The following is a 57,671-nucleotide window of genomic DNA, read 5'->3' on the forward strand; positions in this document are numbered from 1 at the left end:
GCCTTGAAGGCTGGATTTGCCCCCGTGCAGGATAATAACTGACCTAATGCCCATATTGTTCTGCCAAATGCGTCCTCGGATCCGGCAGCATCCAGGTATTGCCGGCTGTAACTAAGAAAATTATGGAAATTGCCGTCCGGAAGTTGCATGTATTGGATGTAAGCAAGATAGATAGCCATCAGATGGTCAGCTTCCCGTTTTTCGATCCCTTTTATGGCATTGAGCACAGTCATCAGGGCACGGGCATTATCATCCAGGCAATACCCTTCCTTCCGATTGGGAATTCCATAGCGGCAATGCTGAAAAATGCCGGTATCGTCCGTCAAGCGGACCAAGTGCGCCGTGTTAAACTTCGGAAAACCCAGGGCGTGGGCAATGATGTCCTGTTTTTGGGGCTGGGGTGCTGATTTTACGCGGCAGGCCCGAAACAGTTCGGCATACGCGCCGCCGACTACCGGCCAGCGCAACGATAGGCCATAGTGATGGGCATTGGCCTGGAGTGCGTGCCTGGCTTGGGGCCGGGTAAGCAATTCGTCAATAATTTGATGAAGCTGTTTGTCATTGTTGAATTCGAAAAACCGGCCGCGTCCACCATCCAGCAGCTCCTGTGCATGCCAATAGGGTGTGGAGATTACGGCCGCCCCCGCGCCAACGGCATAGGATAATGTGCCGCTGGTAATCTGTTCTTTATGAAGATATGGAGTGATATACAGATCGCATGCAGTAAGGTAGTCGTGCAGCTCCTTTTCCGATACAAAATCGGAAATAAACCGGACGTGCTGATCTACCCCCAGTTGCTGGGCCAGCTGCCTTAAACCCGTTAAGTATGTTAACCCATGCTGCCGTTCAATATGCGGGTGTGTCTTACCAAGAATCAAGTAAATCAGGTTGGGGTGAAGTCGGCATAAGTCCGGTAGTGCGCGGATTACCGTTTCCAATCCCTTGTTTGGACTGATCAAACCAAACGTTAGCAGCATACATTTTCCCTGTAACCGGAATTTTTTTCTTAGCTGTGTCCGGTTAGGCTGGGGAAAGTCAGGCACCCCGTGGGGAATTACCTGCAGCTTGGATGGCGCAATCGCATATACCTCCTTGAGCAACTGCACCGCTTTTTTACTCATCACGATGACGCGTGTGGCCTGTTGTGCAAGCATCTTGACAATCAGGTGCTTGGTGGCGTCCGGAGATTCCAGCACCGTATGAAAAATAACCACGAAAGGTATTTTTAATGATCGGGTAAACGCAAGCAAATACATGCCGCTTTCCCCGCCATAAATACCAAATTCATGCTGTATACAACATAAATCAGCCCCGCTTTGGTTGATGAATTCCGCGGCGTCCTCATAATCAGTACTGTTTTCCTGCCGGATTACATAACGAACATCATCGGAATAATGATACTGAGCGCGATCGTCGGAATCGTTTAGCGCTACCACAAAACTTCCGTAATGTTCAAACGGTATGTGAAAGTTAACCGCTTTGATTAGGTTGTCATTAAATGTTGCCAGGCCACACTTGCGGGGTTGATAAGAAGATAAATACGCTATTTTCATGAATGTAATTTGACTTGCGGCGGCACATCACCGCTCCGATATTTCCCTAACAGCCAGGAATTGATTATTGTTTTACCATGCCGGAAAGAGATGGTTGGATGCAAGCCAATAAAAAAAGCCCGTGCATATGCACGGGCTTTTTCATACTTTTTAATCCGGTCGGATTAGTTCAATGAGTCAGCAGACAATGAGTCAAGTGAATCAATGGCAGCTCCACCGATAGAATCGATAGAATCTGTAGCAGCGCCAACTTGTGACTCGATTTCGTTAGTCAATGAATCAGCAGTTTCTGCATTCTCAGAAGCTGTGTTGTTACAAGCTGCAACAGCTAAAGCTAAAGCCAAACCTAAAAAACCGAATTTGAATGTGTTTTTCATCGTTAATTTCCTTTTTGTTTAAAACAAATTTGTTTAATTAACCTTTAATACGCTGATAAAAGAAAGGTAACCCAAAAAAATGAAAAGACAGTTAAAAATACCATGCAGCCCGATGTCCACCTTTGCTGGATAGAAAAGAATCCCGTATCTTGTGATCATGATGAGCCTTGAATTCAATCAGAATGAGGATCGGAATAAGCTGGCCGTTTCCCGACTGAAAAACCGGTTGAGAAAGGTGTACGCCGGAGGTGGGGAAAAGGCGGCGGAAAAACAGCAGGCTAAAGGGAAAATGCTGGCCCGCGAACGCATTCAGTACCTGCTGGACGATGATCGCCCCTGGCTGGAGATCGGTGCCCTGGCGGCGCTGGATATGTATGAGGAGGCAGGTGGCTGTCCCTCCGCGGGGGTGATAACCGGAATCGGTTATGTTTCCGGACGCCAATGCGTCGTGGTGGCCAACGATGCCACTGTCAAAGCCGGTGCGTGGTTTCCCATGACTGCCAAAAAAAACCTGCGGGCCCAGGAAATCGCCATGGAAAACAGGCTGCCGATTATTTACCTGGTGGATTCGGCCGGGGTATACCTGCCCATGCAGGATGAAATTTTTCCCGACAAGGAACATTTTGGCCGCATATTCCGCAATAATGCCCGGATGAGCAGCGAAGGAATTGTGCAGATTGCGGCGATTATGGGAGCCTGTGTAGCTGGAGGGGCTTATTTGCCCATCATGAGCGATGAAGCAATGATCGTGGAAGGGACCGGCTCGGTATTTCTTGCCGGCTCATATCTGGTCAAATCAGCGATTGGTGAATCCGTGGATAATGAAACACTTGGCGGTGCCACCATGCACTGCGAAATTTCGGGTGTTACGGACTATAAACACCCGGATGATCGGGCTTGCCTGAACGCGATCCGTAACCTCATGAGCATGGTCGGAAAGCCCGAAGATGCCGGGTTTGACCGGATAAAGCCTGCGCTTCCGGAACGGAATATGGAAGAGATTTACGGAATATTACCCGATTCGCGCGAAAGACCGTATGATATGAGCGAGCTTATCCTGCGGTTAACCGATGGCTCGCAATTTGAGGAGTACAAAGCCCGGTACGGACAAAGCATCATCTGTGGCCTCGGCCGCATAGATGGCTGGGCGGTAGGCATTGTGGCCAATCAGCGCAAAGCCGTCAAAAACGGAAAAGGGGAACTGCAGCTGGGCGGCGTCATTTATTCAGACGCGGCGGATAAAGCCACCCGGTTTATCCTTAACTGTAATCAAAAAAAGATCCCATTGGTTTTTTTGCAGGATGTCACCGGATTTATGGTGGGCAGCCGGGCAGAGCAGGGCGGGATCATCAAAGACGGTGCAAAAATGGTGAATGCCGTGGCTAATTCCGTCGTACCCAAAATCACCATTATTATCGGCAACTCCTACGGTGCGGGTAATTATGCCATGTGTGGAAAGGCGTATGATCCCCGACTGATTTATGCCTGGCCGTCGGCCAGGATAGCGGTGATGGGGGGTGCTCAGGCTGCCCAGACATTACTGCAGATTCAGACGGCGTCATTACGCGCAACAGGCCGTGAAATCGAACAAAAGGAAGAAGAAACCCTGCTTAAGGAGATCACCGCGCAGTACGAAAAGCAGACGACACCTTATTACGCGGCAGCGCGACTTTGGATAGACGGTATCATCGATCCCCTTGATACACGGCAGGTGATTTCAATGGGTATCGCAGCGGCAAATCAGTCGCCCATCCAACGGCCGTTCAACGTAGGTGTAATACAGACATAACATAAACTAATATATCATGTTCTCGAAAATCAAAAACGCCTATCAACTGTTCAAAAACATTGATCTGGGGCAGTTGGATAAACTGGCACGTAAGGTAGACCTGCCGAAGGTAATGGATGCTTTTTCCAAACTGGACGACAAACAGCTGAGCGGACTGATGAAGATGCTTGACGGTGGTAAAAAGAAGAAGGAACTGCCACCGATCAATGGCGATTTTTATGAACTGGACCTGCGACTGAATGAAGAAGACCGTGCGCTGCAGCTTAAGGTGCGTGATTTTATGGAGCAGGAGATCCGCCCGCTGGTTAATCATTATTGGCTGCGCGACGAATTCCCGTTCGAGATCATTCCCAAACTGGCCGAGCTCAACGTCTGCGGGCTCACCTTCGAAGGATATGGGTGTGCCGGAAGATCCTCCCTGATGGAGGGTATTATTGCCATGGAAATGGCGCGGGTAGATGCTTCCATAGCTACCTTTTTTGGTGTCCAAAGCGGCCTTGCCATGGGATCGATCTATATGTGCGGATCGGAAGCCCAAAAGCAGGAATGGCTGCCAGCCATGCAACGCATGGAGCTGATTGGTGCATTCGGGCTTACCGAACCGGAGGTTGGCTCTGGTGCGGCGGGGGGATTGACGGTTACCGCCCGGAGGACTGAAAGCGGCTGGGTACTTAACGGACAGAAAAAATGGATCGGTAATGCCACATTTGCCGACGTGGTTGTCATTTGGGCGAAAGATCTGGGTGATGGGGAAGTAAAGGGCTTTTTGGTGCGTAAAGGATCCCCGGGGTTCGAGGTGGAAAAAATCAAGGGCAAGATGGCGCTGCGCATCGTGCAAAACGGATTAATTACGTTAACGGACTGCGTGGTCGCTGAGGATGACCGGCTGCCACATGCCAATTCGTTTAAAGATACGGCCAAAGTGCTGCAGTTAACCCGGGCAGGCGTGGCCTGGATGGCGGTCGGCTGTGCCCGGGGAGCCTATGAAAGCGCATTGGATTATACCCGCAAACGTCAGCAATTCGGACGGCCAATCGCTTCTTTCCAATTAATTCAAAACCATTTGGTGGAAATGTTGTCGAACCTGACGGCCATGCAGACACTCGTATACCGGCTTTCTGAACTGCAGGACGGCGGCATGCTGCGGGATGAACATGCTTCGCTGGCTAAGGTGTTCTGCACCCTTCGTACGCGCGATATTGTAAGCCAGGCCCGTGAGGTTATGGGTGGCAACGGCATCCTGCTGGAATATGATGTCGCCCGTTTTCTGGCAGATGCCGAAGCAATTTATTCGTACGAAGGAACAAAGGAAATAAACTCCCTGATCGTAGGTCGTTCCATCACCGGCTTCAGCGCATTTGTCTGAAGCTGGTGGTTTATTTTTTGCCTTTTCCTTTAGCCTGACCCTGCTGCTGGCGCATATAATCTTCCATCCGCTGTTGGAACTTGGATTTTTTCTGCGCCTGGGGTTTTTGCTTGTTTGCCTGGATAATGCCGTGTATTTTATCGTCATTGATCATCTGGCGGATGACAACCTGCTGGCCGAAAGTAAATACCGTCGACAGGAAGTAATAGTAATTTAACCCCGCCGGATAACTGTTCAATACAAAGAGGAAAATCAGGGGCATAAAGTAACCGATGTACTTCATCTGACCGGTAGCACCGGATACGGAATTATTATACCAGGTGGAAATCAGCGTGGTTATGGTCATCAGGATACACATCAAACTGATGTGGTCAACCCCGAAAATCGCGGGAAAGGTGATGGGCGCATCGTATGTCGAAAGGTCCTTCACCCAAAGAAAACTTTCACCCCGGAGCTCAAAGAGGTTAGGGAAAAAGAAGAAAAACGCGATGGTAAAGGGCATCTGCAGGAGCAGCGGAATACAGCCCCCGAGGGGATTTACCCCTGCCTGTTTATACAATTTAAGGTATTCCTGTTGCAGCAGGGCCGGGTTGTCCTGTCCTACCTTTTCCTTGATCTCATCCATTTCCGGCTTCAGCACCCGCATTTTGGCCATGGATACGTACGAGCGGTAGGTGAGTGGAGAGAGCACCAGTTTGAGCATAATGGTCAGGATCAGGATCACAATACCATAACTCAGGTGAAACCCATCGAGGAAAGAAAAGACCGGAATGGTAATAAACCGATTGATCCATTTCATTGGCCCCCAACCCATGTCAACCTGATCTTCCAGGCTATATCCATGGCGTTTCAGCACACTGTACTGGTTGGGCCCGAAATAAAAATGCAGGGGATACGTATTCACGTCTGACCGGGCGAAATCCAGGTAAAGATTGCCGGAAATCAGTTTCACCATCCGGTCCTCCGGTGTGGTATACACATTGATTTTTCCGCCGTTGAAGCCATTCTCAGAAACCAGTACACTGGAAAAGAAATGTTGCTTAAATGATACCCACTCGAGCTTTTCGGTAATCTCTTCCTCATCGTCATTTGTTAAGCTGAGGTGATCTACATCCCCGCTGGCCAGCCGGTAGTAGGATGTGGACCGTTGGCGCTCATTCTTAATGTCTTTTTCCTGTTGCAACAGCGGGCTTTCCATGTTCAATACGAGGCGGCTCTCTGTCGGTGCAACTACATCCTGCAATCCACGTGTGACGATCGTCAGTCCCAGGTTATGGTCGTCGCCCCTAATGGAGTAAATATAGTCGATATATTGATTTTCGGCATAGGTCAGGCGAAACGTAACGGACGCAGAGTCCTGGCCAGCTACCTGGATGTTGCCACCGCTGGGTGTAAAATAGAGGTCGTTCGTGGTGATGTTCTTGCCGGCGGACGAAAAAGACAGTCCAAATTTGGTGTGCTCGCCCCCAAGCAGGGTCAATGGCTGGCCATCGTAAGCCTGCTCGCCCTTCACTTCCACGGCTTTCACGCGCCCGCCTTTCGTACTGATGTGGGCCTTGATGAATTCATTTTCTACGGTAACGATACGCTCTTCACCGACGGTGGCACCGCCGAATGGTCCGGCTAAAGCGGCCGAGTCGACTACCGTGGTTAACTTAACGGTTGCGGTATCTGTAGTGCTTGCGGGTTGCTGCCCTTTCCGTACCAGGGCAAGCGAATCCTGTAATTGCTGTTCCCGTTTTATTTCTTCGTCTGAAGGCTTCATCAAAAACACGGATGCTCCGATGATCACAAATATCAAAACAAGGCCTGTCAGTGTATTTCTGTCCATTTTTATGTCAGTGGGTTAACGCACTTTTTAGTTATTTCTGTTTCTTTTCCTTATGATAAGCCAAAGAAGCGGCTACAAAGCTAACAAAAAGTGGGTGAGGATTCGCAACTGTTGATTTTAATTCCGGGTGAAATTGTCCGGCCACGAAAAAAGGATGATCCTTGAGCTCGACAATCTCAACCAGGTTGTTTTCTGGGTTGATGCCTGATGCGATCATTCCGGCTTTTTCATACTGGTCCAGGTATTTGTTATTGAATTCGTACCGGTGCCGGTGCCGTTCCGAAATTTTGGCCTTTCCGTAAATGGCGGCAGCCTTGGTGCCTTTTTTGACTTCACAGTCATAGGCCCCCAGACGCATGGTGCCGCCCATGTCCGTTACCTTTTTCTGCGCTTCCATCAGCGCAATTACCGGATGCTTGGTTTGCTGGTCCATCTCATAACTGTTGGCATTTTTGAGACCCATCACGTTCCGTCCAAATTCGATAACGGCGCATTGCATGCCGAGGCAGATTCCGAAGAAGGGGATGTGATTTTCCCGGATGTAACGGATGGCTACCAGTTTCCCGTCCAGGCCCCGCTCACCGAAACCGGGTGCTACCAAAACGCCCGATAGTTTTTTTAGCTTCTCCGCGACATTGTCCGGATTAATGCTTTCCGCGGCAATCGATTTGACCCGGACCTTACATTCATTAACCGCACCTGCATGAATAAAGGCCTCGTTAATGGATTTATAGGCATCCGGCAGTTCAACATATTTCCCAACCAGACCGATGGTGATCTCCTCCGTCGGATTTTTTAGCTTACCCAGGAAAGCCTTCCAGCTTGCCAGATCCGGATCGTTCTTTGTCGATAGTTTCAGTTTCGTAAGCACGGTTTTATCCAGCTGTTCTTTCAGCATCAGCAGGGGCACATCATAAATTGACGGCGCATCAATGGATTCCACCACCGCATTAATGTTCACGTTGCAGAAAAGCGCCAGTTTCTTTCGTATTTCGGAAGAGAGGTGATGCTCCGTGCGGCATACCAGTACGTCGGGCTGAACGCCATACTCCAGCAGCGTTTTAACCGAGTGCTGAGTGGGTTTTGTTTTAAGCTCACCTGCGGCGGCCAGGAAGGGCACCAGGGTCAGGTGGATAACCAGCGAATTATTGGTTCCCAGTTCCCAGCGCAGCTGACGTACGGCCTCAACAAAAGGCAACGATTCAATGTCGCCCACCGTACCGCCGAGTTCCGTAATAATAATATCGTATTGCCCATCGTTGGCCAGCAAACACATCCGGCGTTTTATTTCGTCGGTAATGTGGGGAACCACCTGTACGGTTTTACCCAGAAATGCACCCTGGCGTTCCTTTTCGATTACGTGCTGGTAAATACGTCCAGTGGTTACGTTATTGGCCTGCGAGGTCGGTGTGTTGAGGAACCGTTCGTAATGGCCCAGGTCCAGGTCGGTCTCCGCACCGTCTTCAGTTACATAACATTCGCCATGCTCGTATGGATTGAGCGTACCCGGGTCAATGTTAATATAAGGGTCGAATTTTTGTATGGTTACCCGGTAACCCCGTGCCTGTAGCAATTTTGCTAAGGAAGCAGAAATAATACCTTTTCCCAACGACGAGGTAACGCCGCCCGTAACAAAAATATATTTAGTCATAAATCTGGGTTGTTATACGCTTTTTAAGCTTAAAAAGCCTAAAAACATGACGTTAATGTACGGGATACAAAGGTAGCGTTTTTTCTGGAAGTTCGGCTAAAGATTTTGCTTGTCGTTATTTGTCCGGCGTTGACGGCTGAATATCACCCTGCTGATTAATCGAAAAACATAAATTATCCTCCGTTGCGTGTACCTTGGCTACAAACCAGTCGCCACCGGCCGTAAGCTGGAGGGTATGCGCCCCGAACACTTCACTCCACTGGGGATATAACCGGCTTAGCGCCTCCGGGTCAGCGGTATAACTGCCATGCTGTTGCCGGTATGCCCGCTGCAGATAAAAAACCAGCCAGGCCTTTTGCTTTACCGTTTCATGGTTGGGGATTTCAAATGTAGTCGGCAGGGACAAATCCGGTGTGCGGTCGTCAAACCGAATGTATCCCCAGCGCTCGGGATAATGCATGTCAATGACTCCCTGGGGCGACCATACCCAGTTATTTTCGGGTAACGGGCGGCCATTCGGTCCCTGTTTGCGTTGGTATTCGCCATTCACCAGTTCATGCTGCCATTGCACGCGTGAGAAATTGATGCGCCATACATCTTCACCCGATGGAACCTGCTGTTGGCCAAAATGGGAAATATCGGTGAAAGGGATAGCCATTTCCACCGCCCAGAATTGATCGGTGTCCCCCGGATCATTCCGCGTACCCGAAACGTATACCGCCTTCTGCAATCCCTTCAGATCCCATGTCGTGAGCGCACTGCCGCCTACCCGGTAGGTAGTTGGCATAAACAGATCGAATACCGTTCCCAGGGCATTTATTTCTATTTCATAATACGGGTTTTTGTAAGCCGCATTTTTAATGAACACCTCGAAATCATTATCGTGAAAAATAATGGCATCATGCTGGTCCAGTGTAGCCCATACGTGGGGCTCTTCCAGTTGGGCATAAATGTATAAAAACTGCTCATCCCAAAGCATTTTTACCCGGGTGTTGTGTAATGGCCGGGGTTTTATATCCCCTTCAATATCGACAAAATGGGCTGTCCAGGCCACGTTCTCCCATACCGGTTCATCCGGTTTCCCATCGATGACCATGGACGCTGCCGTTTGATAGATCACATAGGTGTTAGGCGGCTGGAGTAGCCGGCCAATACGGTCGTCGGCTGGTTGCGCCTGCAGCAGCCCTATTCCATACAGAAAACAAATCGAGGTAAGTTGTACTGTGTGCTTAAGGTTGGGTATCGATATCATGGCGGCAAAATAACTAAAATCTCCCTGGCTTTCCGGTCTGAGCCTCATTTTCACAAAACGCTTGTTTGGACTGAATATAAATAAAAGGTTTCTGTTATATTTGCCACATGAAAAACACCATGAGCATATTTACCGTTACTACGGGTCTTTTCCTGTTTTTTGCCCCCGCGACCCAGGCACAGGAAGTTAAAACAATCAGCGGCGTTGACGCGGCGACCAAGACCGCTTATTTTGATTTTGAAACGGGTAAAGAAACCCCGTCGACTTCGGAGGATTGGGATATTGCATTTGAACGCACGACCATCCTGGTAAACGGCGGCAGCAGCGGACCGGGCAAAACAACCGCCCAGTTACTGAAAGATGTCACCTTTGAGTCGGTGGACGCTTACCCGTCTTCCGGTTTCCGGACCGATACCCAGCAGGAAAAGGCAATTCCTACCGGCAGTGGAAACGGATGGTACGAATATAATATGGCCAATCACGGCATTAACCCGATTCCCGGGCGGGTAATCCTTATTAAGACATCCGGTGGCAAGTATGTGAAACTGGAAATACTGGGTTATTACAATAAATCAACCCGCGATTCGGCTAATTACTCCTTTAGGTATACCTTTTTATAGGAAAATTTTTTTCTAAGTTTGAAGGACCAAAAGGAAAAATATGGAATATCGTAGAATGGGCCGTTCAGGCCTGCAATTAAGTGTATTATCTTATGGCTCATGGGTTACCTTTTCCACCCAGTTGGACGACAGCCTCAGCGACCGGCTGATGGGAATCGCCTACGATGCCGGGATAAATTTTTTTGATAATGCCGAAACGTATGCCGGCGGGGAATCAGAGTACATGATGGGCCGGGTATTGCAAGGCAAAAACTGGGACCGGTCGACATACATTGTGTCAAGCAAGGTCTTTTTCGGCCTGCACGGAAAAGCAAATAAGCCCAACCAGCGTGGCCTCGGACGGAAGCACGTGGTCGAAGCCTGCCACGGTGCGCTTAAGCGGCTGCAGGTAGAATACCTGGATCTCTACTATTGCCATCGCCCCGATAAACAGACCACCATTGAGGAAGTTGTCCGCACCATGAACACGCTGATTCAGCAGGGAAAGATCCTATACTGGGGCACTAGCGAGTGGAGTGCCCCCGAAATCGTTGAAGCGCATGCGGCGGCACAGCGGCTGGGACTGGAAGGACCGGTAGTGGAGCAGCCCGAGTACAACCTGTTTAACAGACAGAAGATGGAAGCCGATTACCTGACCATTTTCAATCATATCGGTATGGGCACCACCATATGGAGTCCACTGGCTTCCGGCCTGCTCACCGGTAAATATAACGATGGTATTCCCGACGGTTCACGGCTGGCCCTGGAAGGCTATGAGTGGCTGAAAGACCGGTCTTATACTGAGCAAAAGCTCGAGGCCGTACGTCAGCTTCAGATTATTGCAGGCAACCTGGGTGTATCGCTGGCTACATTCGCCATCGCATGGTGCATCCGGAACCCTAACGTGACCAGTGCCATTCTGGGGGCGACGAAAACGACCCAGTTGGAAGAAAATCTAAAAGCTTTGGAGGTTTTGCCGCTGCTCTCCGATGACGTAATGGAGCAGGTTGATCAGCTGATGCAGACCAAACCGGCAGTCCCGGAACATTGATTGGGATTGATGGCGCAGTTTCCGCCAGTTTTCAGAACATAAAAAAACCGGAATGTTGAATTCCGGTTTTTTTATGTCTTTCAAACGAGGTATTAAAACCGCTTGGATTTGATACGGGCAGCTTTACCGGTAAGTCCACGCAGATAAAAGAGTTTTGCACGACGTACCTTGCCATAACTGTTTACCTCAATCTTCTCAATGTTAGGGGAGTTGATCGGAAAAATACGCTCAACACCTACGCCATTGGAAATCTTACGTACGGTAAATGTCTGGTTGGTGCTCACGCTATTTATTTGGATCACAACACCTTGATAAACCTGAACGCGCTCTTTATTTCCTTCGCGAATTTTATAGTGTACGCTAACAGTATCCCCAGCCTTGAATGCGGGAACCTCATTTTTTGTTACCGCCTGTTCTTCTACAAATTTTACTAAATCCATGATTTTGAGTAATTAATGACGATTATTATCCCGTAAAAATCGAGTTGCAATATTAGTGAATATTTTTTGAATACCGAAAGCGTTTTTCAAAAAAGAATAGTGAACTTGTTTTTGCAATTTGAATTTAATTTTTACCTTTGCAAACCTTTACGGGAAAGGCGGCCAGGATGCAAAGAGGGGAAAGGGCGTCGCCGAAACATAAAGGAGCCTGTTCGGGGTGTAGCGTAGCCCGGTATCGCGCCTGCTTTGGGAGCAGGAGGTCGTAGGTTCGAATCCTGCCACCCCGACGGAGAAAAGCTCGACTTAGGTCGGGCTTTTCTTGTTTTGGTCCAGCATGAACCGAGGTCGCTTACGATCTGACTTATTGCATACCATCCAGCGGTTTGATTGATTAAATTTAGGGAATCATGAAAATATACCACAATCCACAATGTAGCAAAAGCAGCTGTGCATTGGCGTTGCTAACCGATCATGGAATTGAACCTCAGGTAATACATTACCTGCAAGATACCCCGAAAAAGGAAGAATTAATTAATATACTCGATATGCTAAAGATGTCTCCCTTTGAAATTGTACGGAAAAACGAATTAATATTCAAAGAAAAATATGAAGGACGGCATTTTACTGATGAGCAATGGATCGCTATATTATTAGCGCACCCCATACTTATTGAAAGACCGATTGTTGTCCATAATGGCAACGCCATCATTGCGCGGCCCGCGGAAAAAGTACTTGACTTGCTAAAATAATTTAACTGCGAGCGGGCAATTCTTTCCTTATTAATCCGAAAATCCAAGTTAGCCAAAACTTTTCCTATTCATTGAAGCGTTTACTTTGAAAGTCCATTGCCCTTACAGAAGCAAAGTCCATGTTCTTGAATACCTACGCTGTCAACCGTGCCTGCCTTGGGTATGTTAATTGAAGAGGTATATAGAATAGACTGAAGAAAGGTGGTGTCAGCCATAGAAAAGCATCCCTATACGGTCATTCAATCCAGAATGTAGCGCCATCAACCGCTGGAAGGATCTCTTCCCCGTCGGGTTGTATGACGATAACCGCTTCGTCATTATCCATATTATACACCTGTCCATCGTTGGGGATGATGGCGAGGTTCCAGTAAAAGAACGTAGGTCCGATTTTTTTTGCTACCAGCAGGTGTTTCCCATCGGGGGAGAAGTCAGCGTGGATTTCCCCGTCATTGCTTTCCGTGACCTGCCGTAAATCATTTCCGTCCACATCCATCACGTATATATGGTTGCTCACCATCATGGCAAGCTGTGTGCCCTGCTTGTTTACCCGCAGGTTGCCCCATAGCGTGTAGGGCATCTCTTTTACCAACGTGAGGCTTGTATAGGGCGGGTCGGATCGGAATATATACCGGTCGCCTAACGTAAATACAACACGGTTGCCGGGAAGCCAGAGCACCTCGTCGTTAATTCCAAACGTCACAGGTCCCGCTTCGGTATCCACCGCTTCCAAGTGAATCAGTACATTCCCGTCTAAATCGGTTATGACGATACCATTGTCCAACGTCGGGCTGTACAGTACTTTTTTATTATCGGGCGAGAGCAGTGCCTTTACGTCTGTATCCGTACCCTTCGGTGAAACGTAGTCGAATTCATCGGCGACCGTTCCATCCGAATTGTGTATTAACGTGATTTTGGCGGCGTCAAATACACCGGCTTCTCGTTCGCTGGTCAGCCTGAACTGTTCGTCCCGGCTCATGTCCCAATAATTGAAGCCATATGTATTGAATGTGAAGTAAGTGCTCTGCCGGTTTGTCTGCAGATCCAGTTGATATACGTTTCCGGTAAAGGTGTATATGAGTTTACCAGTCAGATTCCCATTTCTGCCATTTTCATTGCCGGGATCAGCACCATCGTTTTTACTGCACGACGAAACGCCGAGCAATGCTACCAGAATGAGTGTAATAGTTTGTATTTTCCGTTTCATACCCCAACCGATGTATGAACAAAGTTATCACGTACTTTTGTTCCAGGCAATCCACGAAAACAAGGAAAAATGAAAATCAATCACATCAGCATCCCGTTATAAGGGCACAAAAATGCGGCTGGATACATACCGTTACCCATCGTTCCGAAAAAACCGTTTCGTTATGTGGCGTTACCTTAAAAAGTGTTGTCCGTTGCCGTTTAGCCGATCAGCTTTTGCTCGATGGCGATCCTGACGAGTACGGCTGTATTTTTTGCATCCAGTTTCAGCAGCAGGTTTTTCCGGTAGCTTTTAATGGTCTCCGGACTTAAAAAGATCCGGTCGGCAATTTCACCGTTGGTTAGTCCCTCGGCAATCAACTTCAGCAGTTCGCGTTCACGCTCCGTAAGCCAGATGTGCTTTTCCCGTGGCCGTTTCAATAGCAAATCCACTTCATGGCAAAGGAATGTGCCGCCAGCGGCAACAGCCTGTATCCCCGCCAGTACTTCTTCGGTCATTGCGTTCTTGATGAGGTAGCCCGAAGCGCCATTGTCCAGCATCTGTCGTACAATGCTGTATTCATCGTGTGTAGTCAGCGCTAACACGTTGATCGCCGGAAATTGTGTTTTCACTTCTTTACAGAAATCCAGGCCACTGATATCCGGCAACCCCACATCAAGCAGCAGCACATCCGGTTTCCAAAAGCCTAAGGAAAGCCGGCATTCGGCAGCACTATGCGCCACACCGACCACGATAGCCGATCCGGATCCGTCGATCAGTCCCTTTAACCCTTCGGTCAGGATCTTATGGTCGTCTACAATGACTACCCTAATCATGCTGTCCATTTTTTGTCAGTTCCAGTTCTACGTGTATTTCTGTTCCCTGTGCGGAGGAATAGCAGTCCATTTTACCCTGGAAAGCGGCCACCCGCTGGCGGATATTCTGTAATCCCATTCCTTCGGTTACCGTCTTTTGGTCAAACCCGCTACCATTATCCTGTACCGTGAAGGAAAGCCGGTCGTTTTCCTGTACCAATTGCACGTTAATCTGCGTTGCCCCGGCATGTTTCAATGCATTATTGACCAGCTCATGAACACAGCGATAGACCATGATCTCCAGTTTTCCAGGCAGCCGGGCCTCATCCCCGAAATAATGGAAACTAGCTGTCGGGATGGCGGCGCAGAAATCCGACAGGGAAACCTTCAGCCCATAGCGCAGCAATGATTCGGGCATCATGTGGTGCGCGACGCGGCGAAGTTCCTGTATCGAGTCGTCGAGCATGCCCAATGCCTTCTGGAAGCGGGAAACGTCCACCGCTTCCAGTACCGCGTCGCCATTCACCTGTGGCAGGTTGAATTTCACCAACGACAACATGCTGCCCAGCCCATCGTGCAGGTCTTTTGCCAGGCGCGTACGCTCGGCCGCTTCGCCGTCAAGTGTGGCATGTACTGCCACCAGCTGTTTTTCCTGCTCCAGCCGCTGTGCCGCTTCTTCGGCTAACTTTCTCCTACTGACGGCCAGCCGATAACGCATGACAGCGAACGCCAGCGCGATCAGGAGAACGATGCCCCCGGCGACACCAAGCCACAAATACAATCGCCGTTGCTTTTCGAGTGCACCGATCTGCAAGGATTTCTTTTCGGTCTCATATTTGACTTCCATTTCGGAAAATGCACGGTGAAATGTCTCGTTATGCTGCGTTTCAAGCGCCGTAACAAATTCGTTTACATAATGTTCCATGGAATCGATACGCCCCAATCGTCCATATGCAAGTGAAAGGTGGATATATGCATGTTTGGTCATGTTTACATCTGTCGAATCCATTTGCAGTACCTTTAATCCGGTCGCGATGCATTCGCTGTAGTTGCCTGAATAATAATAGATGGCAGTTAATATCGTGGCGCTGCTGGTCGCCAGACCCCAGAGCCCGGCGGCTTCGGCCCGCTGCAGTGCCTGTTGTGCAATGGGCAAGGCCGCATCATAATCTCCATAATAGTTATAGGCACTCGCCAAAACGGCCAATGTTCTACTTTCACCGGACTTATTGCCAAGTTCCCGATAGATGTTGAGCGCCTGTTCAATCGGTCGAATCGATTCTTCTTTGGGCTTTTCCTGCCCGCGATATAGGGCACCCAGGTCGGTGTATATGGAAGCCAGTTCCTCCTTATTTCCACTTTCCATAGCCAGCTGCGCTGCCTGCTTGTAATAGGTCAGCGCTTGGTCGTTATTCTTCAACAGCCGATAAATACCACCTATGCGAGCATATATTTCGCAGAGCTCATAACCGTTATCCGTCTTTTCAAGTATAACGGCTGATTTTTTAAAGTAATCCATCGCCGCGTCATACCTGTTTTGGGAAACGTAAAGGCTGCCGTAGAGTCGATACACGCCTGCTTCTTGTGTTGCTCCGTGCCTCAGCGCAATGGGCAACGCTTTTTCTAAATAAAATTCGGCTGAATCATCGGCGGACTTCATCATATAAGCCGCACCCAGATTTTGATAAAATGCGCCTTCCATTTGCTCATCGCCGGTTTGAAGTGCTAAGTCCAATCCTGTTTTAGCAAAGTGCAGTGACTTGGATATATCTTCCCTGACATACCCTTTTGATAAATCCTGGTATAATCGGATCTTTTCACTATCCGTAAGCCTTTTCGTGGCCAGTGCCCGTTCCAGGGAATCCAGTGACTGACCGAGACCGATGAACGGTGATCCTGCCAAAACCAGGTTTAGTGCGAAACGGAACACCTGCCGTATGCTTTGCTGTAGAAGTCCTTTTGTCATGCGATCTATATAACTGGTTTGGTTTATCGTATAGCAAAGGTAGCGATATCCATGCGGGATAAAAACCCCCTTTAGGGGGTATCGTAGGGAACACGGTCGCGGTAACTTTGCTTCACAGAACGGATAACAGCGGGCAGCCATGCCGGTTGCCTTCAAATAGAAATAAATACATCCACTAAATGACAGATTATGAACACAATCACAAAGACATTCAAAACAATGGGACTTTGCCTCGTGGCGATCGTGCTGGTCTCGTGCTCCAAAGACGAAAATAACTGCGATCCCGAGGATAAGGAAAGCCCTTGCTATGCCGGTGTTACGACCAGCCAGTACTTCAAGATGGAAATAGCCGGAGCTGAATGGAAAGCAACAAATACCCCCGGTCATCTGTTCTTTATTGAGTCGCCAGTTATGGAAATTGACGAGCATACGGGCGTACCGTTTTACTACGTTGAGTTGGTAGGGCTTACGGGATCGGACCCTAACGGCATTACCATCCAGCTACACCTGCCGGCAGATAAGTTTTCGAATCCTAAAGGAACCTATCCGATCATCGCAGATGTAAGGAAACTCAATACAGCGGGAGTATCTTCCGCTTGGGTATACGCAGTTAATGGCACACCGGACCAATATGTTTCCGTTTTTCCGGAATCCATGGATGATGATACGCCTTTATTGCCCGACGCCGGTATGGTCACCATCACGGATTTCGAAGTAGGAAACGACAACGATGACGGCAATCAGAAACGGTTATATCGTATCAAAGGCACGTTTTCTGCACCTACAATCTATGGGTTGGACGTGCCCAACGGATTCAACGGCAACACCGAATCGATATCCAGTGGGGAATTTAATCTCATCAACGCGTTATATCAACAGTAAATCTGTACTCATTCACACGGAATCGTTGGTCAACCCCGGCTGCTGCTCAGTTTTTAAAAACCGGGCATGCAGCGTCCAGGGTTTTGAGCACACCCGAACGGCCCTCGCAGGCACGTTTCCCATCCAGCAGTTCTTTCCGCACCGCCTCCAGTTCCGCAATTTTCCGTCAGCGTAACGGGTTCCGTCCGGATTGAACTTTTAATCGTAAATTTGCTTAACGAAGTTAAGTACTGAATTTTGCCGCAACGAAAACATGGATACGCTATTCATAAAAAACATGGTCTGTGACCGGTGCATTTTAGTGGTGCAGAACGAGCTGGACAAACTGGACATTGCCGTTAAAAATATAAAACTGGGCGAAGTGACGCTTGCCAGGGAGCTGACCACGGACGAAAGGGATGGCCTTGAAAAGACACTGGTGCCACTGGGGTTTCAGGTGATTGACGATCGAAAGGGCCGGACCATTGAAAAGATAAAAAATGTCATTATTGACTTGGTGCATCATCAGGAAAGTGGGTTGAAATCCAACCTTTCCGATGTGCTGGCCGACAAGCTCAATCACGATTACAATTACCTGTCCAACCTGTTCTCGGAAGTGGAGGGCACCACCATCGAGAAATACTTCATTGCCCAGAAGATAGAAAAGGTGAAAGAACTTTTGGTATACGATGAACTGTCCCTGAGCGAAATTGCCTTTCGCCTGAACTATTCCAGCGTCGCCTATTTAAGCAACCAATTCAAGAAAGTCACGGGGCTGACCCCAAGCCATTTCAAACAGATCAGGGAAGAAAAGCGGAAGCCGCTTGACAAGGTGTAAATCTTACAAATCCATCCCATAATTACATAACGGCCGGGAGTAGTTTTGTTGCGACCTTTGTATTGTAAAATCAAAGCAAACGAAAATGGCAACAAACAATAGCGAACCGATTTATCTTCCGCTGGAAAACGTCGAGAGCGAACACTGTGCATTGATCGTCGAAAAGGGACTGGCACAGGTAAAAGGCATCGAAAGCCACAAGGTAGAGCTTAACAACCGCAGGGCAGCCATTACGGTCGATGACAATGAAGTGGTGTCTGAAGCGGTCAGGGCGGTAAAAGACCTGGGTTACGGTGTCACCACCGTTAAAGGCTCCTTCCCCGTTTTGGGAATGACGTGCGCTTCCTGTGCGGGCAGCGCGGAAAGCATTGTAAAGCACCAGCCAGGTGTAGTGAATGCCTCGGTAAACTTTGCTACAGGAAACCTGACCGTGGAATACCTGCCGAATATGACGGATGCGCCAACGCTGCAGAAAGCCGTTCAGTCCGTAGGCTACGACCTGCTGGTGGAAGATGAATCCACACAACAGGAGACGTTGGAGACCATTCATGCAGAAAAATTCAAACAGCTAAAGCGCAAAACTACATGGGCGATCCTGCTGTCGATTCCCGTGGTGATTATCGGCATGTTCTTTATGGAAATGCCTTATGCAGACCCGATCATGTGGCTTTTCTCGACTCCGGTGGTCCTGTGGCTGGGCAAAGACTTCTTTATCAACGCGTGGAAACAGGCAAAGCACCGGTCGGCCAACATGGATACGCTCGTAGCCCTGAGTACCGGTATCGCCTACCTATTCAGCGTGTTCAACATGCTTTTTGCCGACTTTTGGCACCAAAGGGGATTACACGCCCACGTATATTTCGAGGCGGCGGCTGTCATTATCGCGTTCATCCTGCTGGGTAAACTGCTGGAAGAACGGGCTAAGGGCAATACTTCGTCTGCCATTAAGAAATTGATGGGACTTCAACCTAAAACGGTAGTTGTTGTCCAGGCGGATGGTACTGAAAAGCAAGTTGCTATTGACGAGGTGAACGCGGGGGACGTCATCCTGGTGAAACCGGGCGAAAAGATCGCGGTGGATGGCATGGTGGTTTCGGGTAATTCCTACGTCGACGAAAGCATGCTGAGCGGCGAACCTGTTCCTGTTCTCAAAAAAGCGAATGAAAAAGTATTTGCCGGCACCATCAACCAGAAGGGAAGCTTCCAGTTTGAAGCCGTAAAAGTCGGCCGGGAAACCATGCTCGCCCAGATCATCAGAATGGTGCAGGATGCGCAGGGAAGTAAGGCCCCGGTACAGAAGCTGGTCGACAGAATCGCGGGAATTTTCGTTCCCGTGGTTATTGCTATCGCGATCCTTACGTTTGTGCTATGGCTGATACTGGGCGGCGACAGCGGTTTGGTGCAGGGGCTATTGGCAGCCGTTACGGTATTGGTCATTGCCTGCCCCTGTGCGTTGGGACTGGCTACGCCTACGGCAATCATGGTCGGTGTGGGTAAGGGTGCCGAACGGGGTATCTTAATCAAGGATGCCGAAAGTCTGGAACTGGCAAAAAAAGTAAATGCCATTGTGTTGGACAAAACAGGTACCATTACCGAGGGAAGACCGCAGGTTACGGGTATCCGGTGGCTGAACGGTGACGATGCGGCCAAGTCCATCTTACTGAGCCTGGAAAAGCAGTCCGAACACCCATTGGCGGAAGCCGTGGTAAAACACCTGGAGGGCGCGCCGGCTATTACATTGTCCATGTTTGACAGCATCACCGGTAAAGGGGCCAAAGCCAGCCACGACAATGAAACCTACGTTGTCGGCAATCGGAAATTGCTGTCGGAACACGATATTTCCATTGACAATGCATTGCAACAGCAGGCAAATGAATGGGGCGGGCAATCAAAAACAGTCATCTGGTTTGCCAACAGTAGCCAGGCACTTGCGGTGATCGCGATTTCGGACCAGATAAAGGAAACATCGGTTCAGGCGATCAAGGAAATGCAGGATATGGGCATTGAACTGTACATGCTGACCGGTGACAATGAAGCAACGGCCAAAGCCATTGCGCAGCAGACCGGCATCGGGCATTACAAAGCCGAGGTACTGCCACAGCACAAAGCCGATTTCGTAAAGGAACTGCAGCGGCAGGGAAAAGTGGTGGCAATGGTGGGCGATGGCATCAATGACAGTACGGCGCTGGCTACAGCCGATGTCAGTATTGCAATGGGCAAGGGGAGCGACATTGCCATGGATGTGGCCAAAATGACCATCATCTCATCGGACCTGACCAAAATACCGCAGGCGATCCGGCTGTCAAAGCAAACCGTGGCTACCATCAAGCAGAACCTGTTCTGGGCGTTTATCTATAATTTGATCGGTATTCCGATCGCGGCAGGTATCCTTTATCCGATCAACGGATTCCTATTGAACCCGATGATTGCCGGGGCCGCCATGGCATTGAGCAGCGTGAGCGTGGTCAGCAATAGCCTGCGCCTGAAATGGAAAAAGTAACCCGGAGGGCCGTGACCCGGTTAGCCCCTTGGCAGGCAATCAGTAAATGTTATAAAAGAAACCCAAAATAGCATAAGAGAAGAAGCTGCCAATTAACGGAAATTTGCAGTATCAAATAACAACTAAAAAACGTAATAAAATGGAAAATAAGAATCTTCAATTCAAGACGAACCTGAACTGTGGCGGATGCGTATCGAAAGTACAAGCTGACCTGGATAATGCATCGGGTGTTTGCGAGTGGAATGTGGATATTAACAACAGCGATAAAGTCCTTACCGTAAAATCCGAAGGCATCTCAGCGGATGAGGTAATTGCCATCATCAAAAGCAAAGGGTTTACGGCTGAATCATTGAATGCATAACCCGGTCGTCACGTAAAAGGAAAGGTTGCAGCATTGTGCTGCGACCTTTTTTTATTTAATGAACTACCTGCATTATTTAACATAGGCTAAATTTAGTCTTCGCTATTCTCCCTAATTTTGTGCTGTTTTAACTATTCACGATGTCAAATGAGCATAAGATGAGCAAACAGCTGACTATCAAAGAAATCGTACCTGCCAAGACACTGACCCGCCTGATTGCGGTATGGTTAGTCGTAATCGCGTTTATGGTATGGGGAGGCTCTTTTTTGGGCAACGGAATGCCGGCCATGATCGCGGCTGGTGTGTTTCTGATCTTATTGTTAACGATTATCGGTGCCGCTTTTGGTGTGGTTAAGGAAGCGGATGAACTGGCCCATCAGTTAGGGGAACCCTATGGTACACTTATTCTGACGTTGTCCATTGTTTCGATTGAGGTGATCCTGATCTCCGCCGTGATGCTGGGTCCGGGCGAGAACCCAACGATCGGCAAAGATTCCATTTTTTCTGTCATGATGATCATCATGAACCTCATTATCGGCCTGTGTATCGTGCTGGGCGGACTAAAATTCGGCGAGCAGGAATACAATGCGCAGGGTACGATGTCTTACCTTGGGATGATTATCATGCTGGGCGGAATCGGTTTGCTATTGCCTAATTACATTACAGGTGCCGGCAGTGGCTCGTTTACAGACACACAGGCCCTTGTACTTTCCTCATTAATCATCGTGCTATACGCATTTTTCCTGGTTTTGCAAATGAAAGGATACCGGCACCTGTATGTACAGCCCAAAGCCGGTTTTCTGGAAATCCCGTATCGGGAAAGACGGGCGCAGGACCACGCGAAACGCATGGAAGATACAACCGCCCAAAGCAGTAGGCGCGAACTGTGGATCCGGTCTGCCGTGTTAATTGCCACAATTTTGCCGATTGTGTTGCTTTCTCACCATATGGCGGTTGTCGTGGATTACGGCATCCGGGCCGCCAATCTGCCACCGTTGCTAGGCGGTGTGTTAATTGCGGTTATCGTATTTACGCCCGAGTCAATGACCGCGGTTAAGGCGGCATTAAACAATGAATTTCAACGCGCGGTGAATCTCTGCCACGGGGCCTTCGTTTCTACCGTGGGGCTGACGGTTCCGTCGGTACTGATCATTGGGTTAATTACGGGCAAAACGGTATTGTTTGGGCTGACGGCTACTGAGACCATCCTTTTTGTCATTACACTGCTGTTAAGCGTAATGACATTCCTGGGAAAACGCACAACGCCGATTGTAGGCATCATGCACCTGGTGCTGTTTGCCGTATTTATCCTGTTAATTTTTAACCCGTAAACCAAGCGAAAGGGTACAGGGGAAAAAAGAAGCAGTTCAATGGCTGACCGGATCCCATAGCGCCGTATATTTGTGTCATCCAGGTAGCAAACCAGAACGCAATCATATGCTGACATCCGTACATCCGAAACTGCCCATGCGCAACAAGGTCGCGACGCGGGAATATTATGTAGACAAACTGGGATTCCGCCCCGTGGGCGATGCCGAGTATGATGATTACTTATTGGTCGAAAAAGACCACGTCGAACTTCATTTCTTTCTCTTTAGGGAACTGGACCCGAAGGAGAATTACGGACAGGTATATATCCGGACGGATGATATCGATGCGCTTTACCAATGGATGCTGGATCAGGGTGTCCCGATCCATCCCAATGGTTCCCTGCAAACAAGGCCATGGGGGCAGCGGGAGTTCCACTTACTCGATCCGGACCATAACCTGCTCACTTTCGGGCAGGCTGTTTAGGGTGGCTGTCGGCTCCTTTTCGCAGATTAATCCTTGTTACCGCCGTCCATCTCATTGCCGATACGGTTGGCCGCCACAAAGGAAGCCACCATGTTATTCAGCATTTCTCCCGCAGCCTGCGGTGAGTTGGGCATGAGAATCAGATTCGATTTACCGAGCGTACCCATTGCCTGCAACGTGTCGTAATGCTGCGTGACCACAATCAACGCCGAAGCTTCCTGCGAATTGATCCCGACTTTATTCAACACATTGACCGACTCTTCCAGGCCCTGTGCGATTTCCCGCCGTTGGTGGGCAATCCCCTGGCCCTGTAATCGCTTGCTCTCGGCTTCGGCCTTTGCTTTTTCCACAATAAGTATCCGCTGGGCATCCCCTTCGTACTGGGCAGCCACTTTAGCCCGTTCGGCCGCGTTGATCCGGTTCATGGCCTGTTTGACCTGTTCGTCGGGGTCAATGTCGGTAACCAGGGTTTTCACGATATCATAGCCGTAATCATTCATTGCTTCCTGCAATTCTTCCTTCACGGCAATGGCGATGTCGTCCTTTTTTTCAAACACATCGTCTAATTTCAGCTTTGGGACTTCCGCCCGTACCACGTCGAATACGTAGGAGGTGATTTGATAATAGGGGTTGTCCAGCTTATAAAAGGCGTCATACACTTTGTCTTTGATGACCACATACTGCACCGAAATTTTCAGTTTGACAAATACATCGTCCTGTGTTTTGGTCTCCACCACCACATCAAGCTGCTGGATTTTAAGTGAAAGCCTGGCAGCAATCCGGTCGGCAATCGGAATCTTCAGCTGGAACCCTGCATCACGTATGCCCTGGAACTTTCCAAAGCGCTCTACGATCACGGCGGTCTGTTGCTTCACGGTAAAAATCAGACCAATATAGCGGAGGATAAGTACCCCGGCGATCACATAAAATATAACGGAAAAAGTGTCTAATAATTTGAGAATATCCATAGGCTTTTTCCGCAAAATACCGAAAAAATCAGTTTTATCCAAGGAAAAAGCGTGTAAATGTCCTCCGGATACCTGCCGGACTACCCAAATATAACCGATTGCCGACCGTTTGTCCAGTGCTCATTTACCGCGTATCGTTGATCGTGTTTCGACTCCGCTTCGGACGTTGTCCGGCATTTCTTCGGCACTGCTTCGGGACTTGTTCGACTATGTTTCGAGGCCCTTCGAAGTGCAATGCATTGCACGTCGAGCAGCCCCGAAGCGGAGTCGAAGCCGACTCGAAGCGCACTCGAACAAGCCTCGAAGCCGACCCGAACAAGTCCCGAAGCGGAGTCGAAGCGACCCCGAAGCGCATTCGAACAGACCCCGAATGTTTCCCGGACGATAGCCAGGCCAACCGCCCTGGCCGTCCGGAACGCTATTGAAATCCGAAAAGCAGCGGGAATAGGAAAGTCACGACTGCCGCCCACAGGGCATAAACAGGCAGATAAACGGCAACGATGTTTTCTACTCCGCTGATCGAGGACGTCCCTTTGAGTACCCGGAATAACTGAATAGTTACCAATAGCAGGTTAATCAGGATCAATACATTCCCGCCCAATACGGCGACGCGGTTTGGTGTAATTCCCCAGGTCGAAATCCGGAACAGGACCGCGGACAGTGCAATGCCGTTGACCGCGATGGTCAACGCGGACAGCAGCAGGAGCAGCCACAGCTCGGCGCGGCTTTTTGCAGCGGTGGACGTTCCGGCGATGGCAAAAAATATCAGGGCCATGACACCGATCAGCAGGATATTGAATACCAATAAAAATTCACGGTCACGGTAGGGATCTTTTCCTGCATATAGGGTTGCTGCGAGGTAAGTCACGAGCATGACCAGCACCAGCGGGCAGAAGATCCGGGCGATCACCGGGGCTATTTTGCCTACCAGCTGCGGATTCGACCGGACCAGGTAGGTGCCCACAATGGGAGCGGCAGCAAGTCCGACCATACCGATATTCCGGAAATATAGGGTTTCGATAGCCAGGCCGATCAGCGAGAAGAGGCCGAGGGTAATGCCGGAGAGGGCAATGCCGGCGATGAGGAGCAGTCCGGTCATCACCAGCAGGTCGCCATTGTAGGTCAGGAAGCCGATCCGTTTGCCGTTGCTGCGATTATCGTTGCCTGTAAACGCGGCACCCAGGATAGCCCACAGCCATAACGGCAGGTGAATACAGGACAATACCAGGGTGTCGCTCTTTTCGTTATTGGGAAGAAAGTTAATGAAAACCAAACCCAGTAACGTTGCGCCGGCAAGGACGGCAATTCTGCCGGACGGCAGTTTATGCTGCCAGGCAAAGTAGGCGGTCAGCAGTGGAAAAACCACAAAGCCGACATTGCGGGAATAAAAAAACGTTTCGTCTATCCCAAACAGCGCAGGTAGTTTGGCGATGAGCCCGGCCAGCAGCGAAGCAATACCGATAAAGATCAACTCGTTGCGGTTACCCGCCGGACGTTCTCCGGTGGTGAAATTCAGCCGCTCATTCCAGTAGGTGGCGAGGGTGCTGTCCTTGATTTCGGAATACAGTGTATTAAACGTGCGCGTAAATGCCGGTTTGTCTGCCCGGTACAGCTGTTCAAGCTGCCGGGGATTGTCCAGGTGGGACAGGATCTGTTGTCTCATGGGATTGTTCATTGGGTGTGTAATTCGTGTGAGGGGTTAGCCATGCATGGCGGAATTATTGCTGTATGAAAAGAACTTTGTATTTCAAAGTATTGAAATAAAAAAATAAAACTTGCTATCCGTTTTTTTGTGATTTAATCAGCTGTTCCAACGTATTCAGGTGATCCTCAAATGCTTTTTTACCGGCTTTTGTTATGGAATACCGGGTGTTGGGTTTTTTACCAACGAAGGACTTTTGCACTTCAATGAACGCTTCTTTTTCCAGCGCTTTGATGTGGCTTGCCAGGTTACCGTCGGTGACGTCCAGCATTTCCTTCAGCGAGTTGAAGTCCAGCGTATCGCTGACGGCCAAAGCAGACATCATACCAAGCCGGATCCTGCTTTCGAAGGCTTTATGTAAATTACCGATGGATATCTTCACTGCTCGTACCTGTAATGGATATAAATGCCATAAATGATGTGGAACAACCCGAAACCGACCGCCCAACAGTATAGCCCAAAGCCAACAAAATAAGCACTGATCAGTCCGAGTCCTATTTCGATCAGTCCCAGTACGCGCACGGCACCGTAGGTGAACTGGCCGGCACTATACAAAGCCAGCCCGTAAAATATCAGGGTAAAAGGAACGATGAGTCCGGTTAATCCCTTTGCGATCAGGATGAGGATCAGCACGCCGCCGGTTACGAGTGGAACGGCCATGTTCAGCACGAGCCGCCTGGACGTGCCGTTCCATAATTTTTCGCTCCGCCTGCCTGCCTTTTTATAAGAGAGGTAAACCGCCGTACCGATGGCCAGCACCAGTACAGCCAGCGCCAGCGCGATGAGCCGGGTTCCGGTAACGGACCAGGTTTCCGGTACCGTTGCCACATAAGTCAGCTGACCCGGGTGGACACCGAGGTACTGATAAGCGATATAGACCCCCACCAATGCGTAAATTCCGGCCATAACGCCTGCCCATCCCGATAATGACAGGAACTTGGACGTGCGTTCCATCATGGAACGGATCTCCGTGAGGTCCCTGGTATAGTCCTTTTCTTGTGTCATTAAAAGTACTTTTTTTTTCAAAGTTAAATAGAAATTTTAATTTTGCAAGCGGGGAGGCGATTTATTTTAAAATTCCCGGTAGGGGGTAACGCGGTTTATGGAAGGGTAGCTATGGAAGATTTTGTGCACAGCGGTTCGATAGTCCGGCGCATCTGGGGAAAGAGCGACACGGTGCTGCTGATTTTTGCCGGGGCTTCTGCGGAGTTCGCATTGAACAAAGCGGTCGACTGGCTTTATTTCACCGGGCGCCTTCCGGCTGATCCATTGAAACGGCTATTCGCTACCGTTGCCTATGCCCGTCAGATCGTGTTTGCCCCGCATGATGGCGCGCTGCGTGCCATCGACAAGATTTCCGCCATCCACAGCGGGGTCGAACACCAACGTGGCCGGCGGATCCCCGACTGGGCGTACCGCGATGTCCTGTCTATGCTGATCGATTACTCCATACGCGCTTATGAATTGCTGGAAAAGAAACTGGACGCCACCGAGCGGGAGGAGGTATTTCAGGTTTTCCGCCGGGTGGGGCTGCGTATGCAGATTAATGGCCTGCCCGCAACGTATGGGCAGTGGGTGATGATGCGGAAGGCAGGCCTGCATGAGCACCTGTTGAATGGCTCATTTACCAAAGACCTGTACAGGCAGTACCGGCGCCACCTCGGCCGGTTCAGGTTCCTGATTTTAAAACAGGTGCAGACGGCCCTGGTTCCCGAACGGATAAACCGGTTGCTGGGCCTCGGCCGCAGTCCCATTGCAGCCCTGCTGCTCGGCGCATATAAACTATGCCGGATCCTGCGGCTGGATCCGCTGCTGAAAAATGCGCTATTGCCATCGGAGTATAAGGCCCAGGTCAGGGCCCTGGACCGCGATCCGGATAACTGACCCGGTTTACACCGGCAGTGTAAAATAGAAAACCGATCCGTTTCCCGGGATGCTGTTTACGCCGATTTCACCGTCATGTTTCTTAATGATCTCCGCTGCGATGTATAGTCCCAGGCCGAACCCCTGCGCCGGCGCGGCGGCGCCAACGCGGAAAAAACGGTCAAAGACCTTTTCCTGCATGTCTGCGGAGAGGCCGATGCCGTCGTCCCTGACGCTGACTTTTATCCGGTGTTCCCCATCTTCACAGTGAATGGAGACTTCGGAGCCTTCTGCCGAATATTTGACAGCGTTACCGATCAGGTTGGTCAGCACCTGGCCGATGCGCTCCCGGTCGGCGCTGATGGCCGGACGGCTGCAGGGCTGATGGGAAAAATGATGTGTCGGACCGGTAATCCGGGCCTCCTTCAGCTGCTCTTCCACCAGCATATTCAGGTCGAATGTTTCTTTCTGCAGTCCGAGTTCCCCACCGGAGATCATCGTCGTGTCCAGCAGTGCATACACAAGCTTTACCATGCGGTCGATCTGCCCGTTCAGTTTCATGATGAGGGCCGCGCTTTGCCGTTCATCAATGTGGCGGAATTCGCGGTTGAGCAGCTGTCCGTAGGCCTTGATCCCCGTTAAGGGGGTTTTGAGCTCGTGGCTGGCCATGCCGATGAATTCATCCTTTTGCTTTTCCACCGCTTTCTGCCGGGTAATATCGACTGAAATGATGACTGCGGAATGCGGCTTTCCCTGCGGGTCAAAAATCGGTGCTATCTGATTGTTGACCCAGATGACCGACCCGTCGCTGCACAGTAGTCGCTTTTCAATTTCGTACGCTTCTCCCTCGTTTACCAGGCGCTCGAATAACACCGCGTTGCGGTCGATATCGGCTTCGTAAATGATATCCGTGACGGTCAGTTCCAGCAGCTGGGGAACACGGTAGCCGAGCATTTTGCCGAACCGTTCGTTTGAAAAAATAATGCTGCCGGAAAAGTCGACTTTCAGAATCCCGGCGATACTCTGGTTAACAATGACCCGGTAATTTTCTTCTGACTGCTGGAGGGCTTCTTCCGCCATTTTCCGCTCAGTGATGTCCATCACCAGTCCAGAAAGTCCGATGGCAAGGCCGTCGGCATCACGCCTGATGGTGCAGCGTGCGGAAATCCACCGGATATCACCGTTGGGGAGGCGGATACGGAATTCTTCCCGGTAGCCAACGGCATTTTTGATTGCCGCGGTCAACGACCGCAGGACCCGCGTCCGGTCGCCTTCAAAAATGGCCGGCAGCACCTCCTTAATGGGTGTGCCTTCCGTGATGGCGGCTTCGGGCAGCGAAAAGTAATGCGTAATGTTTTCATCGGCAATAATCAGGTCCCGGGGAATATCCCAGTAAAAGGTACCCGCGAGCCCGGTTTCAAGCGAAGCCTTCAATCGTGCCTTTGTACGGCGGAGGATTTTCCTCATCCGCGTTTTCCCTGCCATATTACCCGGTGTTCCTGCTTACCGTAGCCGCTAAAGGTGATGAAAAGAACATGTTCCTTTTTTGGGTAGTCAGCTAAATCTTCAATAAATGACTTAACATTCCGCCGCACGAATTGTTCGGGGAACGGGAACATTTTAAGCGGATAGCGCCTTTTATTACAATTGGGATAAAGGGAGATGTAAAGACGCTGTGCAACTGTTTAATGCCCGTTAAACGCACCGAAGAGAATCGAAATGCCGATGCACAGCAACCCGAGGTAAACGTAGCGGAAAAAGGATTCGTTGTTCAGGCGGTGATTCAGGTACCGCCCCAGGAATATCGCCGGGATGGCGGCTGGGAGTGCAACCATAAAATAACGGAAAATATCGGTATTGAGGAGGTCCTTCATCCAGTAGCCAATAACGCCTGCAAAGCTGACCGGTAAGAAATAAGCCTGCAGCGTAGCCCGGAATTGTTTGGCATCCCATTGCCGCATATTACCGTATACAATGAGCGGTGGACCGTTTAACCCGTATGCGCCCCCTAAGACGCCGGAGAGAAAACCGCAGGCAAACAGCCAGCCTTTGTGGTCCGTTTTTAGTTGGAGACCGTCTTTTTTCCATAGTGCGTATAGTGCATAACCGGTGATGGCAGCACCCAGTCCGAATTTCACTTGGTTTTCACTGCCGTAAACCAGTAACAGTAATCCCAGCGGAATACCCAGCAGCGCAAAGATGATCAGCCACTTCGCGCTGTAAAGATGGATTTTCCGATGGTCCTGGATCACCACCACGAGTGCGATCACGATGGATAGCAGTACGGATAGGGGTACGGCCACGGTTACGGGCAAAATAACGATCAGGAGCGGTACGGCAATCAGCGATTCGCCGAAACCTAATGTCGACCGGACCAACGTGGCAATAAAGCTGACGGCGGCTACATAAAAGAAAGTAAAATCCATGTATTTCGACGCTTGTTTTGGTGATAATGGTGCGCTGACGAATATCGGATTTCATATGCAATATCTAAAATTTAAGTGACCGCTATCTTGGAGTGCAGGTGCTTGATACGGCGGGAATATTCGAGGAAAAGTTGTTGGATTAGTGTTTCGTTATTATATTTGCTGTTGAAGGCCAAGTAAACTTAATACAAATTAAGGCAGGAATTGTAAGTTCTTTACGGAAAATCTGTGAAGAATAAATAAATATTCCCTAACCAAGGATTGCGATTATGGCATTACGGAGAAAACCGAATGAAGCGGAATTGCTTGAACGGATCGCTGGTGGTGATGAGCTGGCCTTTTCGGAATTGTTTTATGCCTACTATAATCAGATTGGCGAATTTGTTCAATTGCTAACTCACTCTGCAGCGGTCACCGAAGAAATTGTACAGGATGTATTTACGAAAATATGGGTGGATCGCGCATCACTTTCCGGCATCCGGCGTTTCGAGGCCTATCTTTTTGTGCTTAGCCGGAACCATACGTTAAATCACATCCGAAGATTGGCCACGGAACGCAGGCGAAAGGATGAATATGCACGCCAGGTAGAAGCCGATCTGCATACCCAGGAGCCGGAACGGGAAGAATACTTCCAATTGGTTGATCGCGCGGTTCAATTGTTACCCCCCCAACAACAGAAAGTATTTGCATTGCGCCGGAACGGTGTTAAAAATCCCGAGATTGCGCAACAGATGCATCTCTCTATCGAATCGGTGAAAAAATACCAGCATTTAGCGATGAAGTTCATTGTTGAATTCGTGAAAGGTCACGTGTTGCTTATGATCATCCAGTCACATTCCCATTCCAACTGGTTTAGTTGATTTTCGCTAAAAATAACACTTTCCTCAGCCCTTCTATCCACCTTTTTTTACTTCTTGTGTCTTTAAGGAACAGGTGCCCGAATTGTTGTTGGGCACTGAAACCAATTAGGTAACCGATTTACCTTTAACAGAAAGGAGATTAAGGATGCGTTCATAAACCCTACATCCGCTAACGTACGTATACGAAGGCGTTGCTCCGCCTTACGTGTTTTACCTGCCAGGCAGGTCGTACATCATCCGATAGAAATCAAGTTTATTAATTTTACTCAATTCCTCATGATGATTAAGAGAAGACTCTATTCGTCTCGCCCATTTAATCAAAAGCCATTATTCCGTTTTACGGACTTCAATGTAAAGCTGATTTTCCTGGTTTTATTCTTATTTACCCATGTGCTGAGCACAGCAAATCCTGCACAGGAAATTAGTATCCAGGTAAAAAACATGCCAATCACACAGGTGCTGTATCGGCTCTCCCAACAGAGTGGCTATGATTTTGTTTATGATGCTGCACTGCTTAGCGATGTTCCGGCCATTACGTTGGATGCAACCAATGAACCCCTTAATTCGGTATTGGTGCGATGCCTTGGGAAGCACATGCTTGATTTTACATTTACCGTAGATAAAACGGTAGTGATAAAAAGAAGATTAAAACATGCCAGCATAGCGGAGAACCTAATGCAACAGGTTGTGCGGGGTAAGGTGACAGATTCACTGGGGAACAGCCTACCCGGTGTGTCTGTATTTGTCAAGGGAACACAACGGGGTGCTTCCACCAATAGGGACGGTGAATTTCAAATACAGGTCAACCCGGGTGAGGTACTGCTGTTTACTAACGTAGGTTATCAGTCACAGGAAGTGGCCATCGCCGGGCAGCAAACCATTAATTTAGTACTGTTGCCAGCCGCTTCAAATTTAGAGGAAGTAGTTGTTACGGCGTTGGGTATCAAGAGAGAGGCCCGGAGTCTGGGTTACAGTGCGACAAACGTGGACCTCGAAAACCTGGAAGAGAACCGGACGGTAAATTTTGCAAATGGCCTGCAGGGAAAGATCGCAGGGGTAAATATATCGCCCCCGGCAAGTGGGCCGGGCGGTTCATCAAAAATACGGATCCGCGGCCAATCGTCCTTTGGCGGAGACAATTCCCCACTCATTGTGGTAAACGGGATCCCTATTAACAACAGCACCAATACCGGGCAGGCCCGGTCGGACGACGGTGGCGGGCTCCAAAGTATCAACCCCGATGATATTGCATCCATGACCGTGCTAAAGGGGGCAGCTGCAGCCGCGCTCTATGGTTTCCGGGCAAAGGATGGTGTGATAATCATCACCACGAAGTCCGGGGAGGGATCGGCCGGGTTCGGGGTAGAGTTTAATTCGTCCGTACAGGCTGCTACCGTATTGGACTATACTGATTTTCAGTATGAATATGGGCAGGGAGAAAACGGGAAGCGGCCAGGTACAGCCGATGAAGCCAAAGGCTCGGGTACCTGGAATTTCGGGGAAAAATTTGATGGCCAGCCAAGCCCGCAGTTTGATGGGTCCCTCAGACCCTACCTGCCGCACCCCAACAAGGTAAGCAAGTTCTACGAAATGGGAACCACGGTTGCCAATACGATCGCCTTTTCGGGAGGGGGAGATAATGGAAATTTCAGGGTCTCATATGCCAATACACGAGCCGATGCGGTGATGCCCAATTCCAGTTTCAACAAGGATATTCTAAATGCCGGAATCACACACAACATCACTCCGAAACTCACTTTTCAACTGAACGCAAACTACGCGAAAGAAAAGAACATGAACCCGCCGCAATTCAGTGTGGAGTCGTTCAGCCCCAACACGACACTTTATCTGCTCAGCAATAGCATTGATGTCGATTGGGTAAGAAACTATTACCAGGACGAAAACGGGATCGAAGCACAGGTATCCCGTTTCCCGGAATGGAGCAATCCGTACTGGGTGGTAAACAAGCGATTCGAAAACATCAAAAGAGACCGGATTATCGGCAATATGTCGCTGCGCTACCAGATTACCGATTGGTTATACCTGCAGGGCCGGTATGGGCAGGACTTTTTTAGCCGGTATTACGATTATAACCGGCCGACTTTCTCGGGTACGCTTTCTAAACCGGTAACGGGGTATAATGGCAGCTTTTACCAGGACAATACCCGGTTCCGTGAACAGAATACGGATCTGATCCTTGGACTAGCCAAGTCTTTTGGACAATTCGGTATCGACATTACGGCCGGCGCAAACCGGATGGACCAGGTTAATGAAGTACTCGGGACGGGGGTGACTAATTTTTATACTATGCCGCTGTATACCATCGCTAACGGGCAAATCAAGAACCCGACCTATGCATACATGCGGAAACGGGTGAATTCCGTCTTTGGTTCTGCTTCCTTTTCCTATCGCAATTTCCTGTACTTGAATGTCACCGCACGGAACGACTGGTTCTCGACACTGAATCCGGCGTCGAACAGTTACCTCTACCCGTCGGTAAGCACCAGTTTCGTATTTACCGATCTGATTTCGCAACTCCCCGCATGGCTCGATTATGGCAAACTCAGGGCTTCCTACGCAGAAGTGGGCAGCGATACACAACCGTATTCCCAGAGTCTGTATTACACCATATCGCCCAATACGCTTAATGGAATAGGACTCGGCACTTCGGGAGCACTGAATCCAAACCCCAATTTGCGGCCGTTGAAGATTAAGGAAACCGAATTCGGCTTAACCCTTCAGCTTTTCGATGCGGCGTTAAATTTGGATGTGGCGCTTTACCGGAAAAACACATTCGATGAGATTCTGAATGTTGATATTTCCCAGTCGTCGGGTTACGGCCAAACGGTGGTCAACGTAGGAAAACTACGGAATCAGGGTGTCGAAACGCTGCTGTCATTCCGCAAAAAAGGCAATGTCAGCTGGGAAACCAGCTTAAATGGATCATACAACATGAGTAAAGTGCTCCAACTGGCTAACAATCAAACGGTGTTTAATGTGGGGAGCGGTCCCTGGTACGGCTGGTTGTCACATGAAGTGGGGACGCCGTTGGCGTCCCTGCGCGGCTACGATTACAAGCGCGATGAACAGGGAAGGATACTCACTACCAATGGCAAGTTTATGCAGGGCGAGATCACCAACTGGGGGAGCGCGATCTATAAATGGGTTGGTGGATGGACCAACACCTTCAGCTATAAGCGGTTCCGGTTTACCACGCAGATTGATTTTAAAGCGGGTGCAAAACTGTTGTCAAATTCGAACATGAACTTCATGCGGACCGGCCAACATAAGCAATCGCTCGTGGGCCGTGAGGGCGGCGTTGTATTTCCGGGCTTTAACGAAGACGGAACGCCCAATACCACCGCAGTTCCCGCGCAGGAATTTTATACAACTTATCGAAGCACATTAATAGCTACTCCTTTTATTTACGATGCCAGTTTTGTCCGTTGGCGGTCGGTATTTCTGGGGTATGACCTTTCAAACTTGTTCAGCAAGTCTGTTATTAAATCGGCATCGATTTCATTTAATGTACATAACCTGCTTATGATTAAAAAGTTTGTGGATAACCTTGATCCGGAAGCGCAGGGTTCTGTTTCGGATAATTTAACCGGGATTGAAGTACACACGTTGCCCACTACACGGACTTATGGGTTAAACCTCAATGTTAAATTCTAACCACGCTTTGCTATTATGAAAAAACTAACATTTCTAACAGTATGCACGGCAATGCTGGTTTGTATTGCCTGCGATAAAGACTTTGAGCGGATAAATACGGATCCGGTGCGCCAGACAAACATTGACCCGGTATTCCTTTTTGCACAGGCCCAGTACGGTACCGCAAGGAATAATGAGTTTTACCAACTTCCCATCGTTCAGCAGGTCATCCATCCGTACACGGGCACCCCTTCGGGAGGTAATCACAACGTGGAAAATGATGCTGCTGAAGGAGCCGCCTTTGCCGCGCTTTATAGTGGCCCGGTAAAATACCTAATGGACGTGATCGAGCTGACGCGCGATGATCCAAACCAGGTTAATCTGTACCAAATGGCCCGTATATGGAAGGCTTATGTGTTTCAGGTACTGGTAGATACCTATGGAGATGTGCCTTATTCAGAGGCAGGACTGGCCCATTATGCTGGCGTAAACCTGCCCACATACGACCCGGATGAAGCCATATATGAAAACCTGTTGATGGAATTGGAAGAAGCTACCGCTGCACTGGATGCAACGAAGCCGATTGTGACCAATGACCTGTTTTATCAGGGAGATGTCTTAAAATGGAAAAAGCTCGGGTATGCACTGTTACTGCGCGTGGCGATGCGCTACTCCAAAGTAAATCCGGAAAAGGCTAAATCCGGTGTGCAAAAGGCATACAACGGTGGTTTGATGACATCTAACGACGACAATGCCGGTATTGCATTCAGTAGTGCATATACGAATCCGGTGGTGAGTTTTGTTTACAGTGAAATTGCAAATATTTATTTGGCGGCCCCTTTTGTTGATCACCTGAAAGTTACTCAGGATCCACGCCTCGAGGTCATCGCCGTAAAGTACGAGTTTCCCTCGAACCGACAGGATCCGGGTGCTGCGGATACAGATCCCGACCACCAGCAGGGCTTCCCTTTCGGATACGACGACGCAACTGTTAGCACCGCGCCCGGGTATCCGGGTAAAATAGGGACGGCGTGGAAATACTCGCAGATTAACCGATCGACCATGGGACGGATTGATGCGCCGTATTTCTTTGTCACGTATGCGCAGACCGCGTTGCTGCTTGCCGAAGCCGCATACCGGGGGTGGATACCCGGAGATGCAGCCAACTATTATACCCAGGGCGTTAAGGCGAATATGGACCAAATGGAACTGTATAGTGCGGATGCGCACATCCCTGTAGCGCGTCAGGAAGCGTATTTGGCTGCAAACCCATTTGATCTGGCAAACGCACTGGAACACATCAATACGCAATACTGGATAGCGACCTACTTGGATGGCCCGGAGTGTTGGGCCAATTTCAGGCGAAGCGGCTATCCGGATTTAACGCCCAATCCCTACCCGGCCGCAGACCCCGCAGTAAAGGGAGGGTTTATCAGGCGATTAACTTACCCTTCCAGGGAAGCAGCGGTGAACCCCGAAAACCTGAACGCCGCCGTTACGCGTATGGGCGGGGATAATCTCGCTGTCCGCATTTTCTGGGATAAAGAGTAAGGAATCCGTGTCTGCTGTTATCATAAAAATGGCGGGATATTTTATCCCGCCGTTTTCATCAAAAATAAAATAAAATTTATTATCCACCTTTTACTGCTCGCTGTGTCTTTATAAAAGTTGATAGATAATAACTAACCGGTATACGTGCGCATGCAACACCAAAGGCTGATTTTCTTGTTCAGGCGGGCAATGGATAAAACAATGCTGCCAGATGAACATCGGGAATTACATAACTTAATGGCTGAAGAAGAGAACAGGGAACTCGTGGAGCAGCTTTTTGAGGAATATTGGCAGCAATTCGAAACAAACAACCACATGTTTGACCGCTCCCGCGGTTCCGCCATACTGGATCGCATTTTGTCAGTGCCGGGGCTGCCTTCCGGGAAAAAACAGGTGTATCGTTATTTACAGCATCCGTGGGTACGCGTCGCTGCTGTGCTGATGCTCGTTGCGGCCAGCGCACTGTATTTTTTGCCGTCAATGGACCAACAGCCCCACGACCGGCTGTCGCTGACCGAGGCGGCACAGGCTTACGGGATAGAACCGGGCAGTGATAAAGCCATACTGACGCTTGGAGACGGGCGCGTGGTTGTATTGGATGACATTAATAATGGGTTGGTAGCTAATGATTTGGGAACAAGTATCCTGAAATCTGAAGGTGGTCAACTGCGCTACGACCAGACCGATACACCTCCCGAGGCCGTTGCATATAACTCCATTAGGATACCAAAAGGTGGCCAGTACCGGCTGGTTCTTCCCGATGGGTCTAGGGTGCATTTGAATTCGGAATCATTTATCAAGTTTCCTACTCGGTTTTCCGGCGATCGCAGGGAAGTGGAATTAACCGGCGAAGCCTATTTCGAGATTGCGCATGATAAGGAACACCCCTTTTACGTAAAAACTCCAAAACAAACAACCAAGGTACTGGGAACGGTATTCAACGTAAGTGCATATGCCGACGACGCAACCACAAAAACGACGTTGGTGGAGGGAAGCGTAGAAGTTTTCGGATATACAGGGAAACCGATTATCCTGAAGCCGGGACAGGCTGCGGTAAACGGGGATAAACTACCCGAACTGTCGGTCGTCCGAGCGAATTTAGACACGGAGTTAGCCTGGCAGAATGGCTACTTTGTGTTTAACAATGAGGATATTAAAAGTATCATGAAACGGATTTCACGCTGGTATGATGTCGATGTTGAATATCAGGGGGACTTGGAGCATAAACGTTTCGGAGGGATATTTCAGCGCTCGAAAAGTATTGCACAATTGCTGGACAATTTCAAAGAAACAGGGATTATAGATTTCAAAATTGTGGAAAGGAGGATTATCGTTATCGGAAAATAGTACTTGATTATGTGATTATAGTTTAGTTAAAAGCCGGGGACGTTGCCGCGTCACCCGGCAGTGGTCCACAGGGTGGGCCATGATGGGTAACTAACCAACTGAAAAGAAACCAAGTTATTAATTAAACCCAATCTTCAAATGTATAAAAACTTTACTGCAAAATATTGCAGGAAACCAATTTTCTATTCATTCAAATTTTTGTTGATGATGAAGGCAATGGTATTGCTCACCTTCGTGTTTGTACAAGTAGCGATGGCCAGCCGGGGACAAGAAGTGAGTATTCGGGTGACGCGAGAGCCGATAACCAAGGTACTGTATGAACTTTCTCAACAGAGTGGTTATGATTTTATTTATGACGCTAAGTTGATGGAGAAAATGACGTTAATCACACTGAATGTGAATAACGAGTCCTTAGAGTCGGTGCTCCAGCGTTGCTTTGCCTCACAGCCTTTTGAATTTGTGTTTAACGAAGATAAGACAATCGTCATTAGAAAACGCCGAACGCCGCCTTTTATAGCACCCATTTTGCAGCAACCGGTTACGGGATCGGTTGTTGATTCCACAGGACGTCCACTCACAGGGGTGTCGATTTTGGTGAAAGGTAGCCAGCGTGGCACGGCGACGAATGCGGAAGGTCAATTCCAGATCGACGCAAAGCCGGGCGAGGTGCTCGTATTCAGTAATATTGGATATGAAAATCAAGAGGTAACCGTCGGCAATCAACAGCGCCTTGCTATTACATTAGCGCCAACGTATTCGGATCTGGAAGAAGTGGTAGTTACTGCATTGGGTATAACCCGGGAAAAGAAATCGCTTTCCTACTCGGCCCAGAACATAGGCGGCGACCAGCTCAGCCAAGCGAAGGAATCCAACATGATCAACTCGCTGCAGGGTAAGGTGGCCGGTGTTAACATTACCAAAAACCCGGAAGGACCCGGTGGAGAATCACGCGTGGTGTTGCGCGGAAACCGGTCGATTACAGGGAACAACCAGCCGTTATACGTCATTGATGGGGTACCGCTCGATGGCGGCATCAGTATGATCAACTCCGATGATATTGCGAGCATGACTGTGCTGAAAGGCGCTTCGGCGGCGGCGCTGTATGGCAGTGCCGGACAGAACGGTGCCATTATCATTACCACGAAACGTCCGGAGGCTGGGCCGCTGGCGGTGGATTTTTCGACGGGATTTACCTGGGATCGCCCCACAGCGCTCCCCGAATTCCAATATGAATATGGCCAGGGATCGGCTGGCGTGTTTTCGCCCAACTCAGAACACAGCTGGGGCCCTAAAGCCGACGGCCAGGAGGTAACACTCTGGAACGGCAGCACCGTCCCCCTGGTGGGACAACCCGACCGTTTTGATGAATTTTTCCGGACGGGAAAGACATTCAGCAATTCGCTGATGCTGACCGGCGGTACGGAAACCATCAAAACCTATTTTTCGTATGCCAACATGCTGGCGGGCGGCATTATGCAGAATAATGACCTGACCCGGCATAACTTCGATTTCAAGATCAGCAACCAGCTGTCGTCGAAACTTTCGTTCGACTCCAAAATCAGTTACATCTACGACGATGTATTTAACCGGCCCTCGCTTGGGGAAACCGGGTTTTCATTAACCTCGATTTACCGTGCGCCAACTTCCATCCCCATTAGCGAAATGGAAAAGTTTGAATACGTGAATGACGAAGGGGATGTCATGCAAAGCTATTGGAAACCCAATTCCTCGGTATTGGGCAATCCCTTTTTCTACATGAACCGCAATATTTATCACCAGCGGAAAGACCGTGTTTTGGGATTGCTGTCGGCTACGTATAAACTGGCCAGCTGGGTAGATATCCTCGTGCGTGGCAGTATTGACAAAACCATTACGAAATGGGACCGGCGGGTCTATGCCGATTCGTATTATAGCCTGGTTGGTGCGAACTATTTCCTTCGGAATACCAACCGTTATGCAACGAACATGGATGCATTGGCCTCTTTCCGACATGATTTTACCCCCGATCTGAAATTTACGGGAAATATAGGGGGATCGATCCAGGAAAGCCGGTACGAGGAGGTCTATACAGATGCGAATGGCCTGAATAAAGCGAATTTCTTCGAAATGTCGAATGCCAAGGCACCGATTGTCACCACCGATCACGGCAGGAGCCCGCAGATCCAGGCCCTGTATGCGACCGCTACGCTGGCCTACCGCGATTACCTGTTTCTGGACGTGACCGCACGGAATGACTGGTCATCGGCATTGCCCGAGGGAAACCAGTCTTATTTTTATCCTTCTGTCGGTCTGATCGGTATCCTATCGGATATGTTTACCATGCCTTCATGGATTTCATACGGAAAAGCACGGGTGTCTTATGCCAATGCCGGTTCAGGCGGAAACCAGTACCTGAACCAGAATTATTATACCGTGGGTGCAGGCGGCCTGATTCTTACGCCAACTATCCAGTCGTTCAATACATATAAGCCTGAAATCACCAGCTCAACAGAAGTGGGACTCGAATGGCGGTTCTTCAACAGCCGGTTTGGCTTTGATGTGACTTACTATGATAGCCGCACCAAAAACCAACTGCTGTTGATCGGTGCCCCATCGGCATCGTTGTACGATCAGCGTTACATCAACGCAGGGTTAATCCAGAATTATGGCGTGGAAGCGCTAATTACGGCTACCCCGGTTAGGTCGACCAATTTCTCCTGGGACGTTTCCGTTAACTACGCAAAAAATAACAATAAGATCATCCGCCTGACCGACGATATCAGCTCGGTAATTATACGCGACGATCGCCTGGCAACCATCCGGGTGACCGAAGGCGACCGTTATGGCGATATGTATTCGAAAGCATGGCGCCGGGATGAGCAGGGACGGCGGTTGGTGGATAATAACGGATCGCCGTTACTCACAGCCGGAAAGGACCTGTTGGTGGGTAACTTTAACCCTAATTACATGCTTGGGTTTTCCAATAATTTCCGGTACCGCGACTTTTCCCTCAGTTTCCTGCTGGATTACCGGAACGGCGGTGTAGTGCTTTCCGGTACACAGGCCTTGATCGATGCAGATGGCCACTCCCGGAACTCACTTGAAGGTCGGGAAAACGGGTTGATACTAGATGCGTATACGGTAGATGGCGAACGTAATGACAAGACGATTTCCGCACAGACGTATTGGAGCGCCATTGGCGACCGTTATCCAACAGGCGAACTTTATACCTACTCGGCCACCAATCTTCGCCTGCGCGAAGTGGTACTGGGTTATAGCCTTCCGAGCGAATTGCTGAGCGGCAGTAAGTTTATCAGAGCCGCCCGTTTATCCCTGGTGGGAAGAAACCTGTTCTTCCTGCAGCGTGACGCACCGTTTGATCCCGAATTGACGTTGGGCACGGGTAACGGCGGCGGTTTGGAATACGGTTCCCTCCCGTCTACCCGAAGCTTCGGATTTAACCTGCGATTGTCGTTTTAGTTTTTGAATCAAGAGAACCCTTATAGTTTTTTATAATGAGAAAGAAATTAGTACCGTCAAAAGGAAAAAGCATATTTATACTTTGCCTATTGGCTATGGTGGTCGGTTGTACCAAGAACTTTGAAGACATCAATACCGATCCGACCCGGTTGGTCTCCCTTGAGCCGGAAGACATCCGGAGACTGTTTTCGAATGCACTTTATAATGGTGTTGCCGCTCCGGACGGGGCACCTCGTTTTCAGACCGGACAGAACTTATTTGCCGATCAATATGCGCAATATTACGCCGGTACGCAGACAGCCTTTGCCTCCCACCGTTATTCGATTGTGCAGAACTGGGTACAGGATCATTGGATTAACACGTATATCGCAACCATGCCTTCCCTGTATTTTATCGTCAATGAAACGGCTGGCGGTGATTTCCCCACGTTAAATGCCATTGCCCGGATCTGGAAAGTGTTTGTACTCCACCGCACAACGGATTATTTTGGCCCGATTCCCTATTCGCAAATCGGCTCGACGGAAAAAACCATCGCCTATGACGACCAGCGGGACATTTACTTCGATTTTTTTAAGGAGCTGGATGAAGCAACAGCGACATTGAGCAGCAACCTCGACCGGCCTTCCTATGGCGAGCAGGATTTGATCTATGGCGGGGATAATGCGCTATGGCTGAAATTTGCCAATACACTGCGGCTGCGGCTGGCGCTGCGTATTTCACAGGCGGAACCGGAAAAAGCGAAACAGGAAGCCGAAACGGCTGTGGCAAATGGTGTATTGACGGATTTTTCGGAAGATGCTTACCTGGCTGTTTCGACCAATAACGTGAATCAATTGGCGTATATCTCCGGATGGAACGAATTCCGGATGAGCGCAGCCATGGAAAGCCTGTTGACGGGATACAACGATCCGCGGCTTAGCCGGTATTTCCAGCCGGCGGTGTTGACCGGAGAATACAAAGGGGTGCGCAATGGAATGGTGCCGGCAGAGCAGATGCTGCCCCAAAACGACTATGACCACAGTTCAAATGTGGCCAGGCGGTTGATGCCTGAATCTATGGCAATTACGCCAATGTCGGTGATGTACTCCGCAGAAGCTTATTTCCTACGGGCGGAAGGTGCATTGAACGGCTGGAACATGGGTGGAACGGCTAAGGAATTGTATGAGCAGGGGATTATGATGTCTATGCGTACCAACGAAATTAACAACGCGGATGTGATTAACGATTACATCAATGGAACAAGCCTGCCCGGGGCACCCGGCGGCTATTTCAATACGCCGGCGCTAACGGATATTCCGGTACAGTTTGCAACGAACCCTGAAAAACAGCGCGAACAGGTGCTGACGCAGAAATGGCTCGCGCTGTTTCCGGATGGGTATGAAGCCTGGGCCGAAGTACGGCGGTCGGGATACCCGAAATTGTATGCGCTGGTCCACTCGGACAATCCGGATGTGCCGGCAAATACGATGATCCGCCGGATCCCGTTTGTTAATTATGACCGCGACCGTAACGGGCCGGCCGTAACGGCGGCTGAGTCGTTGCTAAGCGGCCCGGACAATGCGGCTACCCCGCTGTGGTGGGATACAAATGGAACAATCACATTAGTGGGCGAAGTTAACTAACCAACGCGATGCCTGGTGTAAGCCTGTATTTAAACCGATTTGTTCAGCTGGTATTCGTTATATTGTCCATCGGGCCGGTGAACGCCATCCCCGCCACGGGTGTGTCTGATGACGTACCACTGTCCGTACCGAAAGTCGAGGATTTCGAACTAACCGGAACGGGCAGCCACCCGGTATGGGAAGCGGTTTCCTGGCAGTCCATGACAAAACTGGATGACGGTGGGACAGCCTATGCGAGTAAATTTAAAATCTGCTATTCCAACACGGGAATTTACGTGCTGTTTGAAGGGGAGGACCGCCGCATCACAACGGTTTACGACGAAGACTTCGGTGAACTGTGGAACGGTGATGTTTTTGAAGTTTTCTTTCACCCGGATACCGATATAAACCTGTCTGGTAGTAAGAACGGTATGGCAGTTTCGTATGTTGAATATGAAATTAATCCGTTGAACAGGGAGCTGGTACTTTTTATCAGCCGGAAGGATGGGCAAACCCGTTCGGGTTTTCCCGAACGATATGAAGGGGCCCGCCGGGTAAGGAAAGCCGTAAACGTGGCTTTACCATCAAGCGGAGCGGAAGGTGAAATTGTAGGCTGGTCGGCGGAAATGTATTTTCCGTTTACCTTATTGGCAGATGGCGGCCATACGGTACCCGTGAGCGGTACCGTATGGCATGCCAATTTCTGCCGGATAGACTACGATTCAGGTACACAGGTGAAATGGTCATGGACACCGGGGATTAAACATTCCTTTCACGAGCTGGCTGCATTTTTAACGATAACTTTTGAATGACACGTACTCCATACACGACGGATAACGACAATAACTGGAGCTATCCACTTTTTTCCTAGTCATGTGTCTTTAGAAGTGTAATCCGGATAGACCTAAATGCCTTATAGGCAAGTATCGGATTGGCAATTAAAACTTCAATTTGGAAAGGAGACTAAATTATAGGGAAAGAATACAAAACCAATTTTTGCTTGGGTTGCCAAAAAAACCGGGTGGCGTTGCTCCGCCTCCCGGTCCGTGTTCATCAGATGAACATATGGGGTAACTAACGAACCAATAGAAATCAAGTTATTAATTAAACCCAATTCAAATGTATAAACTTTTTACTGCAAAACATTGCAGAAAGACAATTTTCTATTCATCTAAATTTCTGCTGACCATGAAGGCCACCGTGTTATTTACTCTTGTCTTTATGCAAGTGGCGATAGCAAGCCGGGGTCAGCATATTAGTATTGAAGTGACGCGTGCACCTATTGAAAAAGTGTTGTACCGTCTTTCTCAGCAGTGCGGGTATGATTTTATCTATGATGCAAAGCTAATGGAAGCAGTAGGTCCGGTAACCTTATCGGTGGAGAACGAACCGCTTGAATCGGTGTTGCAACAGTGTTTCGCGGGGCAAGGCTTTACGTTCGTTTTTAATGACGATAAGACGGTTGTGATCAAGAAGCCGGAAGTGCGTGTGCCTGGCATGATGCAGCAAACGGTGATTACGGGCCGTGTTACTGATTCGCTTGGACAGCCTTTACAAGGCGTTACTATTTCGATAAAGGGAACGTCAAGGGGAACGGCAACCAATGCCAGTGGAGCCTTTGAAATCAATGCAGCATCGGGCCAGACACTCGTTTTTAGTAATATTGGCTATGAACAAAAAGAAGTATCGTTGGGCAGTCAACAAACGATAACAGTTGTATTGATACCGACGTATTCAGATCTTGAGGAGGTGGTTGTAACTGCGCTTGGTATTACACGAGAGAAAAAATCGCTATCCTATTCCGCACAGAATATCTCGTCCGATGATGTCAGCCAAGCGAAGGAAACCAATGTGATCAACTCCTTACAGGGGAAGGTTGCCGGTCTTACGGTAACCCGGAATGCAACGGGCCCGGGCGGCGAATCCAAGGTTCTGTTACGGGGTAACCGATCGATTACCAATAGCAATCAGCCATTATACATTGTGGATGGTGTGCCGTTGAATGGTGGTGTGGAGATGCTTAATGCTGACAATGTCGAAAGTATGACGGTGTTGAAGGGGGCATCTGCCGCTGCGTTGTACGGTAGTCAGGGGCAGAACGGTGCGATTATTATTACCACAAAGAAAGGGGTAGCCGGACAGACATTTGTAAACTATGTGGGTGGTGTTAACTTGGATCAGGCTGCCGTAATGCCCGAACTGCAATATGAATATGGACAGGGTGACGAAGGGATTTATAACGCCAGTTCCGAGAATAGCTGGGGACCGAAAACAGATGGTCAGCCGGTGACATTATGGAATGGTCATTCGGTGCCCTTTACCGGACAACCCGACCGCCTGCAGGATTTCTTCCGAACGGCCACAACGGTCAATAACTCCATCAGCATAAACGGGGGAGGAGAAGATATGCAGGCATTTTTTGCCTATGGCAATATGGCGGCACAGGGAATTATCCGCAACAATGACCTAATAAGGCATAATGTAGATCTTAAGATAGATAAGACGGTATTCTCCAAATTGACCTTTTCAACGAAATTGACTTACATATACGAAGACGTAGACAACCGGGTATCACCAGGAGATGCCGGTACTTATGTGCTGCCGTCGATATACAGTGCCCCTGTGTCTATACCGCTGTCGGAGATGCAGGAATTCAACTACCTGGAAAACGGTATAGAAAAACAGAGTTACTGGAAACCGGGTTCTTCGGTGCTGCTAAACCCATACTGGGCGCTGAACCGGGTACTGAATTTCCAGAAGCGGGACCGGGTACTGGGCTTATTTTCGGTAAAGTATGATGTGAAGGATTGGTTAAACATCCAGCTTCGGGGAAGCATGGACAAGATCATTCAAAAATCCGATCGAAAAACATACGCTGACAGTTATTTTAGCCAGGTTGGTTCGAATTATCAATACGGTGAGAACAGAAGCCAAGCCATCAATATCGATGCGTTGCTCTCATTTAACCGGCCAATCGGGCCCCTATTCAATCTTTCGGGTAACGTAGGAGCTTCGCTGCAGGAAAGAAAGTATGAATCGATTTCAGGTGACGCTACGGGATTAAATAAGCCGAATTATTTCTTTATGGGCAATGCAAAAGCACCGATTGTTACTAATGCTTTTGGCAGGAGTCCCCGTGTGCAATCGTTATATGGGGTGGTTACATTAGCGTATCGTGATTTTCTTTTCTTGGATGTCACTGCCCGGAATGACTGGTCGTCGGCACTTCCGGCCGACCAGCAGTCTTATTTCTACCCGTCGCTGGGTTTGTCTGCCGTGGTTTCGGACATGATGACGATGCCGGCATGGATTTCCTACGGAAAGATACGGTTAACCTATGCTAATTCCGGATACGGCGGAACGGAATATTTGGATCGGAATTACTATTCGGTTGGACCGGGAGGTGCCATCATTACGCCAACGGTACAGTCATTAGGTACGTATAAACCTGAATTGACAACGTCTTATGAAATCGGGCTCGATTGGCGTTTCTTTAATAACCGGCTTAATATTGACGCGACGTATTATAATACGGATACAAAAAATCAGCTGCTGCTAATCGGATTGCCCCCGGCAACATTATTTGATGAAAAATACATCAACGCCGGGCTGATCAGGAATAGTGGGGTGGAAGTTGCGGCCAATGTGGATATCGTGAGAAACAATGCGTTCCGCTGGAATGCCGCCGTGAATTATGCGAAGAATGTAAATAGGGTAGAGGAGTTGACTGAAAAAATGAAATCAGTGGTGCTTGCCGATGGCGATAACGTGTATTTAGTGATGGTTGAAGAGGGCAGGAGCTATGGAGATATGTACGTGCGCGGCTGGCAGACGGATGATCAGGGCCGCAAACTGGTAGAAGACGACGGTACACCGATTTTAACAGATGGACTGGACGTTTATATTGGGAATTACAATCCGGATTATACACTGGGTTTAAGCAATTCATTTAACTATGGCGACTTTTCGCTGAGCTTCTTGATCGACCATCGCCAGGGCGGTGCCCTCATATCCGGTACACAGGCGTTAATCGATGCGTACGGTCATTCGAAGGAATCGTTAAACGGACGGGAAAATGGAATGGTGTTGGACGCCTACACGCGTGACGGCCAGCCGAACCAACAGGCCATATCTGCACAAAAGTACTATAGCCTGATTGGTGGCCGCTATCCATCTGCTGGATTTTACAGCTATTCCGGTACCAACACGAGGCTCCGTGAGGTGGTGCTTGGTTACCAATTGCCGCAACGGTTGTTCAGCAACACGGTGGTAAAAAATATACGGTTGTCACTGGTCGGAAGGAACCTGTTCTTTTTCAGTCGGGAAGCCCCTGTCGATCCGGAAATCACCAGGGGGCTCAACGGCGAAGGAAGGGAATATGCATCGCTTCCGTCGACCAGGACCTTCGGGTTTAACCTCAATGTGACATTCTAAATTACTCATCAATAATCTGACGAATTGTAATGAAAACGATATCAATAAAAATTTTTAACACTTGTTTGATTGCGCTTGTGTTGGCGTTGTCAGCAGGTTGTACTAAAAATTATGAAGAATTAAATACTGATCCAAACCGGCTCGAATCACTCAATGCAGAGGATGTTAAAGGGTTGTTTACCAATGCACTGTATTCGGGCATGTATTGCGGCAGGGGAGTTGACTATCAATATGCACAGGGTTTCTTTGCGGACCTGTTTGCACAGTATTCTGCCATTACGGCTACTTTTGACCCAACTGACCGGTATAATATTGCCCAGGAGTGGGTACAATACCAATGGGTAGCTACCTACACCCGGGCACTCCCCCCTTTGATGGCAATCATCAGGGAAACCGATGCACCGGAACCTGAAAGCCAGATTTTGAATGCTATAGCAAGGGTTTGGAAAGTATTTGTGATTCATCGGGCTACCGATTACTATGGCCCGATCCCCTATTCCAAAATTGGGCAGGACACGTTGGTGGTGCATTATGACTCCCAAAAAGACATCTATTACGACCTGTTTAAGGAGTTAAAGGAAGCAACGGCGATTATTAAGGAGAACATCAGCATCCCTTCGTACGGGGATAAGGATATGATTTTTGGGGGCGATAACTCGAAATGGCTGAAGTTTGCTAATACGCTCCGCCTGCGCTTGGCGCTCCGGGTTGCTGATGTAGAGCCCGCGATGGCGCAGCAGGAAGCTGAAACGGCTGTGGCGGAAGGCGTGATGGCCGATCTTAGTGACGATGCTTACCTAACTGTATCGCCAGTGAATTATAACGGGTTCAACCGTCAGTCCGGCTGGAATGAATTCCGGATGAGCGCTACCATGGAGAGCCTGTTGGTGGGCTATAATGATCCACGGCTGAGCAAGTACTGGCAACCGGCTATAAATACCGGCAAATATGCCAGTGTACGCAACGGAATGAATGTCGCGGAGATCGTAGCTGATGAAAACTCCCCGGATAATACTTCGGGCCCGAGCGACTATTTACTCCCGCAAAATCGTGGAACCACTCCGGCTACCGTCATGTATACCGCAGAGGCCTATTTCCTGAGAGCCGAAGGGACATTGCTGGGCTGGAATATGGCGGGTGACGCGAAGAGTCTGTATGAAAAAGGTATTGAACTATCCCTGCGTACCTGGAAAATCGAAGATGGCAACGTTATCCAGGCGTATATTAATGGGACGTCGTTACCGGCTGCTCCGGGGGGCTATTTCGATACGCCTGCGCTCACCGATATCCCAGTACGTTTTTCCTCAGATCCGGAAGAACAAATGGAGCAAGTACAGACTCAAAAATGGCTGGCACTTTTTCCTGAAGGACATGAAGCCTGGGCCTCAATAAGGCGGTCGGGCTATCCGAAGACCTATCCACTGATCCATTCCGATAATCCGAATGTTCCTGCTGATGAAGTCATCAGGCGCATTCCATTTTTGAATTACGACCGGGACCGGAACGCGGAGGCTGTGGAAGCTGCGGTGGCGCTGCTGGACGGTCCGGATCATGCGGGAACGCGGTTATGGTGGGACATAAAATAATAAAGGAAATTAGGGTATGGCTACCGGTAGCAATAGCGCTATCTCCACCAATGTTCGTTGCAAGAATTAACCAGATTTTTAATATATAATTTGAACAACTAAATGTGTAATTACAATTTAACCAACAAGCTTAGGTGGAAAAACGGAAACGTTAACAGATTGATGTATAAATGGATATTATTCCCGTTGATCTGTTTATTTTCGATGTCCCTGGTAAAGGCCCAGGATATTGATCTGCTGTTGAAGGGCGGGCATGTCATCGATCCGAAGAACGGCATCAATGAGGTGATGGATGTTGCCGTAGCCGATGGGAAAATTTTCCAGGTTGCCAAAAACATCCCTGAATCATCGGCCAGGAAGACCATCGACGTAACGGGACTGTATGTAACCCCGGGACTGATCGATATGCATGCCCACGTGTTCAATGGAACCAACCCCATGTCCTACATCGCCGATGGGCACACGAGCGTGGCCCCGGATGGATTTTCCTTTCGGACGGGCGTAACAACCCTGGTCGATGCCGGATCATCCGGCTGGCGGAATTTCCGGGACTTTAAAGAACAGACCATCGACCGTTCGAGCACCCGGGTGCTGGCGTTCCTGAATATCGTAGGGATCGGGATGCTGGGCCGGTTTGAAGAGCAGGATGTCTCGGATATGAATCCGGTGATGACGGCCCATATGATCAAGGAACTTTTTCCGGATATTATCGTGGGTATTAAAGCCGCGCATTACTGGGGTGATTATACCCAGGTGGAGCGCGCTGTGGAAGCTGGAAACCTCGCCGGTGTGCCGGTAATGGTGGATTTTGGCGAGCACCAGCCCCCGCTTTCCATTGAAAAGCTCTTTATGGACATTCTCCGTCCGGGTGATGCGTTTACGCATACGTATTCTTATGGACCGAAAAACAGGGAAACGATCGTGGACGAAAAGGGTCATGTGAAGCCCTTCGTGTTTGAGGCCCAGAAGCGGGGAATTATTTTTGACGTTGGCCACGGCGGTGGGGCGTTTTCCTGGCGCCAGGCTATCCCTGCCACGCGCGATGGTTTTTGGGCTGATGTCATCAGCACCGACCTGCATACCCAAAGTATGAACGCGGCAATGAAAGGACTGGATAACGTCATGTCCAAATTCCTGACGCTTGGTATGCCGCTTGAACAGGTTATCCTGAAAACGACGTGGCGCCCGGCGCAGGTAATCAGCCGGCCGGACCTCGGCCATTTAAGTGTGGGAAGCGAGGCTGACATCACGGTACTTAATCTGCGGGAAGGTAAGTTCGGGTTTTTGGACGTACGCGGTGTCACCCTGGAAGGGGATAAGAAGCTGGAAGCTGAAATTACCATCCGTGCGGGCAGGGTTATGTGGGACCTGAATGGCCGTGCCGGCAGGAAATGGGACGATGCGATGATTCTCGAACAATAAGTAAGCAGAATAACCATGAATAATACCGATTTTAAACCCCGTGTGCTGCGATTCCTGATTGCGCTCAATTGCTGGTTGGTGACGTTAAGCTGCCCGATGCTGTTATTTGGCCAGTCTTACGATTTGTTAATCAAAGGCGGGCACGTCATTGATCCCAAAAACGGACGCGATGGCGTCATGGATGTGGCTGTGGCGGGCGATACCATCGCGCTGGTGGCCGCGGACATTCCGGCCGGCGATGCGAAAAAGGTGATTGATGCCAATGGCTTGCTGGTTACTCCCGGACTGATTAACATTCACACCCATGTGTTTGTGGGCAGTGAGGCGGGTCAGTTTGCAAATGGCATCTCCAGTGTTTCACCGGATGATTTCACTTTCCGGTCGGGCATTACCACGGTGGTGGACGCCGGTACGTCCGGCTGGCGGAGTTTCCCGTTGTTTAAGAAGCAGGTCATTGACCAGGTGCAGACCCGTGTACTGGCATTTTTGAATATCGCCGGGGCCGGGATGGTGGGCTCCCCGGGTGAACAGGACCTGCAGGATATGAATGCCTGGCTCACATCGACGCGAATCAAAGATTATTCCGATGTCATCGTAGGTGTAAAAATCGGGCATTACCTGGGTACGGACTGGACACCCTTTGACCGGGCGCTGGAAGCGGCGTCACTGGCCGGGGTACCGCTGTTTGTGGAGTGTCACCTGCCGGAATACACGCTGGAGGATCAGTTGAAAAAAATGCGCCCGGGCGATATCATCACCCATACCTATGAACAGGTAAGCGAACGCATGCCCATTACCGATGAACAGGGTAAGGTGCGTCCGTTTGTGCTGGAAGCGCGCAAACGGGGGGTATTATTCGACGTGGGTCATGGCGGCGCCGGTTTCTGGTTCAACCAGGCAATCCCTGCCGTCCGGCAGGGTTTTTATCCCGATGCTTTTGGCATGGATCTCCACCGCTTTAGTATGAACTCCGGTATGAAAGACATGCTGAATATCATGTCTAAGTTTCTGGCCATGGGTATGCCGTTGGACGAAATTATCCCCGCAGCTACATGGGGTGCTGCCACGGCCATCAAACGTGACGATCTGGGCAATCTTGATGTGGGGGCACCGGCGGATATCGCGGTGCTGCGGATCCGGGAAGGAGATTTCGGCTTTATGGATTCGGCAAGGGAAACCCTGAGGGGAACCCGGAAATTTGAGGCGGAAATAACCGTCCGGGCGGGACGGATCGTGTGGGATCTTAACGGGATCTCCGGTAAATGGATTGACGCCCCGGCCAATTAAACTTGATTGAAATAACGACTTTTTAATTTAACAAATGAACGAAATAACAAAAATGACTGACCGCATGCGAGCTGCCTCCTGGTTTTTTGGTGGCTGTCTGATGGCCTGCATGGCGGTTGCCTGTAACGGCAATAACACAAATGGCACAGCGCTGCCTGCAAGCGATTCCGATAACGGCGGACTGATCCTGCCGGGGGGCTTTGAGGCGCTGACGGTAATTGACAGTGTAGGCCCCACGCGGCATATTGCCGTGAACGAAAATGGGGATATTTATGCCAAATTCCGCATGTCCAAAAAGGACGAAGGCGGCTCGGTGGCGATGCGTGACCTGGATGGTGACGGCAAGATCGATTCCATCGTGCGCTTCGGCGATTATGAAGACCTCGGTGGACTGGCGGTGGGCATGACCATTCACGATGGATATCTTTATACCAGTTCGGTAAAACAGGTACTCCGCAATAAACTTCAGCCGGGGGAACTGGTTCCGACAAGCCGGACCGAAGTCATTTTGACGGATAACGACCCTAATGTGGGCAGGAACTGGCACACGACCAAACCACCTGCATTCGACCGGCATGGCAATATGTACATTCCGTTCGGCGCGCCTTCCGACGCAGGTCAGGACAAGGCGCTGTATGGTCCGACAGGCACTCCCGGGGGAAAAGGACTGGATCCTTCCCCGGAACGGGAAAAACACGCGGGCATCTGGCGTTTTGATGCCGCTAAGGAGGGGCAGACCCAGGAAGATGGCGTGCAGGTGGCTACCGGCCTGCGCAGTGTGGTTGGGATGACGTGGAGCCCGCTGGACGATCACCTGTACGCGGTTGTAAATGGTATCGACAATTTTCATACGATCTACCCGGATAAATTTACGGCATGGCAAGGGGCGGTGCTGCCCTCTGAAGTAATGGTGAGGGTGACGGAGGGTGCCGATTATGGCTGGCCGTACGGCTATTATGATCAGCTACAGGGGAAGAACGTGCTGGCACCCGCATACGGCGGTGACGGAAAAACGCAGGGGCGTGCCGCGGATTTTGACCTCCCCGTAGTGGGTTTTCCGGGGCACTGGGCGCCAATGGATATCCTGTTCTATCAGGGTAACCAATTCCCCGAACGGTATAAACAGGGGGTATTTGTTGCGTTCCACGGCTCAACCGACCGCTCTCCTTACCCGCAAGCCGGATACATCGTGTGTTTTGTGCCGCTCGTAGACGGAAAAGCGGGAGAATGGGAAGTGTTTGCAGATGGATTTACGGGTGTGGATACCGTAGAGAATACAAGTGATGCGGTGTACCGCCCGATGGGATTGGCCGAGGGCCCTGACGGGTCGCTCTATATATCGGAGTCAAATGACGGCAGAATCTGGCGCATCATGTTTAAGGGCGACAGGCAGGCCTTCGGAGCCAACGAACTGGCGGTGACGGAGAAACAGCGTTCCCGGTCGTATATTAAGACGCCGGAGGAAGGTGTTGACGAACTGGATAAGGGAAGTATGCTGGAAGGCGGTATCCTCTATGATACCTATTGCGCTTCGTGCCACCAGCGTAACGGGATGGGCGATAATAACCTGTATCCGCCGCTCGCCGGATCAGACCGGGTAACCGGTCCGGTTGAGCCACTGGTGGATATCATACTGAACGGGTTACAGGGCGAAATAACCGTCAAAGGGAAAACATATAACGGAATTATGCCCCCGCACGCCAACATTCTGGATGACCATGCAGCGGCATCCATTATTACCTACATCCGGAGCCGGTGGGATAACGATGCCAGTCCGATAACGCCGAGTGAGGTCAGGAAAATCCGGGAAAAGGTGGTGAAAAAATAAGAAATCAATAAGAACTAAATGATGATGTAATCCAGTGTTTCCGGATTGCATACACTTAAAAACCAAAAAAATAATGAAAAGAAGAGATGTAATAAAAACACTGGGCGTACTTCCCATCGCCGGCCTTTCGGGGGTGTCTTTAGCGAAAAATGCGACTGTACAGGATTCAAGGACCCGTTTGCTGAATGTGCTGGCCAATCAGACTGCCGGCAACGCTGCCGGCCCGGAAATTTATACGGCTATCGGTGTGGAACCGGTGATCAACTGCCGGGGTACGTTTACCATCATCGGGGGGTCGGCGGAATTACCGGAGGTGAAGGACGCCATTCACGCCGCAGCCAATTATTTTGTGCAATATGATGAACTTGCCGCAGGTGTCGGGCAGCACCTTGCTGACCTGACCGGCGCCGAATGGGGCATGGTTTCATCTGGATGTGCGGCAGGAATGAAACACGTTACGGTAGCCTGTGTTACCGGCGGAAACCCCGAAAAGCTGATTCAGTTGCCTGATATTAGGGGATTCGATAAAACGGAGGTCATCATTCCCCGGCACTCCCGTAATAATTACGACCATTCGATACGCAACGTCGGCGTGCGTGTCGTTACCGTGGAAACGCTTGACGAGCTTAAGGCAGCAATCGGCCCGCAAACGGCGATGATCTACCTGCTGGCACATAATGCAAGTGATTCCGGACCGCTATCTACCGAGTCGATCGTCGCTGTTGCGAAACCCTGGAATGTGCCGGTATTGGTTGACGCCGCGGCCGAGGACCTCACCATTCCCAATGTTCACCTGGCACGCGGTGCCGATGTAGTGACTTACAGTGGCGGAAAGGTGATGTGCGGTCCGCAGGGTGCAGGCTTGGTACTGGGTAAGAAAAGCATTCTTCAGGCTGCGTGGCAGGCGAGTGCGCCGCACCATGGCATCGGCCGTAACGATAAGGTGGGTCGCGAAGAAACGCTGGGGATGGTTGCTGCCGTTGAAGCATGGATTAAGCGCGATCACCAGAAGGAATGGCAAAAATGGCTTTCCTGGCTGGATACGATTGAAAAACGGGTTTCTGCTGTGCCCGGCATAACCACCGAGGTTCAGGAGCCCACGGCTTTGTCCAATCACAGTCCTACGCTTACCATCAGCTGGGATGCTAATGCGCTGCATGTAACCGGTGAGGAGTTTGCGGATGAATTGGCCCATACGAAACCACGTATTGCGCTGCAGGCAGGTGAACTGAAAGAAAACGGTGCCACCAGTATTACCATTACCGCTTTTCAGATGCAGGATGGAAACGACCGGATTGTCGCCGACCGGATTCACGAGCTGCTTTCCAAGAAACGTACACCGAAACCGAAGACGATGGCTGCTGCCGCACATCAGCTGGACGGCCGCTGGGATGTGACCATCCACTTTTTCCATGGGGAAAGTACGCATGTTTTTCTGCTGGAACAGAAAGGGAACTGGATAAATGGTATTCACCAGGGTGATTTTCACAGCCGGGGACTGGTTGGCTCCATTGAAGGCGACTCGATAAAATTCCGCAGCGTATTCCGCAGGCCGGGAGACTCGCTGGTGTATTCGTTTTCGGGTACGGTAACCGGCGATTCCGGCAATACCATCTCCGGAAACCTGCACATGGGGGAATACCTGGAGTGTACGTTCACCGCGCGGAAACATGAATATACGGAGGAGATAAAGCCGATTAAAATACCGGTAGGACCTCCGCTTGCCACTTAGTCCATTTTTTCATCATGTTTATATAGTTGGTGTCAGCGACGCTGCAAGTCTGCAGGTCGCTGACTTTTTTTTGTGTTTGCGGTAAATGGGGTATCTTCATTTTTGGGCCAGTTGCCGGCAAAACTGGGCTGACTTTTGTATCTTTAGCGCTAAATAAACCCTAAAAATATGAAAAGGACCATATCGGCTTGCCTTTTGGGCGTTCTTTTTGCGACTGCATTGCATGCCCAGGAGCCGGCATACCGGGCACGTGTGGATGAACTGGCCAGTGGCATGGAAGACCGGGTGATCGCCTGGCGGCGGGATTTTCATGAACATCCCGAACTTGGCAACCGCGAGACCCGTACAGCCACCATCATTGCGGAACACTTGCGCTCGCTGGGCATGGAGGTGCAGACCGACGTTGCCAAAACGGGCGTTGTCGGTATTTTAAAAGGCGGAGCACCCGGGCCGGTGGTTGCACTACGCGCAGACATGGATGGCCTCCCGGTTACGGAAACCACGGACCTGCCATTTGCATCCCGGGTCAGAACGGAGTATAACGGTGAAGAGGTGGGTGTTATGCACGCCTGCGGACACGATGCCCATATGGCCATGCTTATGGGTGCCGCCGAGGTTTTATCGACCATGAAAGCCGATATCCGGGGGACGGTGAAGTTTATTTTTCAACCAGCAGAAGAGGGGGCGCCAGTTGGCGAAGAGGGAGGAGCCAAGCTGATGGTGGCGGAAGGTGTGCTGAAGCATCCTGATGCTGATGTCATTTTCGGACTTCACATCAACTCACAGATTGAAGTGGGGAAAATCGGCTACCGGCCGGGCGGTACAATGGCCAGCGTCAACGATATGAAAATCACAATTAACGGCAAATCTGCCCATGGTGCGGATCCCTGGTCATCTGTTGATCCGATCGTCGTAGCTGCCCAGGTAATCAATAACCTCCAGCCCATCATCAGCCGCAACCTGAATGTGACCCGAAATCCCGGTGTGGTTACCATCGGTGCTATTCATGGGGGCAACCGCTCCAATATTATTCCGTCAACTGTTGAAATGCTGGGAACCATCCGGGCGTTGAGTGCGGCAGACGAACAGTTGATTGTCAACCGGGTGAAACAGGTGGTTACTAAAACAGCCGAAAGTGCAGGAGCGGAGGCCGAAGTGCTTATTCCGTTCAGTATGCGCTATCCGGTGACGTACAATGATCCGGAACTGACTGAAAAAATGCTCCCTTCATTGAAGCAAACCGCCGGAGAAGCGAATGTGTTTCTTCGTGAAGCGGTAACGGGTGCTGAGGATTTTTCCTTTTTTCAGGAGGAGATACCGGGATTGTATTTCTTTTTGGGCGGAATGCCGAAGGGACAGGACCCTGAAGCAGCACCCTCGCACCATACACCCGGGTTTTATCTTGATGAAAGTGGTTTTTTATTGGGTGTCAGGGCATTATCAAACATAACGCTGGACTATCTTGCTCAGGAATAACTGCGGCAGTAAGCCATCGTGTTGTGCGGAAACCGGACCCTCGAGTTACCTTGATAACAGCAACAAATATGTTAAAGTTTGCCGTTAATACAATAAAATTGTTTTCTTTGTGTTTCTAAAAATAAAGTGGGGCAGTGACATGTGTGTGAATGAACTTGCCAATTACTTACAGTAAATACCGAATCAGCTTTTGGAGATGCTGACTACCTACAAGAAAAAATGACTTTAAAAAAGAATGTACTGGCACTTTTAGTGCTCGTTGTCCTTGTATTGGGCGCCGGTTTCATTGTTTTTTCCTCGTTTGATACTACTCCCGAAACCTTGTCGGAGACCGCTGGGCAGCAGGATGCCGCTGCAGAGCAGCAATTGGTTTTCGGACTGTCCGCCGACACTTATCAGCTGGAACAGCATCAGGTGAGGCGGAATGAGTTTCTTTCCGATATTTTACAGCGATATCATGTCGATCTGCCGACGATCTCGGCCATCGCCGCAAAATCTAAACCGGTCTACGATGTCCGGAGGATCGGGGCGGGGAATCAATACACGGTTTTTAAAGACAATGCCGGAAAAGCGGCTTATTTCGTATACCAGCCGAATGCGGTTGATTATATCGTATATGATCTGCGGGATACCATTGCGGTTCATGCCGGCCAGAAAGAGGTAGTTACCCAGATAGAAACGGTGGCGGGCATAATCAACAGCTCGCTTTATGAAACGTTGCAGAAAGAAAACGTGAACCCGGACTTAGCTGTTCAGCTGGCCGAGATTTATGGATGGGCGGTTAATTTTTACCAGATTAATAAAGGCGACTGGTTTAAACTCGTGTATGAGCGCAAATATGTGGAAGGCAATCCCATAGGCGCCGGGAAAATCATATCGTCGGTATTTGCACACGATGGGGAGGAATTCCAGGCTTATTATTTCCAGCCGGATGACGGTACCGACGGCTCCTATTATGATCAAAACGGCAAAAGTCTCCGCCGGACATTTCTGAAAGCACCGCTGAAATATACCCGCATTTCATCGCGCTATACCATGCGGCGGTTCCACCCGGTGCAACGCCGCTGGAAAGCACACCTGGGAACGGATTTTGCCGCCCCGCACGGTACGCCAATTGTAGCGACGGCTAATGGCGTGGTTGTCGAGGCTACTTACAGCGGCGGCAACGGCAACTATGTGAAGGTACAGCACGATAACGTGTATACCACCCAGTACCTGCACATGAGCCGGAGGGCGGTGAAGCGTGGTCAACGGGTGAGTCAGGGACAGGTTATTGGCTATGTGGGCAGTACCGGACTGGCTACCGGCCCGCATGTGTGCTACCGGTTCTGGAAACACGGCCGACAGGTGGATGCGCTGGCACAGAAATTTCCGCCGTCTGTCCCCATCGCGGATAAATACCGTACGGCTTTCACACGGTTGCTCAACACACAGCAGTATGAACTGGCCCGCCTGAATTTTGAAGCGGAACCCAGTAACCTGGAGTTGTATGGCAGCTT

42 protein-coding genes and 1 tRNA gene (2 of these 43 cut by a window edge) are annotated in these 57,671 nt (G+C 49.8%); 28 read left to right on the forward strand and 15 right to left on the reverse strand.

Annotated features, from left to right (window positions below):
- Together NEV57_RS07020 and NEV57_RS07025 are read right to left on the reverse strand one after the other, a co-directional pair.
- Positions 1-1,553: the 5' portion of a glycosyltransferase family 4 protein gene (locus tag NEV57_RS07020; RefSeq protein WP_257657600.1), read on the reverse strand. Its footprint begins 817 nt before the window's first position; only the first 1,553 of its 2,370 coding nucleotides appear in the window; it begins with the start codon at positions 1,551-1,553; the stop codon falls past the left edge of the window.
- Between the two features lie 164 nt (positions 1,554-1,717).
- The gene (locus NEV57_RS07025) at positions 1,718-1,930 is read right to left on the reverse strand and encodes a hypothetical protein (RefSeq protein ID WP_257657601.1); all 213 of its coding nucleotides are present in this window, start codon (positions 1,928-1,930) and stop codon (positions 1,718-1,720) included.
- Positions 1,931-2,090: 160 nt separating this feature from the next.
- Between NEV57_RS07025 and NEV57_RS07030 the strand changes: the two genes are divergently transcribed.
- Positions 2,091-3,719: an acyl-CoA carboxylase subunit beta gene (locus NEV57_RS07030; protein WP_257658019.1), complete on the forward strand. Its 1,629-nt coding sequence runs from the start codon at positions 2,091-2,093 to the stop codon at positions 3,717-3,719.
- Between the two features lie 16 nt (positions 3,720-3,735).
- Positions 3,736-5,085, forward strand: a complete 1,350-nt coding sequence (locus tag NEV57_RS07035; protein ID WP_257657602.1) for an acyl-CoA dehydrogenase family protein — start codon at positions 3,736-3,738, stop codon at positions 5,083-5,085.
- 10 nt (positions 5,086-5,095) lie between these two features.
- On the opposite strand, the gene yidC is transcribed toward NEV57_RS07035, so the two are convergent.
- From yidC to NEV57_RS07050, 3 genes are all read right to left on the reverse strand, one after another.
- Positions 5,096-6,916 carry a membrane protein insertase YidC gene (yidC, locus tag NEV57_RS07040; RefSeq protein WP_257657603.1) on the reverse strand — a complete coding sequence of 607 codons (1,821 nt, stop codon included), beginning with the start codon at positions 6,914-6,916 and terminating at the stop codon, positions 5,096-5,098.
- 31 nt (positions 6,917-6,947) lie between these two features.
- The gene (gene pyrG, locus NEV57_RS07045) at positions 6,948-8,567 is read right to left on the reverse strand and encodes a CTP synthase (RefSeq protein ID WP_257657604.1); all 1,620 of its coding nucleotides are present in this window, start codon (positions 8,565-8,567) and stop codon (positions 6,948-6,950) included.
- A 115-nt stretch (positions 8,568-8,682) separates the two neighbouring features.
- Positions 8,683-9,867: a carbohydrate-binding family 9-like protein gene (locus tag NEV57_RS07050; RefSeq protein ID WP_257657605.1), complete on the reverse strand. Its 1,185-nt coding sequence runs from the start codon at positions 9,865-9,867 to the stop codon at positions 8,683-8,685.
- A gap of 71 nt (positions 9,868-9,938) precedes the next feature.
- Here NEV57_RS07050 and NEV57_RS07055 point away from each other — a divergent pair, with 71 nt between their 5' ends.
- Positions 9,939-10,439: an HmuY family protein gene (locus NEV57_RS07055; RefSeq protein ID WP_257657606.1), complete on the forward strand. Its 501-nt coding sequence runs from the start codon at positions 9,939-9,941 to the stop codon at positions 10,437-10,439.
- A 40-nt stretch (positions 10,440-10,479) separates the two neighbouring features.
- Positions 10,480-11,469 (forward strand): potassium channel beta subunit family protein, encoded by a 990-nt coding sequence (locus NEV57_RS07060; protein WP_257657607.1) that lies wholly within the window; start codon positions 10,480-10,482, stop codon positions 11,467-11,469.
- A 92-nt stretch (positions 11,470-11,561) separates the two neighbouring features.
- Here NEV57_RS07060 and rplS read toward each other — a convergent pair whose 3' ends face one another.
- On the reverse strand, positions 11,562-11,909 hold the full coding sequence (gene rplS, locus NEV57_RS07065; RefSeq protein WP_257657608.1) for a 50S ribosomal protein L19: 348 nt from the start codon (positions 11,907-11,909) through the stop codon (positions 11,562-11,564).
- A 213-nt stretch (positions 11,910-12,122) separates the two neighbouring features.
- On the opposite strand from rplS, the gene NEV57_RS07070 reads away from it, so the two are divergent.
- A tRNA-Pro gene (locus tag NEV57_RS07070) sits at positions 12,123-12,196 on the forward strand.
- Positions 12,197-12,316: 120 nt separating this feature from the next.
- Positions 12,317-12,658, forward strand: a complete 342-nt coding sequence (arsC, locus tag NEV57_RS07075; protein WP_257657609.1) for an arsenate reductase (glutaredoxin) — start codon at positions 12,317-12,319, stop codon at positions 12,656-12,658.
- A gap of 235 nt (positions 12,659-12,893) precedes the next feature.
- Here arsC and NEV57_RS07080 read toward each other — a convergent pair whose 3' ends face one another.
- The 3 genes from NEV57_RS07080 to NEV57_RS07090 form a co-directional block, all read right to left on the reverse strand.
- Positions 12,894-13,862: a TolB-like translocation protein gene (locus tag NEV57_RS07080; RefSeq protein WP_257657610.1), complete on the reverse strand. Its 969-nt coding sequence runs from the start codon at positions 13,860-13,862 to the stop codon at positions 12,894-12,896.
- A 200-nt stretch (positions 13,863-14,062) separates the two neighbouring features.
- A complete protein-coding gene (locus NEV57_RS07085; RefSeq protein ID WP_257657611.1) occupies positions 14,063-14,677 on the reverse strand; it encodes a response regulator in 615 nt (204 codons plus the stop codon).
- Positions 14,670-16,622, reverse strand: a complete 1,953-nt coding sequence (locus NEV57_RS07090; RefSeq protein WP_257657612.1) for a tetratricopeptide repeat-containing sensor histidine kinase — start codon at positions 16,620-16,622, stop codon at positions 14,670-14,672. Before NEV57_RS07090 ends, NEV57_RS07085 begins: the two co-directional genes overlap by 8 nt.
- 189 nt (positions 16,623-16,811) lie before the next feature.
- Here NEV57_RS07090 and NEV57_RS07095 point away from each other — a divergent pair, with 189 nt between their 5' ends.
- From NEV57_RS07095 to NEV57_RS07120, 6 genes are all read left to right on the forward strand, one after another.
- A complete protein-coding gene (locus NEV57_RS07095) occupies positions 16,812-17,504 on the forward strand; it encodes a hypothetical protein (protein ID WP_257657613.1) in 693 nt (230 codons plus the stop codon).
- 253 nt (positions 17,505-17,757) lie between these two features.
- Entirely contained in the window at positions 17,758-18,321 is a 564-nt protein-coding gene (locus NEV57_RS07100) for a helix-turn-helix domain-containing protein (RefSeq protein ID WP_257657614.1), read from the forward strand.
- Positions 18,322-18,406: 85 nt separating this feature from the next.
- A complete protein-coding gene (locus NEV57_RS07105; protein WP_257657615.1) occupies positions 18,407-20,821 on the forward strand; it encodes a heavy metal translocating P-type ATPase in 2,415 nt (804 codons plus the stop codon).
- A gap of 139 nt (positions 20,822-20,960) precedes the next feature.
- Entirely contained in the window at positions 20,961-21,182 is a 222-nt protein-coding gene (locus tag NEV57_RS07110) for a heavy-metal-associated domain-containing protein (protein ID WP_257657616.1), read from the forward strand.
- A gap of 140 nt (positions 21,183-21,322) precedes the next feature.
- The gene (locus NEV57_RS07115; protein WP_257657617.1) at positions 21,323-22,513 is read left to right on the forward strand and encodes a calcium:cation antiporter; all 1,191 of its coding nucleotides are present in this window, start codon (positions 21,323-21,325) and stop codon (positions 22,511-22,513) included.
- A gap of 106 nt (positions 22,514-22,619) precedes the next feature.
- Entirely contained in the window at positions 22,620-22,976 is a 357-nt protein-coding gene (locus NEV57_RS07120; protein ID WP_257657618.1) for a bleomycin resistance protein, read from the forward strand.
- A 26-nt stretch (positions 22,977-23,002) separates the two neighbouring features.
- Here NEV57_RS07120 and NEV57_RS07125 read toward each other — a convergent pair whose 3' ends face one another.
- The 4 genes from NEV57_RS07125 to NEV57_RS07140 form a co-directional block, all read right to left on the reverse strand.
- The gene (locus NEV57_RS07125; RefSeq protein WP_257657619.1) at positions 23,003-23,944 is read right to left on the reverse strand and encodes an SPFH domain-containing protein; all 942 of its coding nucleotides are present in this window, start codon (positions 23,942-23,944) and stop codon (positions 23,003-23,005) included.
- A 418-nt stretch (positions 23,945-24,362) separates the two neighbouring features.
- Entirely contained in the window at positions 24,363-25,607 is a 1,245-nt protein-coding gene (locus tag NEV57_RS07130) for a hypothetical protein (RefSeq protein ID WP_257657620.1), read from the reverse strand.
- 115 nt (positions 25,608-25,722) lie between these two features.
- Complete coding sequence (locus tag NEV57_RS07135; RefSeq protein WP_257657621.1) at positions 25,723-26,028, reverse strand: winged helix-turn-helix domain-containing protein; 306 nt, start codon at positions 26,026-26,028, stop codon at positions 25,723-25,725.
- Positions 26,025-26,651, reverse strand: a complete 627-nt coding sequence (locus NEV57_RS07140; RefSeq protein WP_257657622.1) for a hypothetical protein — start codon at positions 26,649-26,651, stop codon at positions 26,025-26,027. The genes NEV57_RS07135 and NEV57_RS07140 overlap by 4 nt, the downstream gene beginning before the upstream one ends.
- A 111-nt stretch (positions 26,652-26,762) precedes the next feature.
- Here NEV57_RS07140 and NEV57_RS07145 point away from each other — a divergent pair, with 111 nt between their 5' ends.
- Positions 26,763-27,530 carry an oxygenase MpaB family protein gene (locus tag NEV57_RS07145; protein ID WP_257657623.1) on the forward strand — a complete coding sequence of 256 codons (768 nt, stop codon included), beginning with the start codon at positions 26,763-26,765 and terminating at the stop codon, positions 27,528-27,530.
- Positions 27,531-27,536: 6 nt separating this feature from the next.
- Here the strand turns inward: NEV57_RS07145 and NEV57_RS07150 are convergent, their stop codons facing one another.
- A complete protein-coding gene (locus NEV57_RS07150; protein WP_257657624.1) occupies positions 27,537-28,976 on the reverse strand; it encodes a PAS domain-containing sensor histidine kinase in 1,440 nt (479 codons plus the stop codon).
- A gap of 218 nt (positions 28,977-29,194) precedes the next feature.
- Positions 29,195-29,935: a sulfite exporter TauE/SafE family protein gene (locus NEV57_RS07155; RefSeq protein WP_257657625.1), complete on the reverse strand. Its 741-nt coding sequence runs from the start codon at positions 29,933-29,935 to the stop codon at positions 29,195-29,197.
- Positions 29,936-30,204: 269 nt separating this feature from the next.
- Between NEV57_RS07155 and NEV57_RS07160 the strand changes: the two genes are divergently transcribed.
- From NEV57_RS07160 to NEV57_RS07230, 15 genes are all read left to right on the forward strand, one after another.
- Positions 30,205-30,795, forward strand: a complete 591-nt coding sequence (locus tag NEV57_RS07160; RefSeq protein WP_257657626.1) for an RNA polymerase sigma factor — start codon at positions 30,205-30,207, stop codon at positions 30,793-30,795.
- 276 nt (positions 30,796-31,071) lie between these two features.
- Positions 31,072-34,470: a SusC/RagA family TonB-linked outer membrane protein gene (locus NEV57_RS07165; RefSeq protein ID WP_257657627.1), complete on the forward strand. Its 3,399-nt coding sequence runs from the start codon at positions 31,072-31,074 to the stop codon at positions 34,468-34,470.
- Positions 34,471-34,485: 15 nt separating this feature from the next.
- Positions 34,486-36,000, forward strand: a complete 1,515-nt coding sequence (locus NEV57_RS07170; protein ID WP_257657628.1) for a SusD/RagB family nutrient-binding outer membrane lipoprotein — start codon at positions 34,486-34,488, stop codon at positions 35,998-36,000.
- Between the two features lie 150 nt (positions 36,001-36,150).
- Complete coding sequence (locus NEV57_RS07175) at positions 36,151-37,347, forward strand: FecR family protein (protein ID WP_257657629.1); 1,197 nt, start codon at positions 36,151-36,153, stop codon at positions 37,345-37,347.
- Between the two features lie 204 nt (positions 37,348-37,551).
- On the forward strand, positions 37,552-40,806 hold the full coding sequence (locus tag NEV57_RS07180; RefSeq protein WP_257657630.1) for a SusC/RagA family TonB-linked outer membrane protein: 3,255 nt from the start codon (positions 37,552-37,554) through the stop codon (positions 40,804-40,806).
- 35 nt (positions 40,807-40,841) lie between these two features.
- Positions 40,842-42,428 (forward strand): SusD/RagB family nutrient-binding outer membrane lipoprotein, encoded by a 1,587-nt coding sequence (locus tag NEV57_RS07185; RefSeq protein ID WP_257657631.1) that lies wholly within the window; start codon positions 40,842-40,844, stop codon positions 42,426-42,428.
- Positions 42,429-42,436: 8 nt separating this feature from the next.
- Positions 42,437-43,219, forward strand: coding sequence for a carbohydrate-binding family 9-like protein (locus NEV57_RS07190; RefSeq protein ID WP_257657632.1), 783 nt, complete (start codon positions 42,437-42,439; stop codon positions 43,217-43,219).
- A 409-nt stretch (positions 43,220-43,628) separates the two neighbouring features.
- Positions 43,629-46,841: a SusC/RagA family TonB-linked outer membrane protein gene (locus NEV57_RS07195; RefSeq protein ID WP_257657633.1), complete on the forward strand. Its 3,213-nt coding sequence runs from the start codon at positions 43,629-43,631 to the stop codon at positions 46,839-46,841.
- A gap of 65 nt (positions 46,842-46,906) precedes the next feature.
- Positions 46,907-48,427 (forward strand): SusD/RagB family nutrient-binding outer membrane lipoprotein, encoded by a 1,521-nt coding sequence (locus NEV57_RS07200; RefSeq protein WP_257657634.1) that lies wholly within the window; start codon positions 46,907-46,909, stop codon positions 48,425-48,427.
- A gap of 162 nt (positions 48,428-48,589) precedes the next feature.
- The gene (locus NEV57_RS07205; protein WP_257657635.1) at positions 48,590-49,849 is read left to right on the forward strand and encodes an amidohydrolase/deacetylase family metallohydrolase; all 1,260 of its coding nucleotides are present in this window, start codon (positions 48,590-48,592) and stop codon (positions 49,847-49,849) included.
- A gap of 15 nt (positions 49,850-49,864) precedes the next feature.
- A complete protein-coding gene (locus NEV57_RS07210; protein ID WP_257657636.1) occupies positions 49,865-51,136 on the forward strand; it encodes an amidohydrolase/deacetylase family metallohydrolase in 1,272 nt (423 codons plus the stop codon).
- 34 nt (positions 51,137-51,170) lie between these two features.
- Entirely contained in the window at positions 51,171-52,964 is a 1,794-nt protein-coding gene (locus NEV57_RS07215) for a PQQ-dependent sugar dehydrogenase (RefSeq protein WP_257657637.1), read from the forward strand.
- 73 nt (positions 52,965-53,037) lie between these two features.
- Positions 53,038-54,696, forward strand: a complete 1,659-nt coding sequence (locus NEV57_RS07220) for an aminotransferase class V-fold PLP-dependent enzyme (RefSeq protein WP_257657638.1) — start codon at positions 53,038-53,040, stop codon at positions 54,694-54,696.
- Between the two features lie 168 nt (positions 54,697-54,864).
- The gene (locus NEV57_RS07225; protein ID WP_257657639.1) at positions 54,865-56,172 is read left to right on the forward strand and encodes an amidohydrolase; all 1,308 of its coding nucleotides are present in this window, start codon (positions 54,865-54,867) and stop codon (positions 56,170-56,172) included.
- A gap of 219 nt (positions 56,173-56,391) precedes the next feature.
- Positions 56,392-57,671: the 5' portion of a M23 family metallopeptidase gene (locus NEV57_RS07230; RefSeq protein ID WP_257657640.1), read on the forward strand. 85 nt of this gene lie beyond the right edge of the window; the window shows 1,280 of its 1,365 coding nt (coding positions 1-1,280); it begins with the start codon at positions 56,392-56,394; the stop codon falls past the right edge of the window.

It is taken from the genome of Parapedobacter lycopersici, from assembly GCF_024643285.1.
Lineage (GTDB): Bacteria > Bacteroidota > Bacteroidia > Sphingobacteriales > Sphingobacteriaceae > Parapedobacter > Parapedobacter lycopersici.

What these genes read in the sequence shown, in the direction of transcription:
- NEV57_RS07085 (WP_257657611.1), bottom strand. Translation starts at nt 14,677, where the DNA reads ATGATTAGGGTAGTCATTGTAGACGACCATAAGATCCTGACCGAAGGG.
- NEV57_RS07145 (WP_257657623.1), top strand. Translation starts at nt 26,763, where the DNA reads ATGGAAGATTTTGTGCACAGCGGTTCGATAGTCCGGCGCATCTGGGGA.
- NEV57_RS07140 (WP_257657622.1), bottom strand. Translation starts at nt 26,651, where the DNA reads ATGACACAAGAAAAGGACTATACCAGGGACCTCACGGAGATCCGTTCC.
- NEV57_RS07130 (WP_257657620.1), bottom strand. Translation starts at nt 25,607, where the DNA reads ATGAGACAACAGATCCTGTCCCACCTGGACAATCCCCGGCAGCTTGAA.
- NEV57_RS07150 (WP_257657624.1), bottom strand. Translation starts at nt 28,976, where the DNA reads ATGAGGAAAATCCTCCGCCGTACAAAGGCACGATTGAAGGCTTCGCTT.
- NEV57_RS07165 (WP_257657627.1), top strand. Translation starts at nt 31,072, where the DNA reads ATGATGATTAAGAGAAGACTCTATTCGTCTCGCCCATTTAATCAAAAG.
- pyrG (WP_257657604.1), bottom strand. Translation starts at nt 8,567, where the DNA reads ATGACTAAATATATTTTTGTTACGGGCGGCGTTACCTCGTCGTTGGGA.
- NEV57_RS07090 (WP_257657612.1), bottom strand. Translation starts at nt 16,622, where the DNA reads ATGACAAAAGGACTTCTACAGCAAAGCATACGGCAGGTGTTCCGTTTC.
- NEV57_RS07120 (WP_257657618.1), top strand. Translation starts at nt 22,620, where the DNA reads ATGCTGACATCCGTACATCCGAAACTGCCCATGCGCAACAAGGTCGCG.
- NEV57_RS07210 (WP_257657636.1), top strand. Translation starts at nt 49,865, where the DNA reads ATGAATAATACCGATTTTAAACCCCGTGTGCTGCGATTCCTGATTGCG.
- NEV57_RS07215 (WP_257657637.1), top strand. Translation starts at nt 51,171, where the DNA reads ATGAACGAAATAACAAAAATGACTGACCGCATGCGAGCTGCCTCCTGG.
- NEV57_RS07170 (WP_257657628.1), top strand. Translation starts at nt 34,486, where the DNA reads ATGAAAAAACTAACATTTCTAACAGTATGCACGGCAATGCTGGTTTGT.
- arsC (WP_257657609.1), top strand. Translation starts at nt 12,317, where the DNA reads ATGAAAATATACCACAATCCACAATGTAGCAAAAGCAGCTGTGCATTG.
- NEV57_RS07190 (WP_257657632.1), top strand. Translation starts at nt 42,437, where the DNA reads ATGCCTGGTGTAAGCCTGTATTTAAACCGATTTGTTCAGCTGGTATTC.
- NEV57_RS07110 (WP_257657616.1), top strand. Translation starts at nt 20,961, where the DNA reads ATGGAAAATAAGAATCTTCAATTCAAGACGAACCTGAACTGTGGCGGA.
- NEV57_RS07095 (WP_257657613.1), top strand. Translation starts at nt 16,812, where the DNA reads ATGAACACAATCACAAAGACATTCAAAACAATGGGACTTTGCCTCGTG.
- NEV57_RS07055 (WP_257657606.1), top strand. Translation starts at nt 9,939, where the DNA reads ATGAGCATATTTACCGTTACTACGGGTCTTTTCCTGTTTTTTGCCCCC.
- NEV57_RS07060 (WP_257657607.1), top strand. Translation starts at nt 10,480, where the DNA reads ATGGAATATCGTAGAATGGGCCGTTCAGGCCTGCAATTAAGTGTATTA.
- NEV57_RS07105 (WP_257657615.1), top strand. Translation starts at nt 18,407, where the DNA reads ATGGCAACAAACAATAGCGAACCGATTTATCTTCCGCTGGAAAACGTC.
- NEV57_RS07050 (WP_257657605.1), bottom strand. Translation starts at nt 9,867, where the DNA reads ATGAGGCTCAGACCGGAAAGCCAGGGAGATTTTAGTTATTTTGCCGCC.
- NEV57_RS07115 (WP_257657617.1), top strand. Translation starts at nt 21,323, where the DNA reads ATGTCAAATGAGCATAAGATGAGCAAACAGCTGACTATCAAAGAAATC.
- NEV57_RS07205 (WP_257657635.1), top strand. Translation starts at nt 48,590, where the DNA reads ATGTATAAATGGATATTATTCCCGTTGATCTGTTTATTTTCGATGTCC.
- rplS (WP_257657608.1), bottom strand. Translation starts at nt 11,909, where the DNA reads ATGGATTTAGTAAAATTTGTAGAAGAACAGGCGGTAACAAAAAATGAG.
- NEV57_RS07025 (WP_257657601.1), bottom strand. Translation starts at nt 1,930, where the DNA reads ATGAAAAACACATTCAAATTCGGTTTTTTAGGTTTGGCTTTAGCTTTA.
- NEV57_RS07195 (WP_257657633.1), top strand. Translation starts at nt 43,629, where the DNA reads ATGCAAGTGGCGATAGCAAGCCGGGGTCAGCATATTAGTATTGAAGTG.
- NEV57_RS07175 (WP_257657629.1), top strand. Translation starts at nt 36,151, where the DNA reads ATGCAACACCAAAGGCTGATTTTCTTGTTCAGGCGGGCAATGGATAAA.
- NEV57_RS07160 (WP_257657626.1), top strand. Translation starts at nt 30,205, where the DNA reads ATGGCATTACGGAGAAAACCGAATGAAGCGGAATTGCTTGAACGGATC.
- NEV57_RS07035 (WP_257657602.1), top strand. Translation starts at nt 3,736, where the DNA reads ATGTTCTCGAAAATCAAAAACGCCTATCAACTGTTCAAAAACATTGAT.
- NEV57_RS07100 (WP_257657614.1), top strand. Translation starts at nt 17,758, where the DNA reads ATGGATACGCTATTCATAAAAAACATGGTCTGTGACCGGTGCATTTTA.
- NEV57_RS07155 (WP_257657625.1), bottom strand. Translation starts at nt 29,935, where the DNA reads ATGGATTTTACTTTCTTTTATGTAGCCGCCGTCAGCTTTATTGCCACG.
- NEV57_RS07180 (WP_257657630.1), top strand. Translation starts at nt 37,552, where the DNA reads ATGATGAAGGCAATGGTATTGCTCACCTTCGTGTTTGTACAAGTAGCG.
- yidC (WP_257657603.1), bottom strand. Translation starts at nt 6,916, where the DNA reads ATGGACAGAAATACACTGACAGGCCTTGTTTTGATATTTGTGATCATC.
- NEV57_RS07030 (WP_257658019.1), top strand. Translation starts at nt 2,091, where the DNA reads ATGAGCCTTGAATTCAATCAGAATGAGGATCGGAATAAGCTGGCCGTT.
- NEV57_RS07225 (WP_257657639.1), top strand. Translation starts at nt 54,865, where the DNA reads ATGAAAAGGACCATATCGGCTTGCCTTTTGGGCGTTCTTTTTGCGACT.
- NEV57_RS07220 (WP_257657638.1), top strand. Translation starts at nt 53,038, where the DNA reads ATGAAAAGAAGAGATGTAATAAAAACACTGGGCGTACTTCCCATCGCC.
- NEV57_RS07185 (WP_257657631.1), top strand. Translation starts at nt 40,842, where the DNA reads ATGAGAAAGAAATTAGTACCGTCAAAAGGAAAAAGCATATTTATACTT.
- NEV57_RS07125 (WP_257657619.1), bottom strand. Translation starts at nt 23,944, where the DNA reads ATGGATATTCTCAAATTATTAGACACTTTTTCCGTTATATTTTATGTG.
- NEV57_RS07080 (WP_257657610.1), bottom strand. Translation starts at nt 13,862, where the DNA reads ATGAAACGGAAAATACAAACTATTACACTCATTCTGGTAGCATTGCTC.